Source organism: Streptomyces sp. NPDC058619, assembly GCF_042717785.1.
GTDB lineage: Bacteria > Actinomycetota > Actinomycetes > Streptomycetales > Streptomycetaceae > Streptomyces.
In genome coordinates this window covers 57,672-112,552 of the sequence record NZ_JBHXQN010000022.1, presented here as the reverse complement: position 1 = coordinate 112,552, position 54,881 = coordinate 57,672, and the positions used below count along the sequence as shown (strand labels likewise).

Sequence of the window (54,881 nt, the reverse complement as noted above, 5' to 3'; positions counted from 1 at the left end):
GTCCGCCGGACGTACGACTGGATCGACCGGCCCGACGACACCCGCGTCCTCCAGGTGTCGATCGGCGAGTACGACCGCCGCGGCTGGGGGCCGGGCGGCCACGACCTGCACTGGTGGTGCACGTCGGCGACCTCCGCGCACGGCGCCGGGGACCCGGTGTACGTCACGTACCGGCCCGAGCTGACGGAGCTGATGGGCAAGGAGGGGTACGAGGAGCTCGTCCGGCTGTGCGAGGCGCGGCTCGCCTCGCTGCTGCCGATGGCCCCGCACCCGGCGGACCCGGTCGCGCCCTGAGGCTCCGGAACCCCGCGACCGGCAGGGCCCGGAGCCCGGGCCCGGCCGGGGCTGGCACCTCGGGCCCGGCCGGGGCTGGAACCCGGCGCCCTGCCGGGGCTGGAGTCCCGGCGCCTCGGGCCTAGGAGCCCGGGCCCGGGGGGTCGGAGGCCGGCGGGGGCGGCGGCGGGGAAACCGTTCCTCCTGTCCCGTCCGTCGGCTCCGCCGACGGCGCGGTGGTCGGTGACGGCGGGATCGTCGGCTCGGTCGGCGTGGGGGTCGGGGCCGGGGTGGCCGGCGGCGGGGTCGGCTCCGCCGTCGGGGGCTGCGGGCTCGCGGGCGGCTGCGGCGTCGCGGCGGGCGGCGGCGCCGGGCGTCCTCGGCCCTGGATGGCGACGACGGCGCCGCCCGGGTCGACTCCGACGCGGGCCGTCCAGGCACCGACGGGCTGGGCCCCGGTGTCCACGGTGATCCGCAGGGTGACCGAGTCCCCGGCGGCCAGCGTGCCCGCGGTCCGGCTCGCGCGAAGCCACGGGCCGTCGGACCACAGCTGCCAGTCCACCGGCCCGCCGCCGGAGGCGGTGAGGGTGAGCAGCGTGGTGGCGCCGTAGGAGGACGCGGCGACGGTGAGGCGGCCGGGGGCGCCGGGGCGGCCCGCGTCGGAGGGGACCGGCGGGCCGGTGCTGATCACCTCGACGAACACGTCGGGTTCGGCGCTGCCCGGGGCGAAGCCGGGGCCGCCGGTGGTCCTGGCGGCGTTGCCGGCGTTCTCGTACGCGGCCGGCGGGCGGCCCCCGGCGTGCGGCGGGATCTCGGAGTCGCTGGCGGAGATGCGGGTGCCGTCGCCGCCGACGGGCTCGCCGGTGCTGGGAGCGCCCCGGTACGCCGCCCACAGCGCCAGGACCGGAGCCGCGACGACGGTGGCGACCACGGTGGTGGTCACCGCCCGGGCGCGCAGCCGGTCGCGCCGGGCGGCGCGGTCCTTGGGGTCCATCGGGAAGCCGGTGCGGTCGAAGCGCGGGCCGGGTCCGCCGCCCCGGCGCCGGCCGGAGCGGAGCATCGCGGCGTGCACGGCGGTGCGCGGGGCGGGGACCAGCGGGAGCGCGGCCGTGTCGATGCCGGAGCCGGGCCAGGGGGAGCCGGCGCCGACCCGTTCGGCGACGCGGCGGCAGCGCGGGCAGTCGTCGACGTGCCGGACGAGCTCGGCGCGCAGGCTGGTGGAGAGCAGCACCTGGCCGTCCCCGGTGAGCCGGGACACGCTGGGGCAGCCGCCGGTCTCCACGACGGCTAGGGCGGCGCGGGTGCGCTCGACCTCGCAGGCGGCCCCGGACAGCAGTTCCCGGGCGGCGGCTTGCGGCGTGCCGAGGACGGCGGCGAGTTCGGCGACGCCGAGGCGGTGGCGCACGGCGAGTTCGAGGGCCTCGCGCTGCTCGGGGGTGGTTCCCGCGGCCTCGGGCCAGGCCAGCCGCGCCAGCTCCGTACGGCGGTACGCGCTTACGTCGAGGGTGCGCCGGCCCGCGGGGACGGCTCCGCCGCCGTCCGGTCCGGGGGTCGCACCCCCGGCACCCCCGGCACCCCCGGCACCCCCGGCACCCCCGGCACCTACAGTGCCCGCAGTGCCCCCCGGCGCGTGGGCGCCGTCGGCGTGCTCCGGCGCGCGCCGGGCGGAATGCGCTCCCTGCCGGTCGCGCCGCTTCTCGGCGAGCCGGCGCAGGCAGCCCCAGCGGGCCAGGGCGTACAGCCAGGCCCGCCGGTCCCCCTCGTCGGGACAGCGGCCGGGATGCCGCTCGGCCGCGGCGAGGGCGTCGCCCAGCACCTCCGTGGCGGTGTCGTGGTCGCAGAGCACCGACAGGCAGTACGTGAACAGGCCGTCCAGGTAGGGCTCGTGACGGAAGGGCGGCGGCTCGGGCGGCTGTTCCCCCGCCGGCCCCCGGGAGCCGCCGGCCCCTCCCCGACCACCGGATCCGCGGGGCCCCCCGGGCTCCCCGATCCCCGTGGAACCCTCCTTGGAACCTTCCTTGGCGCCTTCCTCCGAACCCTCTGAGGGCGTGCGCCCGTGCGCCGGGTGTGCGCCGGTGCGCGATGAGGGGGGTGCCTGGTTGCTGCTGTTCACCTCGCGACCGTAGGCGGCGCGCCGGTGACGGCCCGGAAGCCTCCAGCAGTTTTAGTCCTTACGGGTGAACAGATCGGCGACGCGCTGACACGGGCCTTGACGCGGTCGCCCCGGCACACCTCCCGCGGGGAGCAGGCCCGCACCCCCCGCCCCGCCGGCGTTGTCGGTGGGGGCGGCTACCGTGGGGCGCATGGCTGCCCGCACCGCTCGTTCATCCGCCAAGGACCGGCCGTCCTACCGTTGTACCGAGTGCGGGTGGACCACCGCGAAGTGGCTCGGGCGGTGTCCCGAGTGCCAGGCGTGGGGAACCGTCGAGGAGATGGGCGCGCCCGCCGTGCGCACCACCGCCGCCGGCCGCGTCTCCACCGCGGCGGTGCCGATCGCCCAGGTCGACGGCCGCACGGCGACCGCGCGCAGCACCGGCGTGGACGAGCTCGACCGGGTGCTCGGCGGCGGCCTGGTGCCGGGCGCCGTCGTCCTGCTCGCCGGGGAACCGGGCGTCGGCAAGTCGACACTGCTGCTGGACGTGGCGGCGAAGGCGGCCAGCGACGAGCACCGCACCCTGTACGTCACCGGCGAGGAGAGCGCGAGCCAGGTGCGGCTGCGGGCCGACCGGATCCACGCGCTGAGCGACCACCTCTACCTCGCCGCCGAGACCGACCTCTCGGCGGTGCTCGGGCACCTCGACGCCGTGAAGCCCTCCCTCCTCATCCTGGACTCCGTCCAGACCGTCGCCTCCCCCGAGATCGACGGAGCGCCGGGCGGCATGGCCCAGGTGCGCGAGGTCGCCGGGGCGCTGATCCGGGCCTCCAAGGAGCGGGGCATGTCCACCCTCCTCGTGGGACACGTGACGAAGGACGGGGCCATCGCCGGCCCCCGCCTCCTGGAGCACCTGGTCGACGTGGTGCTGAGCTTCGAGGGCGACCGGCACGCCCGGCTGCGGCTCGTGCGCGGCATCAAGAACCGGTACGGCGCCACCGACGAGGTCGGCTGCTTCGAGCTGCACGACGAGGGGATCACCGGGCTCGCCGACCCGAGCGGGCTGTTCCTGACCCGGCGCGCGGAGGCCGTTCCGGGCACCTGCCTGACCGTGACCCTGGAGGGCAAGCGCCCGCTGGTCGCGGAGGTGCAGGCGCTGACGGTGGACTCGCAGATCCCCTCGCCCCGGCGCACCACCTCCGGCCTGGAGACCTCGCGGGTGTCGATGATGCTGGCGGTGCTGGAGCAGCGCGGCCGGATCACCGCGCTCGGCAAGCGCGACATCTACTCCGCGACCGTGGGCGGGGTGAAGCTGACCGAGCCGGCCGCCGACCTGGCGATCGCGCTCGCCCTGGCCTCGGCCGCCAGCGACGTGCCGCTCCCGAAGAACCTCGTCGCCATCGGCGAGGTCGGCCTGGCCGGCGAGGTGCGGCGGGTGACGGGCGTACAGCGCCGGCTCGCCGAGGCGCACCGGCTCGGCTTCACGCACGCCCTCGTGCCGTCCGACCCGGGCAAGGTCCCGGCCGGGATGAAGGTCGTGGAGGTCGCCGACATGGGTGACGCCCTGCGGGTGCTGCCGCGCGGGCGCTCCCGTACGCCGGCCAAGGAGCGGGCGGCCGAGTAGCGGGCGGATTCCCTGGTCAGGGGGTCCGTGCGGGGGCCCCGCGGGGCGGACCTGGCCAAGCAACGGCGGGGCCGCGGCGCGCGCCGGTAGACTTCTGGATGGTCCGCCCGGCCGTACGCAGGCGGCGCAACCCGCGACCCGAGGAGTGCAGTGGCAGCCAAGGACGGGGCAGCAGCATCCGCAAAGTCGGGCGCGAGCTCCAAGCAGGAAGCCATGATGCGTGCCTCGCTGAGCGCGGTCGCACCTGGTCAGCCGCTGCGTGACGGGCTGGAACGGATCGTCCGCGGCAACACCGGCGGGCTCATCGTGCTCGGCATGGACAAGAGCGTCGAGGCGATGTGCACCGGCGGCTTCGTGCTGGACGTGGAGTTCACCGCGACCCGGCTGCGCGAACTGTGCAAGCTCGACGGCGCGCTCATCCTCGACAAGGACATCACCAAGATCCTGCGGGCCGGCGTGCAGCTGGTGCCGGACGCGTCGATCCACACCGAGGAGACGGGCACGCGGCACCGCACGGCGGACCGCGTCTCGAAGCAGTGCGGCTTCCCGGTGGTGTCGGTGTCGCAGTCGATGCGGCTGATCGCGCTCTACGTGGACGGTGAGCGGCGGGTCCTGGAGGAGTCCGGGGCGATCTTGTCGCGCGCGAACCAGGCCCTCGCCACGCTGGAGCGGTACAAGCTGCGCCTCGACGAGGTCGCGGGAACGCTGTCGGCACTGGAGATCGAGGACCTGGTCACGGTCCGTGACGTGACGGCGGTCGCCCAGCGGCTGGAAATGGTGCGCCGGATCGCGACGGAGATCGCCGAGTACGTGGTCGAACTGGGCACGGACGGGCGGCTGCTGTCGCTGCAGCTGGACGAGCTGACGGTCGGGATCGAGCAGGAGCGGGAGCTGGTCATCCGGGACTACGTGCCGGAGCCGACGGCGAAGCGTTCCCGCACGGTGGACGAGGCCCTGTCCGAACTGGACGCGCTGACGCACCCGGACCTGCTGGAACTGGCGATCGTCGCGAAGGCCCTGGGCTACACCGGATCGCCGGAGACCCTGGACTCGGCGGTGTCGCCGCGGGGTTACCGGCTGCTGGCGAAGGTGCCGAGGCTTCCGGGCGCCATCATCGAGCGCCTGGTGGAGCACTTCGGCGGGCTGCAGAAGCTGCTCGCGGCCAGCGTGGACGACCTGCAGACGGTCGACGGCGTGGGCGAGGCGCGGGCGCGGAGCGTCCGCGAGGGACTGTCCCGCCTTGCGGAATCGTCCATCCTGGAACGCTACGTCTGAGCCGCACCCACCCCCCGCACCGGCCGTCGAAGTCCCCCGGCCCGTGCGGGATCCGGGCCGGGGGAGACGGACCCTCAGTCCTGCTTCAGGACGAACGAGGTGTTGGCCACCGGCATGCCCGGCGACTTGAGTTCCACCACGTACGTGTCCGCGGTCGCGCTGCCCGCCGGGGGCGTCTGGCACTGGTTCGGGGCGCTGAACGTGCGGTCCCATTCGAGGACGTGCTTCGTCTCGCCCTGCGCGGCGACGCGGAAGAAGACGTTGCCCGCACCCGGCGTGCAGTCGGCCGAGGACCAGACCGCCTTGCTGTCGCGCCCCTGAAGGATCGTCAGGATCGCCTGCTTGGGGCCGAGGTCGACCTTGCAGGTCGTTCCGGAGATGTTGCGGGCGATCAGTTCCAGCCGAGGCTTCTCGTTCGCCTCGTACTCGTTCTTCACGCTCTTCACCTCCCACTGGAGGGCGCTCGCCGCGCACGTCGGGAGCGCGGAGTCGGCCGGAACCTGCGCCGCGCCACCGCCTCCCCCGCCGGCTCCGGCCGCCGCCGCGCCGCCCGTACCCGCGCCGGGGGACGCGCCCGGCTCGCCGTTCTTGCCGGTGCCCGCAGAGCCGCCGCCCTCGGACCCGGTCGTACCGCCGCCGCCCGACTCGGCCCGGCCGCCCGGGGCCTGACTGATCGCCGGCCCGGTGCCCGAGGGGCCGGGGGTGATCGTGATGGTGCCGGGGCGGCCCTGGCCCTTGCCGTTCGTACTCGACCCGTTCCCGCCGGAGCTGACGGCCCATACGGCGAGAATCGCGAGGAGCGCGGCAACGGACGCCAGCACGGCCCTCCGTCGCCAGTAGATGGAGGAGGGGAGCGGCCCGACCGGATTGCGCAGAGATCCCACGGACGGAACTTTACGAGAGTCCGCGCTCCGTTCCGCGCCCCCCATGCCGTGCGACGGGCGTGTTTTGCCGATCATCAGCCTGCGGGAGTCCCCGCACCCCGCCGGGAGCGCCCGGAATCAGCCAGGAGTCTGACGCGGGTGCGCTTTTTCCTTGAGTACGGTCGGTGACCATGGACAGCTCCGACCTCTACCGCGACATCACCGACTTCGCCCACTCGACGCCCGGCTGGGTGCAGTCGGCCTTCGAGGTCTGGACCGAGTACGGCCTCCTGCTCTTCGGCCTGCTCTTCATATCCGTCTGGTGGCGCTCGCGCGGCCGCCGCAGCCCCCGGACGGTGGCGCTCGCCGTCCTGGCTCCGCTGGCCACCGCCCTCGCGTACGTCACCTCCGAGTCGCTGAAGTCCACCATGGACGAGGACCGGCCCTGCCGCGCCGTCGCCGGGGCCGCCGCCTCGCTGATCGCGTGCCCGCCGGTCGGGGACTGGTCCTTCCCCAGCAACCACGCGACGATCGCCGGCGCCGCCGCCGTCTCCCTGGCCCTGGCCGTACGCCGCCTCGCGCTGCTGACCGTGCCGGTGGCCCTGCTGATGGCCTTCTCCCGCGTCTTCGTCGGCGTGCACTACCCGCACGACGTGGGGATCGGCCTGCTGCTGGGCGGCGCCGTGGCCGCCCTCGTCGTCCTGGCCCTCACCGGTCCGATCAGTACGATCATGGCGGCCATGCGGGCGAGCGGGGTCCGCGCCGCTGTCTGGTTCACCGGTCCCGGCCCGGCGCGGTAAGGGCGAAACGTGCCAGGATGCCGTCTGCCATGACTGCATCCCCATCACAGCCCTCCGCGTCACAGACGACCGCGTCACAGCCCGCCGCGAACTCCGCGCTGCACTCCCCCGTCATCGCGTGGTTCGACGAGCACGCCCGCGACCTGCCCTGGCGCCGCCCCGAGGCCGGCCCCTGGGGGGTCATGGTCAGCGAGTTCATGCTCCAGCAGACCCCCGTCAGCCGGGTCCTGCCGGTGTACGAGCAGTGGCTCGCCCGGTGGCCGCGGCCCGCCGACCTGGCCGCCGACGCCCCCGGAGAGGCCGTACGGGCCTGGGGGCGGCTCGGCTACCCCCGGCGGGCCCTGCGGCTGCACGGCGCGGCCCTGGCCATAAGGGAACGGCACGGAGGCGACGTACCGCGGGACCACGCGCAGCTGCTCGCGCTGCCCGGCATCGGGGAGTACACCGCGGCGGCCGTCGCCTCGTTCGCGTACGGGCAGCGGCACGCCGTGCTGGACACCAACGTCCGGCGGGTCTTCGCGCGGGCCTCCACCGGGGTCGAGTACCCGCCGAACGCCACCACGGCCGCCGAACGGCGCCTCGCCCGGGCCCTGCTCCCCAAGGACGAGGACACGGCGGCCCGCTGGGCGGCGGCCTCGATGGAGCTCGGCGCGCTGGTGTGCACCGCCAAGAGCCCCGACTGCGCCCGCTGCCCGGTGGCCGGGCTGTGCGCCTGGCGGCTGGCCGGGAAGCCGGCGCACGACGGGCCGCCGCGGCGCGGGCAGACGTACGCCGGCACGGACCGGCAGGTGCGCGGCAAGCTCCTGGCGGTGCTCCGGGAGGCGGTGGGCGCGGTTCCGCAGGCGGTACTCGACACCGTCTGGGACGAGCCGGTGCAGCGCGCCCGTGCGCTGGACGGGCTGGTCTCCGACGGGCTCGTGGAGCCGCTCGCGGGCGGTCTCTACCGGCTGCCGCAGACCTGACGGGAACCGGTCCGGGGCTGACTGCCTCATTCCGCTTCGGACCGGGAAACCGCAGCTCACAGGCACTGTTACACAACCTATGGGTGTCCGTGCGCCCACCGAAGGCTGGCCCGCACAGGCCCGTGACAACCCCTCCGTACCTTCGAGTCCGTAAGGCAGCGGATGAGCGGTTGGACGGAACGGAGGCGGTCTGAGATGGCGCACGGCGAGGTACTCGAATTCGAAGAGTACGTACGCACTCGGCAGGACGCGCTGCTGCGCAGCGCCCGGCGCCTGGTCCCGGACCCCACCGACGCGCAGGACCTCCTGCAGACCGCCCTCGTCCGCACCTACGGCCGCTGGGACGGCATCGCCGACAAGTCCCTGGCCGACGCCTACCTCCGCCGCGTCATGATCAACACCCGGACCGAGTGGTGGCGCGCCCGCAAGCTCGAAGAGGTCCCCACCGAGCAGCTCCCGGACGCCTCCGTCGAGGACGGCTCCGACCAGCGCGCCGACCGCGCCCTGCTGATGGACATCCTCAAGGTGCTCGCGCCCAAGCAGCGCAGCGTGGTGGTACTGCGACACTGGGAGCAGATGAGCACCGAGGAGACGGCCGCGGCGCTCGGGATGTCGGCGGGAACCGTGAAGAGCACCCTGCACCGCGCACTGGCCCGCCTCCGGCAGGAACTGGAGAGCCGGGACCTCGACATGCGCGCGCTGGAGCGCGGTGACCACACCATGCGGTACGAGGGGCGTGAGCGGTGCGCGGCCTGAAAGGCCAGGGTTTGAGCAGCGGTGGGTCGCTGGTGCTGATGTCGGCGGGGACGGTCGTCCTCGTCGGCACAGCCGTGTTCGCGGTCGGTTGCGCCACCGGCGGCACCGGCCTGCGCGACGGCGGTCCCGCGCGCACCGACGCCGTGGCCAAGACGGCCCCGTCCGCGTCCCCGGCCGACCCCGCCTCGACGGCGTCGGGGAAGCCGGCCCCGAAGGTGGACCCGGTACGGCTGCTCATGGCCGATCCGAAGGTCAGCAACGCGATCAAACGCGACCTCAAGCCCTGCACGGGCAAGGAGTACCCGGTCGACGTCAGCTACGGCAGGGTCACCGGCAGCCCCGTCGTCGACGTCGTCGTCAACGTGCTGTCCTGCGCGGACGCACTGGGCCGCGGCTCGTTCGTGTACCGGGAGGACGGTGGAAAGTACGAGAATGTGTTCTCGGACGAACAGCCACCCGTCTACGCGGAGATCGACCGGGGCGACCTGGTGGTCACGAAGCAGGTCTACGGAAAGAGCGACGCGCTCGCCTATCCGTCGGGCGAGGACGTGATCACGTACCGCTGGAACGGGGAGAAGTTCGTCGAGCACGACCGGGTGCACTCGGAGTACAGCAACGTGGTCGACGGCGGGGGCCAGCCCGCGCCGGTGGTCACGCCGAAGAACTGACCGTCCCCCCGGTCCGCCCGTCCGCCCGTCCGCCCGACCCACCTGACACCTGACCGCCGCAGAACCGAGCGAAGAGAAGAACCGAGGCGAGGCTCCCGCATGGCCGAGACCCATGTCCTGTTCGTGGAGGACGACGACGTCATCCGCGAGGCCACCACCCTGGCGCTGGAACGCGACGGGTTCGTGGTCACCGCGATGCCCGACGGCCTGTCCGGCCTGGAGTCCTTCCGGGCCGACCGCCCCGACATCGCGCTGCTCGACGTGATGGTGCCCGGCATGGACGGGGTGAGCCTGTGCCGGCGCATCCGCGACGAGTCCACCGTCCCCGTGATCATGCTGTCGGCGCGCGCCGACTCCATCGACGTGGTGCTGGGGCTGGAGGCGGGCGCCGACGACTACGTCACCAAGCCCTTCGACGGCTCCGTGCTGGTCGCCCGCATCCGTGCCGTGCTGCGCCGCTTCGGTCACGCCGGCGGCCCGCAGAACGGCGGGTCGGGCGACGAGGACGACTCGGGTGAGCGCGGGGTGCTGGCCTTCGGCGACCTGGAGGTCGACACCGAGGGCATGGAGGTCCGCCGGGCGGGCGCCGCCGTGGCGCTGACGCCGACCGAGATGCGGCTGCTGCTGGAGTTCTCCTCCGCGCCCGGCACCGTACTGTCGCGCGACCGCCTGCTGGAGCGGGTCTGGGACTACGACTGGGGCGGCGACACCCGGGTGGTCGACGTCCACGTGCAGCGGCTGCGCACCAAGATCGGCCAGGACCGGATCGAAACGGTCCGCGGCTTCGGATACAAGCTGAAGGCCTGAGGCCACGACGCCATGAGGCGCTTCACCCTGCGCACGGGGATCCGCTGGAAGATCACCCTCGCCATCGCCGCGGTCGGCGCGCTCACCGCGGTGGCGCTGAGCCTGGTGGTGCACAGTGCTGCCCGGGTGTCGATGCTGGAGAGCGCGCGCGAGACCCAGCTCGACCGGGTCCAGTTCATGGCCGGCGTCGCCGAGGCCGGGCGCAAGCCGCCCATGGTGGCCAAGCTCAACGACCCGGAGCTGCCCGCCGAGCTGCGCGAGAAGGCGCGCTCGGGCCGGCGCGGGACGTACGTGCAGGAGACCCGCAAGCGCGCGCCCGAGGTCTGGGCCGCGGTGCCGCTCGGCAACGGGCAGGTGCTGTCGCTGCACACGCAGTTCCGGGAGAGCGCCAACATGGTCCGGGACCTCGACCGGGCGCTGGTCGTCGGCTCGCTCGCCGTCGTGATCGGCGGCTCGGCGCTCGGCGTCCTCATCGGGGGCCAGATCTCGCGCCGGCTGCGCAAGGCCGCGGCGGCCGCGCAGCGGGTGGCCCACGGGGATCCCGAGGTGCGGGTGCGGGACGCCGTCGGGGGCCTCGTACGGGACGAGACGGACGACCTCGCGCGGGCCGTGGACGCCATGGCCGACGCGCTCCAGCAGCGGCTGGAGGCCGAGCGGCGGGTGACCGCGGACATCGCGCACGAGCTGCGGACGCCGGTGACGGGCCTGCTGACGGCGGCGGAACTGCTGCCCCCGGGGCGGCCGACCGAGCTGGTGCGCGACCGGGCGCAGGCGATGCGCGCCCTGGTGGAGGACGTACTGGAAGTGGCCCGGCTGGACAGCGCGTCCGAGCGGGCGGAGCTCCAGGACGTGGCGCTGGGCGAGTTCGTGAGCCGGCGGGTGCGGGCGCTGATGCCGGAGGCCTCCGTACGGGTCGTGGCGGACGAGATCGTGAGCACCGACCCGCGGCGCCTGGAGCGGATTCTGGGAAACCTGCTGGCCAACGCGACGCGGTACGGGCAGCCGCCGATCCAGGTGGACGTGGAGGGGCGGGTCGTACGGGTCCGCGACCACGGGCCGGGCTTCCCCGAGGCGCTGCTGCGCGAGGGGCCGAGCCGGTTCCGGACCGGTTCCACGGACCGGGCGGGCGTGGGCCACGGGCTGGGGCTGACGATCGCGGAGGGGCAGGCGCGGGTCCTGGGCGCCCGGCTGACGTTCCGCAACGTGGCGGCCCCGGGTGGTTTCGAGCGCGAGGGCACGGCGGCGGGCGCGGTGGCGGTGCTGTGGCTTCCGGAGCACGCGCCGACGGCGACGGGCAGCTTCCCGGTCGTCACACTGCCCCAGGACTGAGCGCCCCGGTCCGGCGCCGCAGCGGTACCGGGCCGTAGGCCCTGCCGGGCGCGTGACTTAGCATCCGTGGCATGACCGACGGTACGAATCCCCCCCGCAGCCCGCAGCCCGAGCAGCCCGCCCCGGGGAGCGGCGGCTACGGGTTCCCGCCGGGACCGCCCGCGTCCGGCGGTTACGGCTACCCGGCCGACCAGGGCCCGCAGCCCGCGCCGGGCGGAGGCTACGGCTACCCGGCGCCGCCGCCCGGGGGCGGCTACGGCTACCCGGCGGACCAGGGGCAGGGGCAGGGGCAGCCGAACCCGTACCAGCAGGACCTGCCGGGACCGTACCGGCCGGGCACCTACCAGCAGTTCCCGGGCGCCCCGGACGCCCCGGCCGACCAGGGCGGGGCGTGGCCGCCGGCCGGTGCGCAGCAGCCGGCGCCGTTCGCGCAGCAGCAGCAGCAGTCGGGCCAGCCGGACTGGGAAGCGCTCGCCGACCGCTCGGCGGCCGAGCGGCGCCGGAGGCGGCTGTGGACGATCGGCGGACTCGTGGCCGTACTGGCCCTGCTCGCCGGTGGCGGAACGTTCCTGCTGCTGGGCGGGAACGACAAGGGCGAGGATGTCGCGGACGACGCCGCCCCGACGGCGACCGGGTCGGCGTCTCCCGAACCGGACGCCTCCACGAGCAAGGCCCCGGCCGGCAAGAGCCCCACCGTCGACGGCGACCCGACCTTGATCCGGGACCACACCGGCAGGGCCCACCTGAAGATGAGTGCCGATGCGGGCGTCTTCCCGGTCGACAAGCGCTACGAGCTGCGCACCAAGGGCAACGAGAAGTCGTACGCCGAGACCGAGAAGCGCGTCGTCGACACGTCCAAGAGCTTCACCGTCTCCGCCCGCGTCTGGAACAACTCGGCGAAGGGGCGTCAGATGGCCGTCAGCCAGGGCAACGACAGGACCTTCGGCTTCGAGCTGGGTTCGGACGAGGTGAACGGCAAGCCCGCGTGGATCTTCCGGGTCCAGACGGGCGGAAAGGGAGATGACTCCACGGCGAAGACCGTTGCCGCGGAGGGTCTGAAGATGACGAAGACCATGACCTCCCTGACCGGGACCTACGACGCCGGCAAGAAGACGATCACCCTGTACGTGAACGGCAAGAAGGCCTCGGAAGCGCGGGTGGCGGACGTCTACAGCGCCCCCGGCCCGCTCCAGCTCGGCCGTTCCCGCCACGAGGGCAGCTGGACCGGCGCCTGGAACGGCGCCATGGACAGCGTGCGCACCTTCGGCGTGGCCCTGTCGGCCGAGCAGGCCGCCGCCGTCCGCCAGGGCAAGCTGGCGTCGTCGGTCAAGCCGAGCGGCGCGTGGATCCTGCTCTGATCCGGGCCGGCCGGCGCGTGCGTCCCGCTGCTTAGAGGTGGACGCCGGCGTTGCGCAGGAAGGCGACCGGGTTGATGGCCGAGCCGTAGTTCGGGGTGGTGCGGATCTCGAAGTGCAGGTGCGGGCCGCTGGAGTTTCCGGTGTTGCCGGACAGGGCGATCCGCTGGTCCGTGGAGACCTTCTGACCGATCTTGACCTGGATGCGCGAGAGGTGCGCGTACTGGGAGTACGTGTTGTTCGCGTGCTTGATCACGATGGCGTTGCCGTAGGCGGGGCCGTCGCCGCCGCCGTTGGGGCCGGCCTTGACGACGGTTCCGGCGCCCGCGGCCTTGACCGGGGTGCCGACGGGGACGGCGAAGTCCTGACCGGAGTGCTTGTGCGACCACATGGTGCCGCCCTTGCCGAAGGTCGCGGACAGCGTGTACTTCTCGACCGGCTTGTCCCACAGGCCGGTCTTCGCACCCTTGGCAGCCGCACCCTTGGCAGCCGCACCCTTGGCGGCGGCGGCCTGGGCGGAGGCCTGCTCGGCGACCAGCTGGGCGGTGCCCGTCAGGGCGGTCTGCGTCGTGTCGGCGAACGCGGCGGACGTCCCGGCCCCGAGGGCCAGCACCGCACCGAAGGTGGTTACGCCGACGGCAATGCGGGTACGACGGGTAGTGACGCGCTTCGCGAACATGAAATAGACCTCCGAGGCCGGGGACAGGACGAGTCACGCCCTCTTCGGGCATGAAGTGACCCGGCACGATTCAGCACGTGCCGGGCTGGCTCAACCTTGGTAACCCGCGCTCCCGCCGTTCCCCAAACGTGCCCGTTACTACCCGGGGTCGTAGCCGGGCCGGGCGCTCTCGGACCTGTTGACCGCCCCCTGCTGGGGTGGAGGTTCCGTTTTGGGACCTTTTGGATCTACGAATCCGCCTAGTACGTCCGATTTGTCTTGTGCGGCTTGTCACCGGCCGAGGCCCTTCGGCGGCCCGGTCCGGGACCTTCGGCCGCCGCTTCGCGCTGCCCGGCCGCGCCCGTCGGCGGAGCGCAGGGACGCCGTGCAGCCGCCTCCCCGGGCGCGGACCCACCGCCGAGCGCCACCGCCGGCCCGCACACCGCCCCGGGAGCCGCCCATCCCGTACGAGACGTACGGGATGGGCGCCGCCGTCCGGGCGGCCACAGGGGCCCGCGCGCGCGAAAGGGGCGGCCCCGGAACCGAAATGGTTCCGGGGCCGCCCCTTCGTCCGTACCGCTGCCGCTACGCGGCGGCGGTCACGCGCCCTTCGACAGGTCCGGGCCGGAGCCCGTGGCCTCGATCGGGGGGAGGTCCGGCAGAGCCGTCTTCTCCTCGCCGCGGAAGGTGAACTTGGCGTCCTCGCCCTCACCCTCCTTGCCGACGACCACGATCTGACCGGGACGCAGCTCGCCGAAGAGGATCTTCTCCGAGAGCAGGTCCTCGATCTCGCGCTGGATGGTCCGGCGCAGCGGGCGGGCGCCCATGATCGGGTCGTAGCCGCGCTTGGCGAGCAGGAGCTTCGCGTCACCGCTCAGCTCGATGCCCATGTCGCGGTCCTTCAGGCGCTCGTCGACCTTGGCGATCATGAGGTCGACGATCTGGATGATGTCTTCCTCGGTGAGTTGGTGGAAGACGACCGTGTCGTCGACACGGTTGAGGAACTCGGGCCGGAAGTGCTGCTTGAGCTCTTCGTTGACCTTCGCCTTCATCCGCTCGTATCCCGTCTTGGTGTCGCCCTGGGCCGCGAAGCCCAGGTTGAACCCCTTCGAGATGTCCCGCGTACCCAGGTTGGTCGTCATGATGATGACCGTGTTCTTGAAGTCCACGACCCGGCCCTGGGAGTCGGTCAGGCGACCGTCCTCCAGGATCTGGAGAAGGGAATTGAAGATATCCGGGTGGGCCTTCTCGACCTCGTCGAAGAGGACGACGGAGAACGGCTTGCGGCGCACCTTCTCGGTGAGCTGGCCGCCCTCTTCGTAGCCCACGTAGCCGGGGGGCGAACCGAAGAGACGGGAAACCGTGTGCTTCTCGCTGAACTCCGACATGTCGAGGGAGATCAGCGCGTCCTCGTCGCCGAAGAGGAATTCGGCGAGCGTCTTCGACAGCTCGGTCTTACCGACACCGGACGGACCGGCGAAGATGAACGAGCCACCCGGGCGCTTCGGGTCCTTCAGACCCGCACGGGTACGGCGGATCGCCTGGGAGAGCGCCTTGATGGCGTCCTTCTGGCCGATGACCCGACGGTGCAGCTCGTCTTCCATGCGGAGCAGTCGCGAGGACTCCTCCTCGGTGAGCTTGAAGACGGGAATGCCGGTCGCGGTCGCGAGGACTTCGGCGATGAGCTCGCCGTCGACCTCGGCGACGACGTCCATGTCGCCGGCCTTCCATTCCTTCTCGCGCTTGGCCTTCCCCGCCAGCAGCTGCTTCTCCTTGTCGCGGAGAGACGCCGCCTTCTCGAAGTCCTGGGAGTCGATGGCCGACTCCTTGTCGCGGCGCACGCCCGCGATCTTCTCGTCGAACTCGCGGAGGTCCGGCGGCGCGGTCATCCGGCGGATGCGCATCCGGGAGCCGGCCTCGTCGATCAGGTCGATCGCCTTGTCCGGGAGGAAGCGGTCCGAGATGTACCGGTCCGCCAGCGTCGCCGCCTGGACGAGGGCCTCGTCCGTGATGGAGACGCGGTGGTGGGCCTCGTAGCGGTCCCGCAGGCCCTTGAGGATCTCGATCGTGTGGGGGAGGGAAGGCTCCGCCACCTGGATCGGCTGGAAGCGGCGCTCGAGGGCCGCGTCCTTCTCGAGGTGCTTGCGGTACTCGTCCAGCGTCGTGGCGCCGATGGTCTGAAGCTCACCACGGGCCAGCATGGGCTTGAGGATGCTCGCGGCGTCGATCGCGCCCTCGGCGGCGCCCGCACCCACGAGGGTGTGGAGCTCGTCGATGAACAGGATGATGTCGCCGCGGGTGCGGATCTCCTTGAGCACCTTCTTCAGGCGCTCCTCGAAGTCACCGCGGTAGCGGGAACCGGCGACGAGGGCACCGAGGTCAAGCGTGTAGAGGTGCTTGTCCTTGAGGGTCTCGGGGACCTCGCCCTTGACGATCGCCTGCGCCAGGCCCTCGACGACGGCGGTCTTGCCGACACCGGGCTCGCCGATGAGGACCGGGTTGTTCTTGGTCCGGCGGGACAGGACCTGCATGACCCGCTCGATCTCCTTCTCGCGCCCGATGACCGGGTCGAGCTTGGATTCGCGGGCGGCCTGCGTGAGGTTGCGGCCGAACTGGTCCAGGACGAGCGAGGTCGAGGGCGTGCCCTCGGCCGGGCCGCCGGCCGTTGCCGACTCCTTGCCGCCCCCGGTGTAGCCGGAGAGCAGCTGGATGACCTGCTGCCGGACCCGGTTGAGATCGGCGCCCAGTTTCACGAGGACCTGGGCGGCGACGCCCTCGCCCTCGCGGATCAGGCCGAGCAGGATGTGCTCGGTGCCGATGTAGTTGTGGCCGAGCTGGAGGGCCTCTCGGAGCGACAGCTCCAGGACCTTCTTCGCCCGCGGGGTGAAGGGGATGTGGCCGGAAGGGGCCTGCTGCCCCTGTCCGATGATCTCCTCAACCTGCTGGCGAACAGCCTCGAGCGAAATCCCGAGGCTCTCCAGGGCCTTAGCGGCGACACCCTCACCCTCGTGGATCAAGCCCAGGAGGATGTGCTCGGTGCCGATGTAGTTGTGGTTGAGCATCCGGGCTTCTTCCTGAGCCAGGACGACAACCCGCCGCGCGCGGTCGGTGAACCTCTCGAACATCGTTTATCGCTCCTCAGAGCGGTCGGGCAGTTCGGGGTCGGTCCCCGCCCTGTCCTTCCGCATGCTAGTCCCGCGGGGCGGGACAGCTCATTCCAACTGCCGACATCCGTCCGCGGCTCACCCCCACGTCGGTGAGGAAAACCGGCCTGAACAGCCGACAACTGCTCCAACCCGATAGTGGGAGACGATGTTCCCGCAGGCCAGGCAGATACCCGTCACGCGTGTACGCCGATGGCGAACGGGAGCCGCTCAAATCAGCGTGTCGCCCCGATCCACTAGGAATGTCTTACCCGTCGGGACTGACACTCCATGCCGGTGACCCCGGTTCACTCCGCTAAGGGCGAACACGGTTGCGTCCCGAATGTGGGACCCCACCGCTGCGGATCTTTACGTTCCGCATTGAGTCGCATGCGGTGCGTCACACCGCCCGTAACCCCCGGGGCATTCGGGAGTTGCTCCGGGCATGGCCGTCAGCAGCGTCACCGTCCCGTCGCCCCGCGTACCGCCCGGGGAGGACGCGTACGCCTCCTGGTACGAGCGGGTGCTCGGCTGGACCGTCGCCGGCGGACCGCCGGCCCAACTCGTCACCGGAACCCGGTTCGACGTGCTGGAGCTGCCGTCCGACGCGGGGGCCGCCCTGCTGCGCAGGCCGGTCGCCACCGGACCGGTGGCCCTGATGGGACGCCGGATGCGGTTCCTGGTGGCCGCCGGGAGCGCCGACGAACTGGACGGGCTGCTCGACTGGCTGGAGTGGGGCGGGGTGGCCCTGGATCTCGCCGCCCTGGGTGAGGGTGGCCGGATCACTGCTCCGAAGCCGCCCGGAGCTCCCTCCGGAGAGGGCCCCCGGGAGGCCGCCGTGTGGCTGCGGCCCCCCGAGAAGGGGTGTGAGGCACTGCTGCCGTCCCTCCCCGCTCCCGGGAAGGGCGCCGGCCCCGCGGGCGGGCCCGATCTCGTACGCCTGGTCGCGGCGGCGGCGACGGAATGCCACCGGGCGCGATTGCGGCGTACGCACCGGACCCGTCAGCCCTTGGCCTTCTCGTAGGCCTCGCGGATCTCGGCCGGGACGCGGCCGCGGTCATTCACGTTGTAACCGTTCTCCTTGGCCCACGCGCGGATCTCGGCGGTGTCCGGGTTACCGGTCGTCGCGGAGGCGCGGCCCTTGGTGCGGGTGGCGCTGGCACGGCCACCGGTGCGGCGTCCGCCCTTGGTGTACGGGTCGAGCAGACCGCGGAGCTTTTCAGCGTTGGCGGTGGTGAGGTCGATCTCGTAGGTCTTGCCGTCCAGAGCGAACGTCACCGTCTCGTCCGCCTCGCCACCGTCGAGGTCGTCGACAAGAAGGACCTGAACCTTCTGTGCCACCGGGATTTCCTTTCATCGAAAAGCAGTACGCGGAAAGGAAACCGCTTTTGCGGGGAAAACACAAACCCCCGGGGAGAGGTTCGAGACCGCAACAGGGCGGGAAACGTGCGCGATTCGGACATAGGCCGCGGGTGCGCGGGACACCGGAAAAGCCGATGGGATCGATCAGAGGTGCAGAAGCATGCGACTGTTGCCCAAGGTGTTCGGCTTCACCCGTTCGAGACCGAGGAACTCCGCGACGCCCTCGTCATAGGAACGCAGGAGCTCCATGTAGACATCGGTCTCCACCGGCGTCTCGCCGATCTCGGTGAACCCGTGCTTCGCGAAGAAGTCCACTTCGAAGGTCAGGCAGAAAACCCGGCTGACCCCGAGCGCGCGGGCGGTCTCCAACAACTGCGACAGCACCCGGTGGCCGACGCCGCCGCCCTTCAACTCGCGGTCCACGGCGAGAGTGCGCACTTCGGCGAGGTCTTCCCACATCACGTGGAGAGCCCCGCAGCCGACCACCTCGTGGTCCGAGTCGCGTTCCGCGACCCAGAACTCCTGGATGTCCTCATAAAGGACGACGGGCGCTTTGTCGAGCAGGATCCGCTGCTGCACGTACTGGTCGAGCAGGCGGCGCAGCGCGGGAACATCGCGGGTGCGGGCACGGCGGATCGTCACTGTTTCTGCGTGTGCAGCGGAAAACTCTCCCATGGGCCCGGACGCTATCGCCCCGGACCGGCGGGGTGCTCGGCGGAGCCGTCTTCCCCTTCCCGCGCGGCTTCCCGCGCGGCTTCCCGCGCGGCTTCCCGCGCGGCGGGGGCGGCGGCCTCGACTTCCGCGGCTTCCGCGGCGGCCGTGACGGCATCGGCGGCCTCGTCGTCGTGCTGGACGATCCTTACCGCGTCCCGGAGTGCCTCGCGCTGTTCCGCCGACATCATGCCGAAGAAGGCGACGAGGGCTGCCGCGGGGTTGTCGCTCGTCGACCAGGCTTCGTTCATCAGCGCGGCCGAGTAGGCGGCGCGGGTGGAGACCGCCGTATATCGATAGGCGCGCCCTTCCGCCTCACGGCGGACCCAGCCCTTCTGATGAAGATTGTCCATAACGGTCATGACCGTGGTGTAAGCGATGGACCGTTCCTTCTGGAGGTCTTCCAGCACTTCCCGAACGGTGACGGGGCGGTTCCACTGCCACACCCGCGTCATGACGGCGTCTTCGAGATCTCCCAAGGGGCGAGGCACACCAGCACGATAGTGCGGATTGCGGTGAATTGCCCGACCATTCCGTCGGCAACGCGCAGCAAATCGGGCGCACGGCCGCGGCGGCCGTACGCCCGTGGCGCCCGAGGGCCCTGGGGTGCCCGAAGGCGCTTCGGGGTGCTACTTCCGGGGCTGCTGGGCGGCCTCGGCCCGGGCGAGCACGGCGTCGACCGCCGCGTCCTCCTTGGCCTTGTTGGCGCCGCCCTGGGTCTTCACGATCGTCACGACGAGAGCGATGAAGAACGCGGCCATCACGATGGGGGGCACGAGCGCGGAAACGTAGTCCATGCCCTCAGCGTAGCTACCCTGCGGCGCGTCCCGCCGCAGGGGGCGGGGTGGGCTTGCGGCGCGGCGGGAACACCTCGCCGGGCGTGGGCACGGGCCGTTCCGGCTTCGGCCGATCCTTGGGCTGCGGCGCCGGAACGGGCGGCCGCCCGCCCTGGCCGCCGCCCTGTCCCCCGGCAAGGGTCAGCAGCCGGCTGCGGGGCGCGGGGGTGGTCGAGAGCCGTCTGCGTACGGAGCGCTCGGCGACGGCCCGGGCCCGGTCCAGCAGCGCGGCGGCGAGCGGGTTGGCGCGCAGGGCGCGCAGGGCGGCGAGGTCGTCCGGCACCGGCTCGTATCCCGCGGCCAGGGCGTCCTGCAGCAGCTCCAGGTACCCGGAGAGGCTGCCGGGGAGCGCGCCCCGGTAGCGCCCGAGATCCTCCAGGAGGAAGGCTCTGAGCCGGGCCGACTCCGCCACCGCGTCGTCCACCGCCCGCGCGAGGCGCAGGCAGTCCTGGACCTCCGCGGCCGACAGGGGGGCCGAGGAGGACTGGAGGGCGTGGGCGAGCGAGCGCCTGAGCACGTGCAGCTCAGCAGGGCTGAACGCCATGCCGCCGCGGGATCCGTAGGGCGTGGGCATGGGCCGACGATACGCGCTAATCGGACAAAAACCCCTGATGATGAGCGGCGTCGGCGCGGCGGGCGCGCCGACGCCGCCGGTCAGCCGGACTCTTTGACGGCACGGAGGAACTCGGCCCAGGCGGCCTGGGTGGTGGCGAGCACGAGGTGCGCCGGATCGGCGCGGTCGGCGACGCGCACGAGCGAACCGGGGGTCGCGGCGACGTAGACGCAGGCGTCCCCCTCGTCACAGAACGAGGACTTCTGCCACACGGGCTGAGCGGTCATGGTGTCTCCTCCGGGCGCGGTCGCCGGTCATTCCTGTGAAGGGAAGGTAACGCCGCGGCGGCTTCAGGCCGGTGACATTGGCGGAATTCGGTGCGTCGGACCCCGCGCGCCGGGTGCACGACGGCGGGGCGCGGGGCGGTCGCGGGGGTGGCTCCGGGGGCGTCCACATGGCACCCCCGCACCCCGGGCGAGGCGCGGGGGCCGGGCCGCGGGCGGGTGCGGGGGCCGGCAGCGCCTACAGGCGTGCTGTGAAGTCGGCGACCGCTTCCGTGACCTCCTGCGGCGTCCACGACAGGCCCGGCTCCGTCACCTCCAGCTCCGTCACCGACAGGCCCGGGGGCACGTCTGCGGACCAGCGGCGGAACAGGACCCGGCCGGTGTCCTCCGCCAGCCGCAGGCCCGCCTCGGTCAGCCGGTCCGGCCCGTACGGGAGCCACACCTGGAACTGGTGGGTGTGCGGCGCCTCCGGGTGGACGCGGAACCAGGGGGTCCCGGCCGCCTCGAAGCCGTCCCGCAGGGCCCGCGCCACCATCCGCGCCTGCGCGACGTACGCCGGAAGGAGCGGCAGCTCCCGCTCCAGGCCGGCCAGGGCCGACAGCGCCTGCGGGAACTGCCGGAAGACCTGGCCGCCGTAGCGGTGGCGCCAGACCCTGGTCTCCTCCACGAAGGACCGCGGGCCCGCCAGGCAGGCGCCGCTGAGGCCGCCGAGCGACTTGTAGAAGGACACGTACACCGAGTCCGCCAGCGCCGCGATCTCCGCGAGCGGGCGGCCGAAGTGCACCGTCGACTCCCAGAGCCGGGCCCCGTCGAAGTGGACGACCGCGTCCCGGTCCCGGGCCGCGTCGACCAGCGCCTCCAGTTCCTCCCACGAGGGGAGCAGGAAGCCCGCGTCCCGCAGCGGCAGCTCCAGCATCAGCGTGCCGAAGGGCTCCGCGAGGTCCCGGACCTCGGCGGGCGTCGGCTGGCGCGGCTCGACCGTCGGGTGCGCCACCCGCAGGCCGGAGACCGCCGACAGCGCGCCGCCCTCCCACCGCTCCGGGTGGGACATCGGGTGCAGGGCCACCACCGGGTTGCCGGTGCGCGCCGCCCAGCAGCGCAGGGCGACCTGCTGCGCCATCGTCCCGGTCGGGAAGAACGCCGCGTCCTCGGTGCCCAGCAGCTCCGCGACCCTGCGCTCCAGTGCGGCGACCACCCCGTCGCCGTACACGTCGGCCGGTTCGTCCATGGCGTACGGGGCCTCCCGGAGCTGGTCCAGCAGCTCCCCCACCGTCGGCTCCAGGAGGCTCCGGGACAGGGTCCGGTCCGCCTCCTTCCAGGCCGCCACCAGCCGCTTCGTGCGTGCGGTGTCCTCGTCGTGCTCGCCGCTGTCCTCGTTCATAGCTCCCGATCATCGCCGACCGGCCAGAAGGGCCAGGGGCTAGCATGGCGGCGTATCGTCCGGTACCCCCCGCGGACTGGAACGGAAGGCCCTCCCCGCGTGAACCCATCACAGCAGCCCCGCCCTGCCCGGCTGGCCGTCGGCGTCGTCGGAGCCGGGCGGGTCGGCCCCGCGCTGGCCCGTGCGCTCCAGCAGGCCGGACACGTGCCCGTCGCCGTGTCCGGAGTCTCCGACGCGTCCGTGCGCCGCGCCGCGCGGCTCCTGCCCGACGTGCCGCTGGTCCCGCCCGCACAGGTGCTGGAGCGGGCCGACCTGGTGCTCCTCACCGTCCCCGACGACGCGCTGCCGTCGCTGGTCGAGGGCCTCGCCGAGACCGGTGCGGTCCGGCCCGGCCAGCTCCTCGTCCACACGTCCGGCCGGTACGGGACCGCCGTGCTCGACCCGGCGCGCCGGGCGGGCGCGCTGCCGCTGGCCCTGCACCCGGCGATGACCTTCACCGGCACCGAGGTGGACGTGCAGCGACTCGCCGGCTGTTCCTTCGGGATCACCGCCCCCGACGAGCTGCGGCTCGCCGCCGAGGCGCTGGTCATCGAGATGGGCGGCGAGCCCGAGTGGATCGCGGAGGAGAACCGCCCGCTCTACCACGCGGCCCTGGCCCTCGGCGCGAACCACCTCGTCACCCTCGTCGCCCAGTCGCTGGAGCTGCTCCGCAAGGCCGGGGTCGAGCGCCCCGACCGGATGCTCGGCCCGCTGCTCGGCGCCGCCCTCGACAACGCCCTGCGCTCGGGCGACGCCGCCCTGACCGGCCCCGTGGCCCGCGGTGACGCCGGTACGGTCGCCGCGCACGTCTCGGAGCTGCGCCGGCACGCGCCCGGCGCGGTCGCCGGGTACCTGGCGATGGCCCGGACCACCGCCGACCGGGCCCTCGCGCACGGTCTGCTCAAGCCCGAGCTCGCCGAGGACCTCCTCGGGGTGCTCGCGGACGAGGACGGCAACGGATGAGCCGGCTGCTGCTGCACACCGCGGCGGAGCTCCACGCGCTGCCGCGCACCGGCCGCCGGGCCGTGGTGATGACGATGGGCGCCCTGCACGAGGGCCACGCCACCCTGATCCGCACCGCGCGGGAGCAGGCCGGGCCGGACGGCCAGGTCGTCGTCACCGTCTTCGTCAACCCGTTGCAGTTCGGGGCGGGCGAGGACCTCGACCGCTACCCGCGCACCCTGGACTCCGATCTCGCAATCGCCGGGGAGGCGGGCGCCGACGCGGTGTTCGCCCCGGCCGTCGACGAGGTGTACCCGGGCGGCGACCCGCAGGTGCGGGTCAGCGCCGGGCCGATGGGCGGGCGCCTCGAAGGGGCCACCCGTCCCGGGCACTTCGACGGGATGCTGACCGTCGTCGCCAAGCTGCTCCACCTCACCCGCCCCGACCTGGCCCTCTTCGGCCAGAAGGACGCGCAGCAGCTGGCGCTGATCCGGCGGATGGCGACCGACCTGAACTTCCCGGTGGAGGTGGTCGGGGTACCGACCGTCCGCGAGGAGGACGGGCTCGCGCTGTCCTCCCGCAACCGCTACCTCTCCCCCGCCGAGCGGCGCACCGCGCTGGCCCTGTCCCGCGCCCTGTTCGCGGGGCGGGACCGGCTCGCCGCGCAGGCGGCGCTGCGGGCCCGCGCCGAGGCCTCCCCGGCCAGCGACGAGCGGGCCACCGCCCTGGCCCGGCTCGGCGAGATCCGCGCCTCCGCGGACGCGCACGCCGTGTCGGCGGCGGGCGCCGGGCTGCCGGACGCCGTACGGGCCGCCGCGCGCCACGTGCTGGAGGAGGCGGGCCGCCACGAGCCACCGCTCGTACTGGACTACCTGGCGCTGGTGGACCCCCTGGACTTCACCGAGGCCGCCCCCGGGTTCACCGGGCGGGCCGTCCTGGCCGTCGCCGCGAAGGTCGGCACGACCCGGCTGATCGACAACATCCCATTGGAGTTCGGAGCACACTCGTGAGCACCCCAGGCAGAGGCACCGCAGGCACCGGCGCCGGTACCGGCATACGGCTGCACGCCCCGGCCCCCGGCTGGTCCCTCGACGCGGACGTCGTGGTCGTCGGCTCCGGCGTCGCGGGCCTGACGGCCGCGCTGCGCTGCGCGGCCGGGGGCCGCCGTACCGTCGTGGTCACCAAGGCCCGTCTCGACGACGGCTCCACCCGCTGGGCCCAGGGCGGCATCGCCGCGGCCCTCGGCGAGGGCGACACCCCCGAGCAGCACCTGGACGACACGCTGGTCGCGGGCGCGGGCCTGTGCGACGAGGAGGCCGTACGGCTGCTCGTCACGGAGGGTCCGGGCGCGGTGCGGCGGCTGATGGCCGCGGGCGCCGTCTTCGACACCTCCGCCGAGACCGGCGAGATCGAGCTGACCCGGGAGGGCGGCCACCACCGGCGCCGGATCGCGCACGCGGGCGGCGACGCCACCGGCGCCGAGATCTCCCGGGCGCTGGTCGGGGCGGTGCAGGCCGCGGGCATCGAGACGGTCGAGAACGCGCTCGTACTGGACCTGCTGCAGGACGCGCAGGGGCGTACGGCCGGCGTCACCCTGCACGTCATGGGCGAGGGCCAGCACGACGGGGTGGGCGCCGTCCACGCTCCCGCCGTGATCCTGGCGACCGGCGGCATGGGGCAGGTCTTCTCCGCCACCACCAACCCGTCGGTGTCCACCGGCGACGGGGTGGCGCTCGCGCTGCGGGCCGGCGCGGAGGTCTCGGACCTGGAGTTCGTCCAGTTCCACCCGACGGTGCTCTTCCTCGGCGCGGACGCCGAGGGGCAGCAGCCGCTGGTGTCGGAGGCGGTCCGGGGCGAGGGCGCGTACCTCGTCGACGCGGACGGCGTGCGCTTCATGACCGGGCAGCACGAGCTGGCCGAGCTGGCCCCGCGCGACATCGTCGCCAAGGGCATCATGCGCCGCATGCAGGAGCAGGGCGTCCAGCACATGTACCTGGACGCCCGGCACTTCGGCGCCGAGATGTGGGAGCAGCGCTTCCCGACGATCCTGGCCGCCTGCCGCGCGCACGGCATCGACCCGGTGACCGAGCCGGTCCCGGTCGCGCCCGCGGCGCACTACGCGTCCGGCGGCGTCCGCACCGACCTCCAGGGGCGGACCACGGTCCCCGGCCTGTACGCGTGCGGCGAGGTCGCCTGCACCGGCGTGCACGGAGCCAACCGGCTGGCCTCCAACTCCCTGCTGGAGGGCCTGGTCTTCGCCGAGCGGATCGCCGACGACATCGTCGCCGCCCCGCCGGCCGGCAGCGGCCCCGGCGTCCCGGTCCCCGCGACCGGACCGCTCCAGCCCTCCGGGGCGCGGTACGAGGTCCAGCGGATCATGACGGACGGCGCGGGCGTGCTCCGCTCGGCCGGCTCGCTGCGGACGGCGGCCGAGGCCCTCGAAGGGCTGTACGCGACCGCCCTGAACGAGCTGGAGGCGCACGGCAAGACCGCCGAACCGGGCGTGGACACCTGGGAGGCCACGAACCTGCTGTGCGTGGCCCGCGTACTGGTCGCCGCCGCACGGCAGCGGGTGGAGACCCGCGGCTGCCACTGGCGCGAGGACCACCCCGACCGGGACGACGCCGACTGGCGCCGCCACCTCGTCGTCCGGCTCTCCGCGACCGAGAAGCGGGCCCTGGTCGTCACCCCCACCGACTCCGCGGACTTCCCGTCCGTACGACACCCCCTCACCACCCAGAGCCTGGAGCAGTGACCGTGAGCACCCCCGACGAACTCCCCCTGATCGACCGCACCGAAGGCGGCTGCGGCGACGACTGCGGCTGCGGTGACGGCGAGGAGACCGGCCTCGACCCGGCGCTGGCGCAGCTGCTGGCGGACGCCGGCCTGGACCCGATCGAGGTCGAGGACATCGCGCACATGGCGCTCTCCGAGGACCTGGACGGCGGGGTGGACGTCACCACCGTGGCGACCGTGCCCGAGGAGGCCGAGGCGGTCGCGGACTTCGTGGCGCGCGAGGACGGCGTCGTGGCCGGCCTGCGCATCGCCGAGGCCGTGTTCTCCGTGGTCTGCACCGAGGCCTTCGAGGTGGAGCGGCACGCGGAGGACGGCGACGCCGTCAAGGCGGGGCAGCTGCTGCTCTCGGTCCGCGCCCGCACCCGCGACCTGCTGACGGCGGAGCGCAGCGCGCTGAACATCCTGTGCCGCCTGTCGGGCATCGCGACGGCCACCCGCCACTGGGCGGACGTGCTGGACGGCACCACGGCGAAGGTCCGCGACACCCGCAAGACCACCCCGGGCCTGCGCGCGCTGGAGAAGTACGCGGTGCGCTGCGGCGGCGGCGTCAACCACCGCATGTCCCTCTCGGACGCGGCGCTGGTCAAGGACAACCACGTGATCGCGGCGGGCGGCGTCGCGCAGGCCTTCGCGGCCGTGCGGGAGGCCTTCCCGGACGTGCCCGTGGAGGTCGAGGTCGACACCCTGGAGCAGGTCGGCGAGGTCCTGGAGGCCGGGGCGGACCTGATCCTGCTGGACAACTTCACGGTCACGCAGACCGCCGAGGCCGTCGCCCTGGTGGCCGGCCGCGCGACGCTGGAGTCCTCCGGCCGCCTGACGCTGGACTCCGCCCGCGACTACGCCCTGACCGGCGTGGACTACCTGGCGGTGGGCGCGCTGACCCACTCCTCCCCGATCCTGGACATCGGTCTCGATCTGCGCGAGGCGGTGTAACCCGTGCTCCTCACCATCGACGTAGGCAACACCCACACGGTCCTGGGCCTGTTCGACGGTGACGAGATCGTCGAGCACTGGCGGATCTCGACCGACCCGCGGCGCACGGCCGACGAGATGGCCGTGCTGATGCAGGGCCTCATGGGCACGCACCCGATGCTCGGCACCGAGCTGGGCGACGGCATCCACGGCATCGCGATCTGCTCGACGGTGCCGTCGGTCCTGCACGAGCTGCGCGAGGTCACCCGGCGCTACTACGGGGACGTGCCGGCGGTGCTGGTGGAGCCCGGGATCAAGACGGGCGTGCCGATCCTGATGGACAACCCGAAGGAGGTCGGCGCGGACCGCATCATCAACGCGGTCGCGGCGGTCGAGCTCTACGGGGGCCCGGCGATCGTGGTGGACTTCGGCACGGCGACCACGTTCGACGCGGTGTCCACCAAGGGCGAGTACGTGGGCGGGGTGATCTCCCCGGGCATCGAGATCTCCATGGAGGCCCTCGGCGTACGGGGCGCCCAGCTGCGGAAGATCGAGCTGGCCCGGCCGCGCAACGTGATCGGCAAGTCCACGGTCGAGGCGATGCAGTCGGGCGTGGTCTACGGCTTCGCGGGCCAGGTCGACGGGATCGTCGCCCGGATGGCGAAGGAGCTGGCGGGCCCGAACGGCGACCCGGACGACGTCCGGGTGATCGCGACGGGCGGCCTGGCGCCGATCGTCCTCGGGGAGTCCGCGGTGATCGACGACCACGAGCCGTGGCTGACCCTGATCGGTCTGCGGCTGGTGTACGAGCGCAACGCGCCCAACTTCGCGTAGCCGGGCGTCGCCCGCGTCACCCCCGGGGGGTGGCGCAGGCCCCGCCGGGCCCTGAAGGGTGCCGCAGCAGCCGCAGCAGGGCGGCCTGCCACGGGTGAGCGGCCGGGCGGCCCTCCAGGACGGCTTCGGCCTGGGCGTGGGCCCGGACCGCGCGCAGCACGGCGACGTCGTCCCGTCCGGGGGGCGGGGGCATCGGGTCACCGTGCCGGGACGCCCGGTAAGTGTCGATGAGGTACTGCTCGATGGCGCTCATGCCTCCACCCTGACCCCGCCGCGGCGGGGCCGCGCGTCGATGGACGACGGCCGTCGACCGGCGCGGCGGGGAGGGTCGCGGCGGACCGCCGGTAGGCCGTCCGGCCCCGCCCCCGCGCCCCGGGAGGCGGGGCCACCGGCAGAATGAGCCGATGAGCGTCACCATCGACATCGCCGGGCTCCCCGCGGAGCGGATCACCTTCGCGCCCTCTCCGCTGGCGGAGCTCTGCATGGCCCTGCACGCGCTCGCACAGCCCTCCCACCACCCCCGGCTGACCTCCTGGACGACCGCCACCGCCGCAGCGCTCGACCCGGACCTCGCGGACCGGCTGCTGGAGGCGGACTTCATGTGGCGGAGCTCCTTCTCGGACATCTTCATGGCCTTCGCCGGAACCCCCGGCGGGAGCGGCCGGCCCGCCTCCACCCTGGCCGGGGAGCTCGACGTGCTCGACCGGATGGACGACGAGCAGTTCGTGACGGCGGCCCTGGAGCACTGCCGGCTGGCGCTCTACGACGTCGGCGGCGGGCCCTCGCCGCTCACCGACCCGGGGGCCCGGGCCAGGGCCCTGGAGGCGGCCGCCGCCCGCGGACCGCGCCGGCTGGCCTTCTCGGTCCGGCTGCTGGACGACACCGCCGGGGTCCGGGTGTGGATGCGGCGGCTCCTGGAGGACTGCGACGCGGCGTTCTTCGCGGAGACCTGGAAGCGGATCGGGCCCGGGCAGAGCGCCGACGCCCGCCACAAGGCGGAGGTGCTGCGCCGCAAGGGCCTGGCGGCGGCGCTGAAGGAGGTCTCCTCCGCGCTGAGCGTCGACGAGGCGCTGACCACCGTCACAGCCGACAAGATGGTGAACGGCTCGACCACCGCCACCGACCCCCGAATAGGCGACGGCCTGGTCCTCGTGCCGACCGACTTCGGCTGGCCGCACCTGCTCGTGCTGCACGCACCCGGCTGGCGGCCGGTGATCCGCTATCCGCTCGGCTCACCCGCGCCGGCCTCCGCACCGGGCTCGGTGGAGCTGCTGCAGCTGCGGATGGAGGCGCTGGCGCATCCCCTGCGGATGCGGCTGTGCCGGAGCCTGGCCCGGGCCCCGTACACGACGAGCGAGCTGGCGGCCGTGTACGGGATCACGGCGCCGGAGGTGTCACGGCACCTGGCCGTCCTCAAGAAGGCCGGCCTGATGCACACGCGGCGCCAGGGCCGTTACGTCCAGCACCAGTTGGACCTGGCGGCCGTCGCCCGCATCGGGTCGGACTTCATCGAGGGCATCCTGCGCTGAGGACCCGGCCCGACAGCCCTGCCGTGGCCGGCGCATGGCCTGAACCTGCCCGGAACAGGACCGACCTTGGCCGAACGGGGCCTGGTTCTGGCCTGTTTCGATCGGCGCAGATTCACCGATATACGGAATTCATAAACCGGAATCAGTGAAAACTCTGGCCAGAGTGGCCACTTGCTGTTTAACGTGCGACCACCGCTGCCGCAGACACTCGCGCACGGTACTCCGTCCCACCGCTCCGCCTGACCTGCTCTGCTCGTCTTTTGTCGTGGAAGGACCTACATGCCCTCACGCCGTATAGCCGCAGCAACCGCCGCCCTGGCGGCCGCGGCCCTTGTCTCCCCCCTGCTGCTCGCCGGGCCGGCCGGTGCCACCGGCAGCCCGCAGAGCGACCGCGCCAAGGGTGACGCGCTCGCGAAGAAGCTGGTCAAGGAGGCGACCGGTAAGGGAGCCAACAACCACCTGAAGGTCTTCCAGGCGATCGCCGACTACAACAAGGGCACCCGCGTCGCCGGCTCCAAGGGCCACGTGCAGTCCGCCCAGTACGTCGAGGCCGTGATGCGCGCCTCCGGATACGAGGTCACGAAGAACGAGTTCGACTTCGTGTACGTCGAGACCGTCGCCGAGACCCTCACGGTGAACGGCTCCAACGGGCGCGACGTCCCGATCCACCTGATGACGTACACGAAGAGCGGTCCGGAGGACGGCGTCACCGCCCAGCTGGCGGTCGCCCCGGTCGACGCGGACGGCACCAACGGCTGCGAGCCCGGCGACTTCGCCGCCGGCGCCTTCACCGGCAAGATCGCCCTGGTCAAGCGCGGCGGCTGCACCTTCGCGGTCAAGCAGGGGAACGCGGCGGCGGCCGGCGCGGTCGGCGCGATCATCTTCAACAACACCGAGGGTGCCCTGAACGGCACCCTCGGCGACCCGGCCGCGGGCAAGGTCCCGACCGGCGGCGTCACCCAGGCCGAGGGCGAGCGGCTCGCCGCCGACGCCGCGGCCGGCCCGGTCGAGGTCACCCTCGACATCCGCGAGCTGCGCGAGAACCGCAAGACGTACAACGTGGTGGCCGAGACCCGCGGCGGCGACGCGGACAACACCGTCTTCCTCGGCGCGCACCTCGACTCGGTCGCGGTGGGCCCGGGCATCAACGACAACGGCTCCGGCTCGGCCGGCATCCTCCAGGTCGCCCAGCGTCTGGCGAGCAGCCAGACGAAGATCAAGAACAAGGTCAAGTTCGCCTGGTGGTCGGCGGAGGAGTTCGGCCTGCTCGGCTCCGAGGCGTACGTCGCCGGCCTGACCGACGCGCAGAAGAAGCAGATCAAGCTCTACCTGAACTTCGACATGATCGGCTCGCCGAACGCCGCGTACTTCGTCTACGACGGCGACGACTCGGACGCGACCGGCGCGGGCCCCGGCCCGGCCGGCTCCGCCCAGCTGGAGAAGGGGATCACCGACTTCCTCGACTCGAAGAAGATCCCGCACGCGGGCACGGACTTCTCCGGCCGCTCGGACTACGGCCCGTTCATCGAGGTCGGCATCCCGTCCGGCGGCACGTTCACCGGCGCCGAGGGCATCAAGACGCCCGAGGAGGCCGCGAAGTTCGGTGGTCAGGCGGGTGTCGCCTACGACGTGAACTACCACGGCAAGGGTGACGACATCACCAACATCGACCAGAAGGCGCTCGACATCAACGTCGACGTCATCGCGGACGCGGTCGGCCACTACGCGCACGACCTGGCCCCGCTGACGAAGCCGGTCGTCTCGCAGCCGACCCCCGGCGGCAGCGGCGGTGGCGGTGGCCTGCACCCGGGCCACGACGAGATCAAGCAGTAGCAGGAGGCGGGAGCCGGGGGGGGGGGGGGGGGGGGCCGCCGCCCCCCCCCCCCGGGGGGGGGGGGCGGGCGGGGGGGGGGGGGGGCCGGCGCACCGGGGGGGCCCCCCCCGCGGCCGGGGGGGTGGGCGGGGCCCCCCCCCGCGACCCCCCCCCCGCCCGCCGCGGGGCGGGGGGGGGGGCGGGGGGGGGGGGGGCCCCCCCCCCCCCCCCCCCGCCGGTGGGGAGGGGCCGGAATCCCGTGGGGGTTCCGGCCCCTTCCGCGTGCCCGGCCCCTCCGGAGTCCCTTTCGCAGTCCCCTCCGGCTGCGATGCCCGTCAGGTCCCGGCCGCGCCGCCGTCCGCGGGCCACGCCGCGATGCCCACCGGCTGGACCAGCCAGCCGAACGCGCCCAGGCCGGCCGCGGACGTCAGCTCCGCCGCCTCGCCGGCCGCCGCCAGGGCGCGGACGTACGCCGCCGGATCCGTGGAGGCCAGCGCCAGCGGGGGCCGGGCCCCCGAGACGCCGAGGGCGGTCAGGGCCTCCCGCTGGGACAGCAGCACCGCGCCCGGCCCGGCGCACGCGTCCAGGGCCACGTGGGCCGTGACATCGCAGCCGCCGTCCGGGACCGGCGCCACCTCCCGGCCCGCGCGGAAGCCCGTCAGCGTCCCGTACGGGGGCCGCGCCTCCCGTACGTGGGCGTAGTCCACCGCCACCGCCAGGCCCCGCTCCACGGTGGCCACGGCCGCCGCCCAGGCCTCGTCCCGGGTGCGGCCCACCTCCGCGCGGCCGCCGCCCGGCCACCACCGCTCCAGCCAGGCCCGGTCCGCGGCGTCGAGGGGGCCGCCGGGGGTCTCCGTACCGTCCGGCGCGACCAGGACGTAGCGCCCGTCCTCCGCCACGTCCAGCGGCACGTTGTCCAGCCACTCGTTGGCGAAGAGCAGCCCGGTCGTCCGTTCGGGCGGGGCGGCGCCCCAGCCGATGCGCGGATCGAGCCCCGGCGGCCGCTCCGCCCGCTCCACGGCGTACGGGCGCACCCGCGCCGCCGCCTTTGCCGGCAGCGCGGCGAGCACCCCGGCCAGCAGCTCCCCCCGCCCGGCGCCCACGTCGACCAGGTCCAGCGCCGGCGGGTGCCCGAGTGCGGCGTCCACCCGGAGCAGGAGCCGGGCCACCGCGCCCGCGTACAGCCCCGAGGCGTGCACCGAGGTGCGGAAGTGCCCCGCGGGCCCCGGGCCGCCCGGCCGCACGTAGAAGCCGCCGGGCCCGTACAGCGCGGCCTCCATCGCCGCCCGCCACCGGACCGGAATCATGCGTTCACCCTGGGTGCTCATCACGCAAAGGCTAAGCTCAGGGTCCACCTTCGGGAGTACGCCCCCGGTGCAAGGTCGCACCTGTGGTTGACTCCAGCACCTATCTCCTTTCCCTACGCTGGGTTACGTGCAGCGCCTCTACGAATTTCTCCGCAGACACCCGACGGGCGTCGACAGCTTCTGGGCCGTCTTCTTCTTCGGGTTCTCGATGCTGAACGTGGCGTCGATGAGCGCGAGCACCGGCCTCCGGCTCGCGGCGGTCCCCGTGACCCTGGCGATGACCGCCGTCGTGGCGCTGCGCCGCAAGTGGACGCAAGCGATGTTCTGGCTGGCCCTCGGCGCCGGCCTCTACCAGCTGGCCCTCGGCATCGAGGCGCAGTTCACCGACGTCGCCATGCTCGTGATCCTCTACACCGTGGCCGCCGGCGACCTCCCGCGCTGGGTCTCGCGCACCGCGCTGGGCATCGGCCTGCTGGCCTCACCGCTGTACTTCCTGCGCTTCGGCGTGGACAAGGGCCTCAGCGACCCGGAGAGCGTCCTCTTCGCCCTGTTCGTCATCGTCCCCTTCGCCCTCGCCTGGGTGGCCGGCGACTCGCTGCGCACCCGCCGGGCCTACTACGCCCAGCTGATAGAGCGCAACGAGCGGCTGGAGAACCAGCGCGAGGCACAGGCCAAGGTCGCCGTCGCCGCCGAGCGCGCCCGGATCGCCCGCGAGCTGCACGACGTCGTCGCGCACAACGTCTCGGTGATGGTGGTCCAGGCCGACGGCGCCGCGTACGTCATGGACGTGGCCCCCGAGCAGGCCAAGGAGGCCCTCCAGACCATCTCCGGCACCGGCCGCCAGGCCCTCGCCGAGATGCGCCGGCTGCTGGGCGTACTGCGGACCGGCGAGCCCCAGGAGTCCGAGGACTACGTGCCGCAGCCGGACGTAGAGCAGATCGAGGTGCTGGTCGAGCAGGTCCGGGCGGCCGGGCTCGCGGTGGACTTCGAGGTCGAGGGCGCGCCGCGCAAACTGCCCACCGGGGTCGAGCTGACGGCGTACCGGATCGTCCAGGAGGCACTGACGAACACGCGCAAGCACGGCGGCCCGGAGGCGCGGGCCAGCGTCCGGCTGGTCTACTTCGACGACGGCCTGGGCCTGCTCGTCGAGGACGACGGCCGGGGCGCCGCCCACGACCTGTACGAGGACGGCGGCGCCGACGGCGCCGGGCACGGGCTGATCGGCATGCGCGAGCGGATCGGTATGGTCGGCGGAACCCTGGACACCGGGCCCCGGCCGGGCGGCGGCTTCCGGATCAGCGCGCTGCTCCCCCTGAAGAAGACTTGACCGTGAAGTTCTTGGAGTTCTTGAAGTTGAAGAGGACGAGGTAACTGATGTCCATCCGCGTGATGCTCGTCGACGACCAGGTGCTGCTGCGCACCGGCTTCCGCATGGTGCTCGCCGCCCAGCCGGACATGGAGGTCGTCGCCGAAGCGGGCAACGGCCTGGAGGCGCTGGAGGTGCTGCGGGCCTCCAAGGTGGACGTGGTGCTGATGGACGTCCGCATGCCCAAGCTCGACGGGGTCGAGGCGACCCGGCGGATCTGCGAGCCGCCCGAACACCCCAAGGTGATCATCCTGACCACCTTCGACCTGGACGAGTACGCCTTCTCGGGCCTGAAGGCGGGCGCGAGCGGCTTCATGCTGAAGGACGTGCCGCCCGCCGAGCTGCTGGCGGCGATCCGCTCGGTGCACAGCGGCGACGCGGTCGTCGCCCCGTCCACGACGCGGCGGCTGCTGGACCGGTTCGCGCCGATGCTCCCGACGACCACGGAGGAGCCGCGGAACAAGGAGGTCGACCGGCTGACGGAGCGCGAGCGCGAGGTCATGCTGCTGGTCGCCCAGGGCCTGTCGAACGGCGAGATCGCGGCCCGGCTGGTCCTGTCCGAGGCGACCGTCAAGACGCACGTGGGCCGCATCCTGACCAAGCTCGGGCTGCGCGACCGCGTCCAGGTCGTCGTCCTGGCGTACGAGACGGGCCTGGTCCGCGCGGGCGGCGGCCCGGCGGCCGGCTAGGCGGTGTCCGCGCCCGTCCCTCCCGGGCCGGGACCCCCGTCGGTCCCGGCCGGGCCCCCGGTCATCCAGCGGTCCGGGCGGGCCGAGGCCCGGGAGGTCCGCGAGCGGGCGGCCTGCGCGTGCAGCAGCTCACCGGCCTCGGCCGAGGCGCGCAGCCGGGCCGTCACCGTGCCGTTCGCGCCGGTGTCGACGTGGACGTCGGCCAGGCCGCGGGCCCTCGTCCAGGGGCCCTGGGAGAGGCGGACGCTCTGCACCTTGGCGTGCGGGACGAGCTCCGTACGGCGGCACAGGCGGCCGTGCCGGGCGGCGAACACGTCCGGGGAGACGGCCAGGGCGTAGCCCTTCCACCACACCGGCACCACCCAGCGCGACCCGGAACGCGGGGAGCCCTCGAAGGCGAGCGCCGCGAGGTCCACCCCCGGCAGGACCCGGGAGATCACGGCGTACGCCGCGTCCCGCGAGGCCACCGGGACCAGGACGTCGTTTCTGGAGCCCGCCACGGCCAGCTCCACGCGGACCCAGTTCCGCCGCCGCCACAGCAGCGGTTCCACGATCCGTACGGTCTGCACGCGCCCCGGCGGCACGGTCTCGTGCGCCCGGTCCAGCAGCCCGTGGTCCAGGCGCAGGCCGTCGGGGGACTCCGCGACCGTCCAGTCGTACTCGGTGAGGAACCGGCCGGCGCTGCCCGCCCACACCGCGCCGAGCATCGGGAGCAGAGTGACGACGGCCGCCCACGGGCTGGAGCTGATCCACCAGACGAACACCGGCGCGGCGATCCCGCCCGCGAGCGCCGCGAGCACGCTCAGGCTCAGTGCGAGCGAGACGGCGATGTCGCGGGGGCTGACGCGCAGCAGCTCCCGCTCCGGGGCCTGGCCCAGCGTCACGGCCTCCTCGGGGGTGAAGCCCGCGGCCCGGGCGAGGAGTTCGGCGCGCAGGGCGACGGCCTCCTTCTCCGCGAGGAAGGCGAGCTCGTCCTTGTCGTCGGTCCCGATGACGTCGAGCCGCAGGGAGGCGACCCCGGTGAGCCGGGCCAGCAGCGGCCGGGTGACGTCCACCGTCTGGAGCCGGTCGAGGCGGATGTGTGCGGTGCGGCGGAAGAACAGGCCGGTCCGGATGCGCAGTTCGGTGTCGGTCACCGCGAAGTGCGTGAACCACCAGCTCAGGAAGCCGTACACGCCGAAGACGAGGACCAGCGCGAGCACGGTGAGGACGCGCAGCAGGGCGGACAGGTCCGCCACCCACTCACCCGCCCGGTCGCCCTGCTGGACGATCACGCCGACGGTGGCGGCGATGGGCACCCAGGCACGGCGCAGCGGGGTGAAGGGGTGCAGCCGCCGCTCGGAGTCCGACGCGGCGGAGGCTGACGCGGCGGAGGCCTGCCCGGCGGGGGCCGCTTCGGCCGGCGCCGGTTCCGCGGAGGGTGCGGAAGCGTCCGCCGCGCCTCCCGCCGGCTCCGGGGCGGCCCGGGCGGCCGCCGCGGCCCGGGCGGCCGGGGGTTCGCCTGCCGCGGGACCGGAGGTCACCGGCTCGTCTCCCGACCGGGCCGGGGTCACAGGCCCGCCGACCTTGCCTCGCCGAGCGCGGTGAGCCGGTCGCGGAGCCGTTCCGCCTCGGCCGGGACCAGCCCCGGGATCTTGGCGTCCGTCGCCGCGGCCGCCGTGTGCAGCTGTACGGAGGCCAGCCCGAAGCGCCGCTCCAGCGGGCCCGAGGTCACCTCGACCAGCTGCATCCGCCCGTACGGGACCACCGTCTGCTCCCGCCAGAGCACGCCCCGGCTGATCAGCAGGTCGTCGGAGCGTTCCGCGTACCGCCACGAGCGCCAGTTCCGGCCCAGCATCACCCAGCCCCAGGCCAGTACCGCGAGCCAGAACGCCCCGACCGCCGCCCACGCCGGGCCGACCGCCAGGCCGAGGACGACCGCCGTCACCGCCGCGAACAGCGTCATCCAGATCACCAGCAGCAGCCGCCTCAGCGTGAGGAGCCCGCCCGGCAGCCCCACCCACTCGGGCCCGCCCGTCCCACCCGATGTCCCCGTTTCCATGCGTCCACCCTAGGCGGGCGGGCCGCCGGTCCGGACGGATCGACGATCCCCCGCCCCGTGCTGAGACAATGCCCGCATGACGGAGACCACGGTCGGCATCGGCGGCGCGGCGGAGAGCACCGACATGGTGCTCAACATCGGCCCCCAGCACCCTTCCACGCACGGCGTCCTGCGGCTGCGCCTCGTCCTGGACGGGGAGCGGATCGTCAGCGCCGAGCCGGTGGTCGGCTACATGCACCGCGGCGCCGAGAAGCTCTTCGAGGCCCGCGACTACCGGCAGATCGTGATGCTCGCGAACCGCCACGACTGGCTGTCCGCGTTCTCGAACGAACTGGGCGTCGTCATGGCGGTCGAGCGGATGCTCGGCATGGAGGTCCCCGAGCGGGCCGTGTGGATGCGGACCCTGCTGGCCGAGCTGAACCGGGTGCTGAACCACCTGATGTTCCTCGGCTCGTACCCGCTCGAACTGGGCGGGATCACCCCGATCTTCCACGCGTTCCGCGAGCGCGAGGAGCTCCAGGCCGTCATGGAGGAGATCTCCGGCGGCCGCATGCACTACATGTTCAACCGCGTCGGCGGCCTCAAGGAGGACCTCCCGGCGGGCTGGCTCGGCCGGGCCCGCGCCGCGATCGCCGACGTCCGCACCCGGATGGACGTCTACGACCGGCTGGTCCACGGGAACGAGATCTTCCGCGGCCGCACGCGCGGCGTCGGCGTGCTGCCCGTCGAGGCGGTCCACGCGTACGGGGTCTCCGGCCCGATCGCCCGCGCCTCGGGCGTCGACTTCGACCTGCGCCGCGACGAGCCGTACCTGGCCTACGGCGAGCTCCAGGACGTCCTGAAGGTGGTCACCCGCACCGAGGGCGACTGCCTGGCCCGCTTCGAGGTCCTGCTGGACCAGACCCACAACGCGCTGGACCTGGCCGTCGCCTGCCTGGACCGGATGGCGGAGCTGCCGCCGGGGCCGGTCAACCAGCGGCTGCCCAAGGTCCTCAAGGCGCCCGAGGGGCACACGTACGCCTGGACCGAGAACCCGCTCGGCGTCAACGGCTACTACCTCGTCTCCAAGGGCGAGAAGACCCCGTACCGGCTGAAGCTGCGCAGCGCCTCCTTCAACAACATCCAGGCCCTCGCCGTGCTGCTGCCCGGGCAGCTCGTCGCGGACATGGTGTCGATCCTCGGCTCGCTCTTCTTCGTCGTCGGCGACATCGACAAGTAGCGGCCGCTCCCCGCCCGTTCACCGGCCGCCGCGATCTAGGGTGGCCGGATGAGTCCTGGCATACGCGCCGACTACCTGCGGCGGCTCGGCGTCACCGATCCGGGCGCTCCCTCCGCCGAGGGGCTGTTCGCCCTCCAGCGGGCCCACCTGGAGCGCGTCGCGTACGACAACGTCGGCATCCAGCTCGCGCGGGGGTCCCGGGGCGGGGCCGGCGGGTGGACCGGGCCGGCGATGTCCGTGCGGCAGGGCAGACTTGGGGCCATGTCCCACTCCCCTCGCCGGGCCTGCCCGGCCTGCGGCCGCGACTGCGCCGTCACCGCCGGCCGGATCGCCCGCCACGACCCTCCCGGCGGGAGCGGGCGCGGCGACCTGGTGTCCTGCCCCGGCTCCCGGGCCCGGGTGGTGCTCGGCGCCTCCACACCGACCCTGGACGGCTTCGTCCTGTCCGAACACCCGGGGCAGCTCCCGCTGTTCTGACGCCTCAGCGGGCGCCGAGCACGCCGATCAGCCGCGAGCTGCTGTCCGCTCCGAAGCCGGCGGCGACGCCGCGCCGGTAGAGGTCGGCGTGGGCGGCCAGGATCCCGGTGTCCACGCCGGAGCCGGCGGCGGTGTGCAGGACGTGCTCGACGCTGGCCGCGCACATGGCGAGGCGCTCGTGCGTGCCCGCGTGGTCGTCCGCGTCGATCAGCGGAGCGGAACCCTCGTAGAAGCCGCGCAGGGTGTCGGCGGTGTACGCGGCGTACGGGACGACGTCCGCGGCCGTCAGGCCGTTCGCGCGGGCCACGGCGAGGGCCTGGTACCAGCCGGTGAAGGCGGTCCAGAACATCATCATGTTGAGCTGGTAGTAGAGCTGGGCGTGGCCGGGGTCGGCGCCCCGGTAGTCGGTGGCGGCGAGCACGTCGAGCGCGGCGCGGTGCGCCTCGTACACCTCGCGGGGACCGCTGACGAAGACGGACGCGCCCTCCCGGCCGATGCCCGTGGGCGGCACGTTGATCCCGCCGGTGAGGTACGCCGCCCCGCGCTCCCCCGCCCACCGGGCGGCCGCGCGGGCCTTGTCCGGGACGTCCGAGGACAGGTTGGCCAGGACCCGGCCGCCGAGGTCCGCGTCCCCGAGGGCGGAGTACAGGGCGTCCACGTCGATCAGGCTGAGCACGGTCAGCGGGCTCGCGGCGACGGCCTCGGCGGCGGTCGGGGCGCGGTGCGCCCCGCGCGCCACGAGCTCGGCGTCCTTGCCGGGGCTGCGGTTCCAGACGGTGACCTGGCGGCCCGCGTCGAGGTAGGCGGCGGCCATGGCCCGGCCCATGGGCCCGAGGCCGATGACGGTGACGCGGGTGGTGGCGGTGGCGGTGGCGGTGGCGGTGGAAACCTGGCTCATGACGGAGTTCTCCCCACGACGAACGGTCTAGAACGAACGCTCTATCCAGCGCTCATCACGACCGTACACCCGATAGAACGAACGCTCTATCCAGAATCGGCGGTAGGATCCCGCCCATGGCAGCAGCAGCGGCGAAGACGGAGAAGACCGTGCCGAAGACCGAAACCGGCACGCGCGACCGGCTGGTCCGGACCGCCTCCCGCCTCATGCAGCACGGCGGCTACGAGAACACGCCGGTCAAGCAGCTCGTCCGCGAGGCGGAGGCCACCCTCGGCTCGCTGTACCACTTCTTCCCCGGCGGCAAGCAGGAGCTCGCGGTGGCCGCGATCCGCTACGGCGACGAGGAGTTCGCCGGGATGCTCCGCACCGGGCTGGCCGCGCACGCGGACCCGGCGGAGGCCGTCGAGGCCGTCGCCGTCCTGCTCGCGGACGCGCTGGCGGACTCGCACTGGCGGGACGGCTGCCCGGTGACGACGACCGCCCTGGAGTCGATCGGCCGCCTCCCGGAGATCCAGGCGGCCTGCGCCCGGGCCTTCGCCCACTGGGAGGAGCTGGCGGCGGCGAAGCTCCTGGCGTCGGGCCACCCGGAGGACGAGGCCCGCGACCTGGCCGCGACCGTCCTCAACACCCTGGGCGGCGCCGAGGTCGCCGCCCAGGTCGAGCAGAGCCGTACCCCGCTGCTGGTGGCGGGCACCCACCTGGCCCGGCTGATCAGGTCCTACGCCGCCGAGCGGAGCTGAGCGGCCGGGCCCGGGGCCGGGGCCGCCGGGCGACCCCTGTATCGCGGGCGTATCGAAAATCCGATACGCCCGCGCAACGGCCCGACGTCCCATGGAGCCATGAACCCCGACGCGTCCCCGTCCGCGCCGCCCCGCCGCACGCGCGGGGCCGTCCTCCTCGGCCTGACGGTCCTCGGCCTGGCGGTCCTCGGCCTGGCGGGAGCCGTGTTCGCCGTGCGGCGGCCGCTCATGATGTCCGCCCCGGTGTGCGTGGCCGGGCGGTGGCACGACTGCTTCGACACGTTCAACGGCGTGGTGCTCATGACACTGGTCACGCTGCCCTTGGCCGTACTGGTGGCGTGGGCGCTGGCAGTCCGCCGGCGCCGCCGCCCCCGCCTGGCGGATGTCGCTGGCCGAGGTGGGCATGGTCCACGGAACGGTGCCGTTCGTGTGGATGACGATGACGCCGGGTTCCGGGGCCGGCGTCGTCCCCGGCCGGCTGAGCCTCGTACCGCTGCGGGACCTGCTCACGATGGGGCCGCTCGGGATCGCGGGCAACCTGCTGGTCTTCGCGGCCCTCGGGTTCTTCGCTCCCGTGCGGTGGGCGGCGGTGGCGTCCGTGCCGCGGATCCTCGCCCTCGGCGCAGGCTGCTCGGTCCTCGTGGAGAGCGCCCAGTACGTCCTGCGGCTGGACCGGGTGTCCTCGGTGGACGACGTCCTGGTCAACGCCGCCGGCGCCGCGCTCGCCGGGCTGGCCTCGCGCCGCTGGTGGCGCACCCCGCCACGGGCCCGGTCGGAACGGCCCCGCCCCGCGCCCGCGCCGACGGGTCGACCCGCGCCACCGGCGGCCACCGGCCCCACCCCCGCCGGTACGCGTCGGCCCCCGCCGGCATACGTCGGCGATACGGCCCGCCGCCTAGGCTTCGGCCATGCGCGTACTGATCGTGGAGGACGAGCCGTACCTGGCCGAGGCCGTCCGGGACGGTCTGCGGCTGGAGGCGATCGCCGCCGACATCGCCGGTGACGGCGACTCCGCCCTGGAACTGCTCGGCGTCCACTCCTACGACCTCGCGATCCTCGACCGCGACATCCCCGGCCCCTCCGGCGACGAGGTCGCCCGGCACATCGTCGCCTCCGGCCGCTGCCTGCCGATCCTCATGCTGACCGCCGCCGACCGGATCGACGACAAGGCCTCCGGGTTCGGGCTCGGCGCCGACGACTACCTCACCAAACCGTTCGAGCTGCGGGAACTCGTCCTGCGGCTGAGGGCGCTCGACCGCCGGCGCGCGTACGCCCGGCCCCCGGTCCGCGAGATCGCGGGCCTGCGGCTCGACCCCTTCCGCCGGGAGGTCTTGCGCGACGGGCACCACGTCGCGCTCACCCGCAAACAGTTCGCCGTGCTGGAAGTCCTCGTCACCGCCGAGGGCGGGGTCGTCTCCGCCGAAGAGCTCCTGGAACGGGCCTGGGACGAGAACGCCGACCCCTTCACCAACGCCGTGCGCATCACCGTCTGCGCCCTGCGCAAACGGCTCGGCGGACCGTGGATCATCGCCACGGTGCCCGGGGTCGGCTACCGGATCGACGCCGGCGGGCAGACCGGCGGGGGCAGCGGCGGGGACACCGCCGCCCCCGGCCGTACGCATGCGTAGACGCCCGGCGCTCAGCGCCCGCCTGAAACTCACCCTCAGCTACGCCGGGTTCCTCCTCCTCGCCAGCGCCCTCCTGCTGGCCGTGGTGTGGATGTTCCTGCTGCGCTACGTGCCGGACAACTCCCAGGGCCTGCTCGGGGTCTCACCCAACCGCTACCTCCTCGTGCACACCTTCGCCCCCGCCGCGGCCGTGGCACTGGCCTGCCTGCTCGTGTTCGGCCTCGTGGGGGGCTGGATCCTCGCCGGCCGGATGCTCGCCCCCCTCATCCGGATCACGGACGCGGCTCGGACGGCGGGGAAGGGGTCGCTGTCGCACCGGATCCGCATGACGGGGCGCACGGACGAGTTCCGCGAACTCTCCGACGCGTTCGACTCGATGCTCGACCAACTGGAGTCCCACGTCGCCGAACAGCAGCGGTTCGCCGCGAACGCCTCCCACGAGCTGCGCACCCCGCTGGCGATCTCGCGGACGCTCCTCGACGTCGCCCGCAAGGACCCCGCGCGGGACCGGGACGAACTCGTCGAGCGCCTGCACGCCGTCAACACCCGGGCGATCGAACTCACCGAGGCCCTGCTGCTGCTCAGCCGCGGCGACCGCGGGGGTCTCGTCCGCGAGGACGTCGACCTGTCCCTCCTCGCCGAAGAGGCCGCCGAGACGCTGCTCCCCCTCGCCGAGCAGCGCCGGATCGCGCTCGACGTCACCGGAGGGGCGGCCCCGACGGGCGGCTCCGCGGAGCTCCTGCTGCGGATGGTGACGAACCTCGTCCAGAACGCCGTCGTCCACAACCTCCCCGCCGGCGGCACCGTGACGGTCCACACCGGGGCGTACGGCGGAACGAGCGTGCTGCGGGTCGGGAACACGGCCACCGGATCCCCGCCGCGCTGGTCCCAACCCTCACCGAGCCCTTCCAGCGCGGTACGGAGCGCGTACGCACCGACGAGCACGCCGGCGCCGGCCTCGGGCTGGCCATCGTGCACAGCATCGTCCGCGCCCACGACGGGACCCTGGACCTCGCCCCCGGCCCCGCCGGCGGACTCCTCGTCACGGTCCGGTTCCCCGCGACGCCGCCCGTACGGGACGACCTCTAGGGCCTTCGGTCCGTCGCTGCTCCGGGGTGCCCTAGGAGATCGCGGTGCGCAGCCGGGCCACGTCGATCGGCTCGGTCTCGTCGTGGGCGGTCAGGTCGATGACCTGGCCCACCGCGCGGGTCTCGGCGGTCACCGGCTTGAACCGGGGCTCGGCGCTGGTCTGCGCGGCCTCGGCCTTGTGCGCCGCGAGGGCCTCGGCGCCGACGACGTCGGCCAGGTCCTCGTTCTGCACGGCCTCGATCACCGCGCGGGCCTGCGCCGCGTTCTTGGTGCCGAAGAAGTCGAAGCCGCCCTCGACACGGGACGCCGTACGCCGCTGGGCCGCGTACGGGGCGACTGCGGCGGCGAGACGGCGCGCGGGCACCGCGGCCGCACCGGTGAGCGCCGGACGGGCGTGGGCCCCGGCCGCGCCGGGCGCGGGTTCGGCGGCCGCGGCGGGAGCAGGGGTCGGAGCCTGAGCGGGCACCGGGGCGGGAGCACCGGCAGTCGGAGCGGGGACGGGCGCCGGGACACGCGCGGACGGTGGCCGGGGCGGGCCCGGCAGGACCGGGGTCTTCGCCTTGCGGGCCAGCGCCCCGAGGGCCGCGTTGGCCCGGGCGTAGCCGACCGGGGTGGGCGCGCCGGCGGCGGTGCGCTCCTCGGAGACGGCCGGGAGTTCCTTCGGCGCCCCCGCGGCCGGGGCCGCGGCCGCCTCGATGGCCAGCAGCCGGCGGCGCTCCAGGGCGCCCGCCCGCTCGGTCTCGGCGGTGGCGTACCGGCGCAGCAGCGCCGCGTGCTCGCCGCGCAGCCCGGCCAGTTCCACACGCTTGGCCCGCAGCTTGGTGTCGAGCTTGGCCCGCAGCACGCGGGCCTCCTCGAGGTCGGATTCGAGCTCGGCTATCCGCTCGTCCGTCTTCCACTCGTCCTTGACCCGTTCGCGCGCCAGCTCCGCGACCCGCCGTCCCGCCGACTGGTCCCAGGCGCGCATGACGACGGCTCCGGCGATCCCCGCGGTGGCCGTGACGGCCACGAGCAGCCGTAGCGCCAGCGGTTCGGCGAGCAGCCAGGCCGCGCCGGCGCTGACGGCACAGACACCGGCGACGGTCGTCGGCGTGAGCAGCCGGTGCAGGGGTTCGGGATTGCGGTGGCGTCCACGGGGCATGGCCAGAAATTTACAGGGCGTTGAGGCCGAGTGGGGTACCCGCACGGCAAATCCTTGCCGGGCGGTTACCCCACATCTCTGCATCAACCGCGTAACTGCTAGTTCTTCACGAGGCCCTTGGACTCCAGGTAGGCCTTCGCCACGTCGGCCGGCTTGGCGCGCTCCGCGTCCACCTTGCGGTTGAGGTCGACGAGGTCGGCCGTCGTGAGCGCCTTGGTCAGCTTGTCCAGCGCGGCCGCGACCTCCGGGGCGCCCGCGTCCTTGGCGTTCACCACGGGCAGGACGTTGTCGGCGTTCTGGAGCTTCTTGTCGTCCTCCAGCAGGACCAGGCCGTAGCTGTCGAGGGTGGCGTCCGTGGTCGTGGTCAGCACGAGCTGGTCCGCGCCGTCCTTGACCGCCTGCTTGGACTGCGGGGTGCCGACGCCCTTCGGGTCGATTCCGGCCACCTGGATCCCGTACGTTTTCGTGAGCCCGGGGGCGCAGAAGGGACGGACGGCGCACTCGTCACCCGCAGCGATCTTCACCTTCAGACCGGACGTGCCGAGGTCGGACAGCGTCTTCAGGTTGTTCTTCCGGGCGAACTCCTTCGTCACCGCGAAGGCGTTCTGGTCGACGGCGCCGCCGGCCGGGAGGGCCTTGAGGCCCAGCGGGCCGGCGAGCTTCTCCAGCGCCGCCACGGTCGCCGCGACATCGCTGGAGGCGACCGGCTTCTCCTCCGGCGCCTTCGCGCCGTTCACCTTGGCGTTGAGGAACTCCGCGAGGGTGGCCGCGTACTCCGGGACGACGTCGATCTCGCCCTTCTCCAGCGACGGTTCGTACAGCTCGCGGTTGTTGACCGTCTTGACGGAGGTGCTGTAGCCCGCGTCCTTGAGGACCTGCGCGTACAGCTCCGCGAGCACGTTGGCCTCGGTGAAGCCGGCCGAGCCGATCACCAGGCTGCCCTTGCCGCCTCCCGCGGGGGGCTCGGAGGAGGCCGAGCCGCCGTCCTTGCTCTTCTCCAGGCTGTCGCCGCCGCACGCGGCCAGCGACACCGTCAGCGCCAGGGCGCCCAGGGACGCGCCGAGGACGCGTGTGGTCTTGCTCATGGGGGTACTCCGTTCGAGGCGATGGACAGGAATCAGCGGGACGTCGCGGCCCGCGGCAGCAGCCGGTCCGCCGCGATCAGAGCGCCCTCCACCAGCAGGGCGAGCGCCGCAACGAGCAGGGCGCCCGCGACGACCTGCGCGGTGTCGTACGTGTTGAAGCCGGCGGTGATGATCCGGCCGAGTCCGCCCTGGCCGACCATCGCGGCGATGGTGGCGGTGGCGATGACCTGCACGGCGCCGGACCGCAGGCCCGTCATCACCAGGGGCCGGGCGAGCGGGAGTTCCACCCTCAGGAAGAGCTGGCCGCCGGACATGCCCATGCCGCGGGCGGCCTCGACCACGGAACGGTCGACCTCGCGCATGCCGACGTACGCGTTGGTCAGCAGCGGCGGGATGGCGAACAGCACCAGGGCGGCGATGGTCGGCAGGTAGCCGGAGTTGCGAAGCGGGGAGACCATGAACAGGGCCAGCACCGCGAAGACGGGAACGGCCCGGCCGATGTTGGAGATGTTGACCGCGAGCGCGCCGCCCTTGCCGAGATGGCCGAGGTACAGGCCGACCGGGAGCGCCACCGCGCAGGCGATCGCGAGGGCGATCCCGCTGACGTAGACGTGCTCGCCGAGCCGGTGCCAGACGCCGCTCTCCCCGGACCAGTTGGCGCCGTCGGCCAGCCAGTCCCAGGCCCCTCCCAGTACGCCCACGGCCTCAGGCCCCCTTGCCGGAGGCGGCCGGGCGCCCGGTGGCCCGGGTCCACGGGGTGAGCAGCCGCTGTACGCCGAGCAGCAGCAGGTCCGCGACCAGCGCGAGCAGCACGCACAGGACGGAGGCGGTGAGCACCTGTGCCTTGAAGGAGGTGTTCACGGCGGGGGCGATGAGGTTGCCGAGACCGCCCTTGCCGACGATGGAGCCGACGGTGGTCAGCGCCACGGTCGAGACCGTCGCGATCCGGACACCGGCCAGCAGTGCGGGCAGCGCCAGCGGCAGTTCCACCTGCCACAGCAGCCGCGAGGGGCCGTAGCCCATGCCGCGCGCGGCCTCCCGCACCTCCTCGGGGACGGCTTCCAGGCCCGCCAGTACGTTGCGGACCAGGATGGTCAGCGAGTACAGCACCAGGCCGGTCACCACCAGCGTCGCCGAGAGGCCGAAGACGGGCAGCAGCAGGGAGAACATGGCGAGGGAGGGCACCGTGTAGAGCAGCGTGGTCAGGCCCAGCACGGGCGCCGCCCAGCGGCGGCCGCGGCGGGCCAGCAGCGCCAGGGGCACCGACACGGCGATCCCGATGAGGACCGAGGCGCCGGTGATCCAGACGTGTTCGAGGGTCGCGTCGGTGAGCTCCTGGGAGCGGGAGGTCACGTAGTCCCAGCAGATCCAGTCGTTCGCCACCAGGCAGTTCTGCCCCGCCACGCTCCTCACCTCCCCCTTCACCGACGCTCATCGAACGCACGTCCCACCGAATGCCACAGCCAGGAGCGACCCTAACCCCAGGTACCCACATCGGCCGGAAACCTTCGCAGGCGCGCAACACTCCCCTAACAAACCCGAAGCCCATACGACCGCCTGCTTGGGGAAGGATGGCAGGGTGATCCGATTCGAGCATGTGACCAAGCGCTACCCCGACGGGACGACAGCCGTCGAGGACCTGTCCTTCGAGGTGGCGGAGGGGGAGCTGGTCACGCTCGTGGGCCCGTCCGGCTGCGGCAAGACGACCACCATGAAGATGGTCAACCGGCTGATCGAGCCGACCTCCGGCCGCATCCTCCTCGGCGGCGAGGACATCGCCGCGGCCGACCCGGTGGAGCTGCGCCGCCGGATCGGGTACGTCATCCAGCAGGTCGGGCTGTTCCCGCACAAGACGGTGCTGGAGAACACGGCGACCGTGCCGCAGCTGATCGGCACCCCGAAGGCCAAGGCCCGCGCGCGGGCCGCCGAGCTGCTCGACCTGGTCGGCCTGGACCCGTCCGTGTACGGCAGCCGGTACCCGGAGCAGCTGTCGGGCGGGCAGCGCCAGCGGGTCGGCGTGGCCCGCGCGCTGGCGGCCGATCCGCCGGTGCTGCTGATGGACGAGCCGTTCGGCGCGGTGGACCCGGTGGTGCGCGAGCGGCTGCAGAACGAGTTCCTGACGCTCCAGAAGACGGTGCGCAAGACGATCCTGCTGGTCACGCACGACCTGGAGGAGGCCATCCGGCTCGGCGACCGGATCGCCGTCTACGGCGCGGGCACCATCGAGCAGTTCGCCCGGCCGGCGGCCGTGCTCGGGGCGCCCGCCACCGACTACGTGGCCTCCTTCGTCGGCGCCGACCGGGGGCTCAAGCGGCTCGCCGTCACCGCCGTCGCGGAGGCCGACCTGGCGGAGGCGGACGCGACTGCCCCGACCCCGGTGGCCGCCGTCGAGCTGGGCGCGACCCTGCGCGAGGCCCTGGCGGTCCTGCTCCAGGGGGACTCGGGCCGGATCGGGGTCACCGACCCGGCCTCCGGCGCGCTGATCGGCGTACTGACCCCGGAGGGCGTCCACCGGGCGCTGCGCCGGGCCCAGCTCCAGGAGGCCTGAGCCCGGGGCGGGGCGGGGAGCCGGCCAAGGGCTCGGGGCTCCGGGCTCGGAGCCGGCCAAGGGCTCGGGGCTCCGGCTCCGGCCCGGAAACGGCGGGAGGGCCCGACGGTCGGGCCCTCCCGCGCCTCCCGCCCGCACGCTCCGGCTCAGGCCTGGATGCGGCCGCTCATCCACGCCAGCATCGGCGGGATCTCGCGGCGCCACGTGTTGAAGTTGTGACCACCGCTGTCGAGGATGATCGAGGAGACGCGGTCCGGGGACTTCACCTTCTTGATGAACTTCCGGGTGTCGCCCAGGTTCGGCTCGCCCTTCTCGCTGCTGGTGACGAGGAACGAGGTACCGCTCGGCTCCTTGGCGTCGATGCTGGCCAGGACGTCCGCGCGCTTCTTCAGCTGGGCGTCGCCGTGGAACAGGTCGCCGGTCGTCGGGTCGTCGGGGGCCTCGTAGTAGGCGGACAGCCCGGCGGCGGCACCGAACGTCTGCGGGTAGTGCGCGGCGATCTTCAGAGCGCAGTAGCCGCCCGTGGAATTGCCGATGAAGCCCATGTTCTCGGGCTTCTTGCCGACTCGGAACGTGTCGGTGATGGCCTGCGGGAGGTCCTCGCCGAAGAAGGTCTCGGTCTGCGGCCCGCCGGGTATGTCGACGCACTCGGTGTCACGCGGCGGCGCGATCGTCGGGCGCAGCATGACCAGGATCATCGGCTTCATCTTGCCCGCCTTGGACAGGCTGAAGGCCTTCATCGGGTAGTCGAGCCCTTTGATGAGGTTCTCGGCCGTGCCCGGGTACCCCGTCAGGACGATGGACGCCGGGAAGTTCTGGTCCTTGTGCTGCGGTTGGAAGTACTCCGGCGGCAGCCACACGTAGCCGGGGCTCGTTATCTTCGACTTCTGCCCGGATATGGCAACCTTCAGGATCTGACCACCCACCTGGGGCTTGCCCCCGCCGGGTACGTCCAGCTCCTGCTTGTCGACGACCTTGATGTCCTTGCTGCTCATCGAGTGGTCGACGACCTTACCGATCGATGTCTCCTGGCCGAACAGGTCGGCCCAGGTGCCGTAGAACAGGAACGACTTGTTGGCCGCGAGACCCACCGCCGAGAACAGCGCCAGCTGGGTCGCCAGCAGCAGTCCGATCCGGCCGGTGTACGCGCGCCAGGTGCGGCCCGAGAGCCTCGGCCAGAACACGACGGTGGCCGCGAAGAGCAGCACACCGGCGAGGATGGCCAGCGCCAGGACCGTATAACTGGTGAGACCCATGAGCAGTCAGTCGACTTTCTGATGGCAGGACTGGAAATTTCCGACGGAAGAGTGAACCCGCTCCTCGTCGATGTCGTCCTAATGGACGCACCACACACCGGAGGCTGTCGCGGCCTTCGGCCACTTGATCTCTCGCGGAGCAACGGGAAGCGATGTCTAGCAGGATAGATGGCGATAAGTCGGGACAGGTTCCGAGCGGGGTCCGCCGGATCCTCCGCGGACCACGGCCGGAGTCGGTTCCCGGCCTGGTAGGTACGGCCGTCATGATCGTCGGCCTTCTGGACATCGCGGCGGGGGTCTTCCCGCGCTTCCGGCACAGCCGGATCCACGCGGTGACCGAAGTGCTGCCCGGTTCCCTCGGCCCCTTCGCGGCGGCCCTGTCGATCAGCGCGGGCGTCCTGCTCCTGCTGCTCGCGCACGGCCTCAAGCGGCACAAGCGGCGCGCCTGGCGGGCCGCCGTCGTCCTGCTGCCCGCCGGCGCGGCGGCGCAGTTCACGTACCGCCACTCGCTGATCAGTGTGATCATCTCGGCGGTGCTCCTCGCGCTCCTGCTGCGCCACCAGAGTGAATTCAAGGCGCTGCCCGACCCGCGCAGCCGCTGGAAGGCGCTCGCCAACTTCGTTCTGATGAGCGCCGGTTCCATCGGCCTGGGCCTGGTCATCGTCAACGTGCACCCGGGCAAGGTCGTCGGCAACCCGAGCCTGTACGAGCAGATCACCCACGTCGTCTACGGCCTCTTCGGCTACGAGGGTCCCGTCGACTACGCCGGACGGGTGTCCTGGACGGTCGGCTACTCCCTCGGTGCGCTCGGCATGCTCACCGCGCTCACCACCATCTACCTGGCCTTCCGCCCCGAGCACCCGGCCGCCCGGCTCACCGCCGACGACGAGGCCCAGCTCCGCGGGCTGCTCGCCAAGCACGGCGGCCGCGACTCCCTCGGCCACTTCGCGCTCCGCCGCGACAAGGCCGTGGTCTTCTCCCCCAGCGGCAAGGCCGCCGTCACCTACCGCGTCGTCTCCGGTGTGATGCTCGCCTCCGGCGACCCCATCGGCGACGTCGAGGCCTGGCCCGGCGCCATCGAGCGCTTCATGGAGGAGGCCAAGGCCCACTCCTGGACCCCGGCCGTCATGGGCTGCAGCGAGACCGGCGGCGAGGTCTGGACCCGCGAGACCGGCCTCGACGCCCTGGAGCTGGGTGACGAGGCGATTGTCGATGTCAAAGACTTCTCCCTCGCGGGCCGCGCCATGCGCAATGTCCGCCAGATGGTGAAGCGCATCGAGCGCAACGGCTACACCACCCAGGTCCGCCGGGTCAGCGAGCTCACCGAGACCGAGCTGGAGCAGGTGCGCGGCGCCGCCGAGGCCTGGCGGGGCACCGACACCGAGCGCGGCTTCTCCATGGCGCTGGGCCGCGTCGGCGACCCGGGCGACGGGGACTGCTTCATCGCCACCGCCCACCGGGTCGAGGACGGCGACACGAGCCCGTTCGGCGACCTGAAGGCCGTCCTGCACTTCGTCCCGTGGGGCTCCGACGGCATGTCGCTGGAGCTGATGCGCCGCGACCGCGCCGCCGACCCCGGCATGAACGAGCTGCTCATCGTGGCCTCCCTGGAGGCCGCTCCGGGTCTGAAGATCGAGAAGGTCTCGCTGAACTTCGCGATGTTCCGCTCGGCCCTCGCCCGCGGCGAGAAGATCGGCGCCGGCCCGGTGCTGCGGATGTGGCGCGGGCTGCTGGTCTTCCTGTCCCGCTGGTTCCAGATCGAGTCCCTGTACAAGTTCAACGCGAAGTTCCGCCCCCGCTGGGAGCCCCGCTTCGTGGTCTTCCGCACCACCCGCGACCTGCCCCGCATCGGCTTCGCCGCGATGCAGGCCGAGGGCTTCGTGACGCTGGCCCTGCCGCGGCTGTTCGCCAGCCGCCGGCGGCCCAAGCCGGTCCGCACCTGCGCCCACCACCCCATGGCGTCGGTCCCGAAGCAGACGGAGCGCTCGGCCCAGGCCGCCTAGACCTTCGCCTGAACCGGGACCGGCAGGGCCCCGGAGCTGCGACCCTGCCGGGTCCGCGCCTCCGGGGCCCTGCCGTATCCAGGTCAGCCCTACCCTTGGACCTATGAACACGAAGCGCGGAGCCACCGGCAGGGGCCGGGTCGCAGGTCTTCCGGAGTGGGACCGCTGCGGGGTCATGGGCGTCGTCAACGTCACCCCCGACTCGTTCTCCGACGGCGGCCGCTGGTTCGACACCACCGCGGCCGTCAAGCGCGGGCTCGACCTCGTCGTCCAGGGCGCCGACCTCGTCGACGTCGGCGGCGAGTCCACCCGGCCCGGAGCCCCCCGCGTCGACGAGGAGGAGGAGCTGCGCCGGGTCGTCCCCGTCGTGCGCGGCCTGGCCTCCGAAGGCGTGGCCGTCTCCGTCGACACCATGCGCGCGAGCGTCGCCGCCCGCGCCGTCGCCGCCGGCGCGGTGCTGGTCAACGACGTCAGCGGCGGGCTCGCCGACCCCGGGATGATCGGGGCGGTCGCGGCCGCCGAGGTCCCCTTCGTGGTGATGCACTGGCGCGGCTTCAGCGCCGGCATGAACAGCCTCGCCGTCTACGACGACGTGGTCGGCGAGGTCAGTTCCGAGCTCCGCGACCGCCTCGACGCGGTCGTCGCCGGCGGCATCTCCCCCGAACGGCTCGTCGTCGACCCCGGCCTCGGCTTCGCGAAGAACGCCGACCACGACCTGGCCCTGGTCGCCCACCTGCCCGCCCTGCGCGCGCTCGGCTTCCCGCTCCTGATCGCCGCCTCGCGGAAGCGTTTCCTCGGCCGGGTGCTGGCCGGCGCGGACGCCGCCCCGCCGCCCGCCCGCGAGCGCGACGCGGCCACCGCCGCCGTCTCCGCCATCGCCGCCCACCAGGGCGCATGGGCCGTACGGGTCCACGAGGTACGGGCGACCGCGGACGCGGTTCGGGTGGCCCGCGCCGTGGAAGGGGCACTGTGACCACCGACCGAAGAGGAGCCCAGTGAGCAGAACCGACATCGAAGCGGTCGAAGAGGTCAACACGGCCTTCTACGAGGCCTTGGAGGTGGGGGACTTCGACGCACTGTCGGCGCTCTGGCTGGAGGACGAGATCTCCTGCGTGCACCCGGGCTGGCCGGTCCTCTCCGGCCGCGGCGAGGTGCTGCGCTCATATGCGCTGATCATGTCCCACACGGACTACATCCAGTTCTTCCTCACCGACACCAAGGTGGCCGTCATCGGCGACACCGCACTGGTGACCTGTACGGAGAACATCCTCAGCGGCGGGCCCGCCGAGGACGGCGGGGAGCTCGGCCCGCTGGTCGGTCAGCTGGTCGTCGCGACGAATGTGTTCCGACGCACACCCGGGGGCTGGCGGCTCTGGTCCCACCACGGTTCCCCCGTCCTCACGGAGTCCGACGAGGACGACGAGGACGACCCCTCCTGACCCGTCCGGCGGGAGCCGGGGTGTTTCGCAGGTAAATTCGAAGCCGGACGACGCCGACCGCACTCGGCGTAGGCCCATGGCCCCGGGGAGTCCCGGGACCGGCAGCACCTACGAAAGCAGGAGTGATTCGCGTGGATCGTGTCTCGCTGCGCGGCCTCAAGGCTCGCGGGCACCACGGCGTCTTCCCCCGGGAACGCGAGGAGGGCCAGACCTTCATCGTCGATCTCGTGCTCCACATCGACACCCGCCCCGCGGCGGCCGACGACGACCTGGCCAAGACCGTGCACTACGGGGTAGTCGCGGAGGAGGTTGTCGACGTGGTCCGGGGGGAGCCGGTCGACCTGATCGAGACGCTCGCCGAGCGGATCGCCCAGCAGTGCCTGAAGCACGAGGCGGTGGCACAGGTGGAGGTCGTCGTCCACAAGCCGGACGCGCCCATCACCGTCCCCTTCGACGACGTGACCATCACGATCACCCGGAGCCGCGCATGAACAACGGACTGAACGCACAGAGCGACCCCACGGTCCAGCCGGTACCGGCCTCCGTCGTCGAGGCGGTCGACGCGGCGGACGTCACGCTGTCCAACCCCAAATGGGCCGTGATCGCGCTCGGCGCGAACCTCGGGAACCGGCTGGAGACCCTCCAGGGCGCCATCGACGCCCTCGGCGACACGCCGGGCCTGCGGGTCAAGGCGGTCTCCCCGGTGTACGAGAGCGAGCCGTGGGGCGTGGAGCCCGGCTCCCAGCCCGCGTACTTCAACGCGGTCGTCTCGGTGAAGACGACCCTGCCCCCGTCCTCCCTCCTGGAGCGCGGACAGGCCATCGAGGAGGCCTTCGACCGCGTCCGCGAGGAGCGCTGGGGCCCGCGCACCATCGACGTCGACATCGTCGCGTACGCCGAGGTGGTCTCCGAGGACCCGCTCCTCACCCTCCCGCACCCGCGCGCCCACGAGCGCGCCTTCGTGCTGGCCCCCTGGCACGACATCGACCCGGAGGCCCGGATCCCTGGCCGGGGAGCCGTCTCCGCGCTCCTGGCCGGAATCGGCCTGAACGGCGTCACGCCGCGCGCGGACCTGGAACTCCGCCTCCCCGAGTAGTCGTTACCCTGTGGACTGCTGACGGATCGGCGCGGGAAGCGGGGAACGGGCAAGTGAAGCAACTGAGGCCGGCGGTACTGGCGGGCATCTTCGCGGTCGCCGCCGTCCTGTCCTGGGCGGGCGCCCGCCTGTGGAACGCGTACGGCACCCTCCCCGGCGTCCCGCTGGCCGCTCCGATCGTCCTGGCGGTCATCGCCGTGGTGCTGCTGGCCACCGCGCTGTCGCTGCGCGCCCGGCTGAAGGCGCAGCGCGACCGGCGGCCCGGCGCCAAGGGCGTGGATCCGCTGATGGCGGCCCGCGCGGTGGTCTTCGGCCAGGCCAGCGCGCTGGTCGCGGCCCTCGTGGCGGGGATGTACGGCGGTGTGGGCGTCTTCCTGCTCACCGAGGCCATGGACGTCCCCGCCCGCCGCGACCAGGCCTGGTACGCCGCTTTCTCGGTCCTGGCGGGCGCGGCGGTCATCGCCGCGGCCCTCTTCCTGGAACGCGTCCTCAAGCTCCCCGAGGACGACGACGAGTCCCCGGAGGCCCCGGCCCCCGCCTGACGGCCACCCGCCACAACGCCACACGCCGCGCCCACAACGCCACGGTCCCCCTCCGCGAACGCGCGGAGGGGGACTGTGGCGCATGTACGGCGCCGGCGGCCGGGCGCCGGCCGGCGGGGCTCAGTGGGCGATGATCAGGCTCATGGCCTCGCTGCGCGTCGCCGGGGCGCGGAGCTGGCCGCGGACCGCGGACGTGATCGTCTTGGCGCCCGGCTTGCGGATGCCGCGGACCGACATGCACATGTGCTCGGCCTCGATGACGACGATGGCGCCGCGGGCGTCCAGGATCTCCATCAGGGAGTCGGCTATCTGGGTGGTGAGACGTTCCTGCACCTGCGGGCGGCGGGCGAAGACGTCCACCAGGCGGGCCAGCTTCGACAAACCGGTGATCTTGCCGTTCTCCGCCGGTATGTAGCCGACGTGGGCCACGCCGTGGAACGGCAGCAGGTGGTGCTCGCACAGGCTGACGATCTCGATGTCCTTCACCAGGACCAACTCGTCGTGCCCCAGGTCGAAGACCGTGGTCAGCACGTCCTCGGGGTTCTGCCGCAGACCGGCCAGGATCTCCCGGTACGCCCGCGCCACGCGTGCGGGGGTCTCCCGCAGGCCCTCGCGGTCCGGGTCCTCCCCGACCGCGATCAGGAGCTCGCGCACGGCGGCCTCGGCACGCTTCTCGTCGAACTCGCCGATCGTGCCCTCGCCGCCGGTCAGGGTCACTGGGTCGGTCATCTCATCCTCGTTCCTGTGTGCCACGCAAACGGGCACGTGAAAGTGCCGCGCCCCCCAGGCTAGAACCTGGGGGGCGCGGCTTCCATTCCGGTCGGATCAGGCCTCGGGGGTGTCCTCGGGGGCCACCTCGATGCCCTTCTCCGTCGAGACCGGCGCGGCGGCGGACGCCGACGTGCCGTTCGCCGAGTTCGTCAGCTGGAGCTCTTTGGGAGAGAGCACCGGCGGACGGGTGGAGGGGGTGCGGCGGGAGGAGCCGGTCCACGCGGGGCGGGCCGGACGCTTCACGATCGTCGAGAAGACCTCGGCGATCTGCTCCTTGTTCAGCGTCTCCTTCTCCAGCAGCGCGAGAACCAGGTTGTCGAGGACGTCACGGTTCTCGACGAGGATCTCCCACGCCTCGTTGTGCGCGGTCTCGATGAGCTTCTTGACCTCTTCGTCGACCAGCGCCGCGACCTCTTCCGAGTAGTCCCTCGGGTGCGCCATTTCGCGCCCCAGGAACGGCTCGGTGTTGTCGCCGCCGAACTTGATCGCACCGAGACGCTCGGTCATGCCGTACTGCGTGACCATGGCCCGCGCCGTGGCGGTGGCCTTCTCGATGTCGTTCGCCGCGCCCGTCGTCGGGTCGTGGAAGACCAGCTCCTCGGCCGCGCGCCCACCCAGCATGTACGCCAGCTGGTCGAGCATCTCGTTGCGCGTGGTCGAGTACTTGTCCTCGTCGGGCAGGACCATGGTGTATCCCAGGGCCCGTCCGCGGGACAGGATCGTGATCTTGTGGACCGGGTCGGAGTTCGGGGAGGCCGCAGCGACCAGGGCGTGTCCGCCCTCGTGGTACGCGGTGATCTTCTTCTCCCGGTCCGACATGATCCGGGTCCGCTTCTGCGGGCCCGCCACGACGCGGTCGATCGCCTCGTCCAGCGAGTGGTTGTCGACCAGCTTCTTGTCCGAGCGGGCGGTCAGCAGGGCCGCTTCGTTCAGGACGTTGGCGAGATCG

Annotated in this window: 55 protein-coding genes and 1 pseudogene (2 of these 56 cut by a window edge); 33 read left to right on the top strand and 23 right to left on the bottom strand. The window is 73.1% G+C overall.

Annotated elements, in window-relative coordinates; genetic code table 11:
- Positions 1 to 294: the end of a hypothetical protein gene (locus tag ACFWTC_RS22255; protein ID WP_383929663.1), read on the top strand. It extends 537 nt beyond the left edge of the window; the window shows 294 of its 831 coding nt (coding positions 538-831); its start codon lies off the left edge, out of view; the stop codon is at positions 292 to 294.
- 121 nt (positions 295 to 415) lie between these two features.
- On the opposite strand, the gene ACFWTC_RS22250 is transcribed toward ACFWTC_RS22255, so the two are convergent.
- Positions 416 to 2,263, bottom strand: coding sequence for a hypothetical protein (locus tag ACFWTC_RS22250; protein WP_384028211.1), 1,848 nt, complete (start codon positions 2,261 to 2,263; stop codon positions 416 to 418).
- A 313-nt stretch (positions 2,264 to 2,576) separates the two neighbouring features.
- On the opposite strand from ACFWTC_RS22250, the gene radA reads away from it, so the two are divergent.
- Together radA and disA are read left to right on the top strand one after the other, a co-directional pair.
- Positions 2,577 to 3,989 (top strand): DNA repair protein RadA, encoded by a 1,413-nt coding sequence (radA, locus tag ACFWTC_RS22245; protein WP_383929658.1) that lies wholly within the window; start codon positions 2,577 to 2,579, stop codon positions 3,987 to 3,989.
- Between the two features lie 150 nt (positions 3,990 to 4,139).
- On the top strand, positions 4,140 to 5,264 hold the full coding sequence (disA, locus tag ACFWTC_RS22240; RefSeq protein ID WP_383929656.1) for a DNA integrity scanning diadenylate cyclase DisA: 1,125 nt from the start codon (positions 4,140 to 4,142) through the stop codon (positions 5,262 to 5,264).
- 74 nt (positions 5,265 to 5,338) lie between these two features.
- Here disA and ACFWTC_RS22235 read toward each other — a convergent pair whose 3' ends face one another.
- Entirely contained in the window at positions 5,339 to 6,148 is an 810-nt protein-coding gene (locus ACFWTC_RS22235; protein ID WP_384028187.1) for a hypothetical protein, read from the bottom strand.
- A gap of 170 nt (positions 6,149 to 6,318) precedes the next feature.
- Here ACFWTC_RS22235 and ACFWTC_RS22230 point away from each other — a divergent pair, with 170 nt between their 5' ends.
- From ACFWTC_RS22230 to ACFWTC_RS22200, 7 genes are all read left to right on the top strand, one after another.
- Complete coding sequence (locus ACFWTC_RS22230) at positions 6,319 to 6,927, top strand: phosphatase PAP2 family protein (RefSeq protein WP_383929651.1); 609 nt, start codon at positions 6,319 to 6,321, stop codon at positions 6,925 to 6,927.
- A 29-nt stretch (positions 6,928 to 6,956) separates the two neighbouring features.
- Positions 6,957 to 7,889, top strand: coding sequence for an A/G-specific adenine glycosylase (locus ACFWTC_RS22225; protein WP_384028188.1), 933 nt, complete (start codon positions 6,957 to 6,959; stop codon positions 7,887 to 7,889).
- A 195-nt stretch (positions 7,890 to 8,084) separates the two neighbouring features.
- Positions 8,085 to 8,645, top strand: coding sequence for a SigE family RNA polymerase sigma factor (locus tag ACFWTC_RS22220; RefSeq protein WP_319727094.1), 561 nt, complete (start codon positions 8,085 to 8,087; stop codon positions 8,643 to 8,645).
- A 38-nt stretch (positions 8,646 to 8,683) separates the two neighbouring features.
- Positions 8,684 to 9,313, top strand: a complete 630-nt coding sequence (locus ACFWTC_RS22215; RefSeq protein WP_383929699.1) for a hypothetical protein — start codon at positions 8,684 to 8,686, stop codon at positions 9,311 to 9,313.
- A 99-nt stretch (positions 9,314 to 9,412) separates the two neighbouring features.
- Positions 9,413 to 10,120, top strand: a complete 708-nt coding sequence (cseB, locus tag ACFWTC_RS22210; protein ID WP_383929645.1) for a two-component system response regulator CseB — start codon at positions 9,413 to 9,415, stop codon at positions 10,118 to 10,120.
- A 12-nt stretch (positions 10,121 to 10,132) separates the two neighbouring features.
- Complete coding sequence (gene cseC, locus ACFWTC_RS22205; protein ID WP_384028189.1) at positions 10,133 to 11,449, top strand: two-component system sensor histidine kinase CseC; 1,317 nt, start codon at positions 10,133 to 10,135, stop codon at positions 11,447 to 11,449.
- Between the two features lie 71 nt (positions 11,450 to 11,520).
- Complete coding sequence (locus tag ACFWTC_RS22200) at positions 11,521 to 12,807, top strand: LamG domain-containing protein (protein ID WP_384028190.1); 1,287 nt, start codon at positions 11,521 to 11,523, stop codon at positions 12,805 to 12,807.
- A 31-nt stretch (positions 12,808 to 12,838) separates the two neighbouring features.
- Here the strand turns inward: ACFWTC_RS22200 and ACFWTC_RS22195 are convergent, their stop codons facing one another.
- Complete coding sequence (locus ACFWTC_RS22195) at positions 12,839 to 13,483, bottom strand: M23 family metallopeptidase (protein WP_383929637.1); 645 nt, start codon at positions 13,481 to 13,483, stop codon at positions 12,839 to 12,841.
- A gap of 578 nt (positions 13,484 to 14,061) precedes the next feature.
- The gene (locus tag ACFWTC_RS22190; protein ID WP_383932045.1) at positions 14,062 to 16,587 is read right to left on the bottom strand and encodes an ATP-dependent Clp protease ATP-binding subunit; all 2,526 of its coding nucleotides are present in this window, start codon (positions 16,585 to 16,587) and stop codon (positions 14,062 to 14,064) included.
- A 463-nt stretch (positions 16,588 to 17,050) separates the two neighbouring features.
- On the opposite strand from ACFWTC_RS22190, the gene ACFWTC_RS22185 reads away from it, so the two are divergent.
- Entirely contained in the window at positions 17,051 to 17,629 is a 579-nt protein-coding gene (locus tag ACFWTC_RS22185; RefSeq protein WP_383932047.1) for an SCO3374 family protein, read from the top strand.
- Here the strand turns inward: ACFWTC_RS22185 and ACFWTC_RS22180 are convergent.
- The 7 genes from ACFWTC_RS22180 to ACFWTC_RS22150 form a co-directional block, all read right to left on the bottom strand.
- Positions 17,608 to 17,946 (bottom strand): Lsr2 family protein, encoded by a 339-nt coding sequence (locus tag ACFWTC_RS22180; RefSeq protein ID WP_383932049.1) that lies wholly within the window; start codon positions 17,944 to 17,946, stop codon positions 17,608 to 17,610. The two genes, ACFWTC_RS22185 and ACFWTC_RS22180, sit on opposite strands and share 22 nt — an antisense overlap.
- Positions 17,947 to 18,111: 165 nt before the next feature.
- A complete protein-coding gene (locus ACFWTC_RS22175) occupies positions 18,112 to 18,642 on the bottom strand; it encodes an amino-acid N-acetyltransferase (protein ID WP_383932051.1) in 531 nt (176 codons plus the stop codon).
- Between the two features lie 11 nt (positions 18,643 to 18,653).
- Positions 18,654 to 19,169, bottom strand: coding sequence for a BlaI/MecI/CopY family transcriptional regulator (locus ACFWTC_RS22170; RefSeq protein ID WP_384028191.1), 516 nt, complete (start codon positions 19,167 to 19,169; stop codon positions 18,654 to 18,656).
- A gap of 138 nt (positions 19,170 to 19,307) precedes the next feature.
- Complete coding sequence (locus ACFWTC_RS22165; protein WP_267723044.1) at positions 19,308 to 19,475, bottom strand: hypothetical protein; 168 nt, start codon at positions 19,473 to 19,475, stop codon at positions 19,308 to 19,310.
- A 13-nt stretch (positions 19,476 to 19,488) separates the two neighbouring features.
- A complete protein-coding gene (locus ACFWTC_RS22160) occupies positions 19,489 to 20,088 on the bottom strand; it encodes a hypothetical protein (protein WP_384028192.1) in 600 nt (199 codons plus the stop codon).
- Between the two features lie 80 nt (positions 20,089 to 20,168).
- Entirely contained in the window at positions 20,169 to 20,354 is a 186-nt protein-coding gene (locus tag ACFWTC_RS22155) for a DUF397 domain-containing protein (protein ID WP_383932057.1), read from the bottom strand.
- A gap of 235 nt (positions 20,355 to 20,589) precedes the next feature.
- Complete coding sequence (locus ACFWTC_RS22150; protein WP_383932059.1) at positions 20,590 to 21,732, bottom strand: threonine aldolase family protein; 1,143 nt, start codon at positions 21,730 to 21,732, stop codon at positions 20,590 to 20,592.
- 99 nt (positions 21,733 to 21,831) lie between these two features.
- Here ACFWTC_RS22150 and ACFWTC_RS22145 point away from each other — a divergent pair, with 99 nt between their 5' ends.
- Genes ACFWTC_RS22145 through ACFWTC_RS22125 form a run of 5 tightly spaced genes read left to right on the top strand, consistent with a single transcriptional unit; the run spans position 21,832 to position 27,255 of the window.
- The gene (locus ACFWTC_RS22145) at positions 21,832 to 22,734 is read left to right on the top strand and encodes a Rossmann-like and DUF2520 domain-containing protein (protein ID WP_383932060.1); all 903 of its coding nucleotides are present in this window, start codon (positions 21,832 to 21,834) and stop codon (positions 22,732 to 22,734) included.
- Positions 22,731 to 23,723 carry a pantoate--beta-alanine ligase gene (gene panC, locus ACFWTC_RS22140; RefSeq protein ID WP_383932062.1) on the top strand — a complete coding sequence of 331 codons (993 nt, stop codon included), beginning with the start codon at positions 22,731 to 22,733 and terminating at the stop codon, positions 23,721 to 23,723. Before ACFWTC_RS22145 ends, panC begins: the two co-directional genes overlap by 4 nt.
- On the top strand, positions 23,720 to 25,468 hold the full coding sequence (locus tag ACFWTC_RS22135) for an L-aspartate oxidase (RefSeq protein WP_383932064.1): 1,749 nt from the start codon (positions 23,720 to 23,722) through the stop codon (positions 25,466 to 25,468). The genes panC and ACFWTC_RS22135 overlap by 4 nt, the downstream gene beginning before the upstream one ends.
- Positions 25,465 to 26,442, top strand: coding sequence for a carboxylating nicotinate-nucleotide diphosphorylase (gene nadC / locus ACFWTC_RS22130; protein WP_383932066.1), 978 nt, complete (start codon positions 25,465 to 25,467; stop codon positions 26,440 to 26,442). The genes ACFWTC_RS22135 and nadC overlap by 4 nt, the downstream gene beginning before the upstream one ends.
- A gap of 3 nt (positions 26,443 to 26,445) precedes the next feature.
- Complete coding sequence (locus ACFWTC_RS22125) at positions 26,446 to 27,255, top strand: type III pantothenate kinase (protein ID WP_383932068.1); 810 nt, start codon at positions 26,446 to 26,448, stop codon at positions 27,253 to 27,255.
- A gap of 16 nt (positions 27,256 to 27,271) precedes the next feature.
- Here ACFWTC_RS22125 and ACFWTC_RS22120 read toward each other — a convergent pair whose 3' ends face one another.
- The gene (locus ACFWTC_RS22120) at positions 27,272 to 27,508 is read right to left on the bottom strand and encodes a hypothetical protein (protein ID WP_383932069.1); all 237 of its coding nucleotides are present in this window, start codon (positions 27,506 to 27,508) and stop codon (positions 27,272 to 27,274) included.
- A 151-nt stretch (positions 27,509 to 27,659) separates the two neighbouring features.
- Between ACFWTC_RS22120 and ACFWTC_RS22115 the strand changes: the two genes are divergently transcribed.
- Positions 27,660 to 28,784, top strand: a complete 1,125-nt coding sequence (locus ACFWTC_RS22115; RefSeq protein ID WP_384028193.1) for a DUF5937 family protein — start codon at positions 27,660 to 27,662, stop codon at positions 28,782 to 28,784.
- Positions 28,785 to 29,063: 279 nt separating this feature from the next.
- Positions 29,064 to 30,617 carry a M28 family metallopeptidase gene (locus ACFWTC_RS22110; protein ID WP_383932073.1) on the top strand — a complete coding sequence of 518 codons (1,554 nt, stop codon included), beginning with the start codon at positions 29,064 to 29,066 and terminating at the stop codon, positions 30,615 to 30,617.
- 315 nt (positions 30,618 to 30,932) lie between these two features.
- Here ACFWTC_RS22110 and ACFWTC_RS22105 read toward each other — a convergent pair whose 3' ends face one another.
- The gene (locus tag ACFWTC_RS22105) at positions 30,933 to 31,925 is read right to left on the bottom strand and encodes an SAM-dependent methyltransferase (RefSeq protein ID WP_383917979.1); all 993 of its coding nucleotides are present in this window, start codon (positions 31,923 to 31,925) and stop codon (positions 30,933 to 30,935) included.
- Between the two features lie 106 nt (positions 31,926 to 32,031).
- Between ACFWTC_RS22105 and ACFWTC_RS22100 the strand changes: the two genes are divergently transcribed.
- Positions 32,032 to 33,231: a sensor histidine kinase gene (locus ACFWTC_RS22100; RefSeq protein WP_383917982.1), complete on the top strand. Its 1,200-nt coding sequence runs from the start codon at positions 32,032 to 32,034 to the stop codon at positions 33,229 to 33,231.
- 47 nt (positions 33,232 to 33,278) lie between these two features.
- Positions 33,279 to 33,959, top strand: a complete 681-nt coding sequence (locus ACFWTC_RS22095) for a response regulator (protein ID WP_383917985.1) — start codon at positions 33,279 to 33,281, stop codon at positions 33,957 to 33,959.
- On the opposite strand, the gene ACFWTC_RS22090 is transcribed toward ACFWTC_RS22095, so the two are convergent.
- Together ACFWTC_RS22090 and ACFWTC_RS22085 are read right to left on the bottom strand one after the other, a co-directional pair.
- Entirely contained in the window at positions 33,956 to 35,482 is a 1,527-nt protein-coding gene (locus tag ACFWTC_RS22090) for a PH domain-containing protein (protein ID WP_384028194.1), read from the bottom strand. The genes ACFWTC_RS22095 and ACFWTC_RS22090 overlap by 4 nt on opposite strands.
- Positions 35,483 to 35,508: 26 nt before the next feature.
- On the bottom strand, positions 35,509 to 36,000 hold the full coding sequence (locus ACFWTC_RS22085; RefSeq protein WP_383917991.1) for a PH domain-containing protein: 492 nt from the start codon (positions 35,998 to 36,000) through the stop codon (positions 35,509 to 35,511).
- A 76-nt stretch (positions 36,001 to 36,076) separates the two neighbouring features.
- On the opposite strand from ACFWTC_RS22085, the gene ACFWTC_RS22080 reads away from it, so the two are divergent.
- On the top strand, positions 36,077 to 37,219 hold the full coding sequence (locus ACFWTC_RS22080; protein ID WP_383917994.1) for an NADH-quinone oxidoreductase subunit D: 1,143 nt from the start codon (positions 36,077 to 36,079) through the stop codon (positions 37,217 to 37,219).
- Between the two features lie 48 nt (positions 37,220 to 37,267).
- Positions 37,268 to 37,696, top strand: a complete 429-nt coding sequence (locus ACFWTC_RS22075; RefSeq protein WP_383917997.1) for a hypothetical protein — start codon at positions 37,268 to 37,270, stop codon at positions 37,694 to 37,696.
- Between the two features lie 4 nt (positions 37,697 to 37,700).
- Here ACFWTC_RS22075 and ACFWTC_RS22070 read toward each other — a convergent pair whose 3' ends face one another.
- Positions 37,701 to 38,594 carry an NAD(P)-dependent oxidoreductase gene (locus ACFWTC_RS22070; RefSeq protein ID WP_383918000.1) on the bottom strand — a complete coding sequence of 298 codons (894 nt, stop codon included), beginning with the start codon at positions 38,592 to 38,594 and terminating at the stop codon, positions 37,701 to 37,703.
- A gap of 116 nt (positions 38,595 to 38,710) precedes the next feature.
- Between ACFWTC_RS22070 and ACFWTC_RS22065 the strand changes: the two genes are divergently transcribed.
- The 4 genes and pseudogenes from ACFWTC_RS22065 to ACFWTC_RS22050 all read left to right on the top strand — a co-directional run bounded on the left by ACFWTC_RS22065 (position 38,711) and on the right by ACFWTC_RS22050 (position 42,051).
- Positions 38,711 to 39,334: a TetR/AcrR family transcriptional regulator gene (locus ACFWTC_RS22065; RefSeq protein WP_383918003.1), complete on the top strand. Its 624-nt coding sequence runs from the start codon at positions 38,711 to 38,713 to the stop codon at positions 39,332 to 39,334.
- A gap of 403 nt (positions 39,335 to 39,737) precedes the next feature.
- Entirely contained in the window at positions 39,738 to 40,337 is a 600-nt protein-coding gene (locus ACFWTC_RS22060; protein ID WP_383918006.1) for a VanZ family protein, read from the top strand.
- On the top strand, positions 40,243 to 40,962 hold the full coding sequence (locus tag ACFWTC_RS22055) for a response regulator transcription factor (protein ID WP_383918009.1): 720 nt from the start codon (positions 40,243 to 40,245) through the stop codon (positions 40,960 to 40,962). The genes ACFWTC_RS22060 and ACFWTC_RS22055 overlap by 95 nt, the downstream gene beginning before the upstream one ends.
- Positions 40,955 to 42,051: pseudogene (locus ACFWTC_RS22050) on the top strand (sensor histidine kinase). The gene ACFWTC_RS22055 and the pseudogene ACFWTC_RS22050 overlap by 8 nt, the downstream one beginning before the upstream one ends.
- A 31-nt stretch (positions 42,052 to 42,082) precedes the next feature.
- Here the strand turns inward: ACFWTC_RS22050 and ACFWTC_RS22045 are convergent.
- The 4 genes from ACFWTC_RS22045 to ACFWTC_RS22030 all read right to left on the bottom strand — a co-directional run bounded on the left by ACFWTC_RS22045 (position 42,083) and on the right by ACFWTC_RS22030 (position 45,681).
- Positions 42,083 to 43,192: a hypothetical protein gene (locus ACFWTC_RS22045; protein WP_383918012.1), complete on the bottom strand. Its 1,110-nt coding sequence runs from the start codon at positions 43,190 to 43,192 to the stop codon at positions 42,083 to 42,085.
- A gap of 98 nt (positions 43,193 to 43,290) precedes the next feature.
- Entirely contained in the window at positions 43,291 to 44,277 is a 987-nt protein-coding gene (locus tag ACFWTC_RS22040; RefSeq protein WP_383918015.1) for a glycine betaine ABC transporter substrate-binding protein, read from the bottom strand.
- 32 nt (positions 44,278 to 44,309) lie between these two features.
- Positions 44,310 to 44,978 (bottom strand): ABC transporter permease, encoded by a 669-nt coding sequence (locus tag ACFWTC_RS22035; RefSeq protein ID WP_383918018.1) that lies wholly within the window; start codon positions 44,976 to 44,978, stop codon positions 44,310 to 44,312.
- Between the two features lie 4 nt (positions 44,979 to 44,982).
- The gene (locus tag ACFWTC_RS22030) at positions 44,983 to 45,681 is read right to left on the bottom strand and encodes an ABC transporter permease (RefSeq protein ID WP_383918021.1); all 699 of its coding nucleotides are present in this window, start codon (positions 45,679 to 45,681) and stop codon (positions 44,983 to 44,985) included.
- Positions 45,682 to 45,856: 175 nt separating this feature from the next.
- Here ACFWTC_RS22030 and ACFWTC_RS22025 point away from each other — a divergent pair, with 175 nt between their 5' ends.
- Positions 45,857 to 46,825, top strand: a complete 969-nt coding sequence (locus ACFWTC_RS22025) for an ABC transporter ATP-binding protein (protein ID WP_383918024.1) — start codon at positions 45,857 to 45,859, stop codon at positions 46,823 to 46,825.
- A gap of 146 nt (positions 46,826 to 46,971) precedes the next feature.
- On the opposite strand, the gene ACFWTC_RS22020 is transcribed toward ACFWTC_RS22025, so the two are convergent.
- On the bottom strand, positions 46,972 to 48,081 hold the full coding sequence (locus ACFWTC_RS22020) for an alpha/beta hydrolase (protein ID WP_383918027.1): 1,110 nt from the start codon (positions 48,079 to 48,081) through the stop codon (positions 46,972 to 46,974).
- 152 nt (positions 48,082 to 48,233) lie between these two features.
- Here ACFWTC_RS22020 and ACFWTC_RS22015 point away from each other — a divergent pair, with 152 nt between their 5' ends.
- From ACFWTC_RS22015 to ACFWTC_RS21990, 6 genes are all read left to right on the top strand, one after another.
- Positions 48,234 to 50,084 (top strand): phosphatidylglycerol lysyltransferase domain-containing protein, encoded by a 1,851-nt coding sequence (locus tag ACFWTC_RS22015; protein WP_383918030.1) that lies wholly within the window; start codon positions 48,234 to 48,236, stop codon positions 50,082 to 50,084.
- Between the two features lie 103 nt (positions 50,085 to 50,187).
- Positions 50,188 to 51,057: a dihydropteroate synthase gene (gene folP, locus ACFWTC_RS22010; RefSeq protein WP_383918033.1), complete on the top strand. Its 870-nt coding sequence runs from the start codon at positions 50,188 to 50,190 to the stop codon at positions 51,055 to 51,057.
- Positions 51,058 to 51,079: 22 nt separating this feature from the next.
- Positions 51,080 to 51,523 (top strand): nuclear transport factor 2 family protein, encoded by a 444-nt coding sequence (locus ACFWTC_RS22005; protein ID WP_383918036.1) that lies wholly within the window; start codon positions 51,080 to 51,082, stop codon positions 51,521 to 51,523.
- A gap of 131 nt (positions 51,524 to 51,654) precedes the next feature.
- Positions 51,655 to 52,014: a dihydroneopterin aldolase gene (gene folB, locus ACFWTC_RS22000; RefSeq protein ID WP_383918038.1), complete on the top strand. Its 360-nt coding sequence runs from the start codon at positions 51,655 to 51,657 to the stop codon at positions 52,012 to 52,014.
- Positions 52,011 to 52,619, top strand: a complete 609-nt coding sequence (gene folK / locus ACFWTC_RS21995) for a 2-amino-4-hydroxy-6-hydroxymethyldihydropteridine diphosphokinase (protein ID WP_383918041.1) — start codon at positions 52,011 to 52,013, stop codon at positions 52,617 to 52,619. The genes folB and folK overlap by 4 nt, the downstream gene beginning before the upstream one ends.
- Positions 52,620 to 52,672: 53 nt before the next feature.
- Complete coding sequence (locus ACFWTC_RS21990; protein ID WP_383918043.1) at positions 52,673 to 53,161, top strand: DUF3180 domain-containing protein; 489 nt, start codon at positions 52,673 to 52,675, stop codon at positions 53,159 to 53,161.
- A 120-nt stretch (positions 53,162 to 53,281) separates the two neighbouring features.
- Here ACFWTC_RS21990 and folE read toward each other — a convergent pair whose 3' ends face one another.
- Together folE and ftsH are read right to left on the bottom strand one after the other, a co-directional pair.
- The gene (gene folE, locus ACFWTC_RS21985) at positions 53,282 to 53,890 is read right to left on the bottom strand and encodes a GTP cyclohydrolase I FolE (RefSeq protein ID WP_383918046.1); all 609 of its coding nucleotides are present in this window, start codon (positions 53,888 to 53,890) and stop codon (positions 53,282 to 53,284) included.
- A 96-nt stretch (positions 53,891 to 53,986) separates the two neighbouring features.
- Positions 53,987 to 54,881, bottom strand: the final stretch of a protein-coding gene (gene ftsH, locus ACFWTC_RS21980; protein WP_383918048.1) for an ATP-dependent zinc metalloprotease FtsH. Its footprint extends 1,139 nt past the window's final position; 895 of the gene's 2,034 nt are visible here — the last part of the coding sequence; its start codon lies off the right edge, out of view; the stop codon is at positions 53,987 to 53,989.

Bases quoted from the DNA above. Each gene is read 5' to 3' on its own strand.
- radA (WP_383929658.1), top strand. From the start codon at position 2,577: ATGGCTGCCCGCACCGCTCGTTCATCCGCCAAGGACCGGCCGTCCTAC.
- ACFWTC_RS22230 (WP_383929651.1), top strand. From the start codon at position 6,319: ATGGACAGCTCCGACCTCTACCGCGACATCACCGACTTCGCCCACTCG.
- ACFWTC_RS22225 (WP_384028188.1), top strand. From the start codon at position 6,957: ATGACTGCATCCCCATCACAGCCCTCCGCGTCACAGACGACCGCGTCA.
- ACFWTC_RS22220 (WP_319727094.1), top strand. From the start codon at position 8,085: ATGGCGCACGGCGAGGTACTCGAATTCGAAGAGTACGTACGCACTCGG.
- ACFWTC_RS22215 (WP_383929699.1), top strand. From the start codon at position 8,684: ATGTCGGCGGGGACGGTCGTCCTCGTCGGCACAGCCGTGTTCGCGGTC.
- cseB (WP_383929645.1), top strand. From the start codon at position 9,413: ATGGCCGAGACCCATGTCCTGTTCGTGGAGGACGACGACGTCATCCGC.
- cseC (WP_384028189.1), top strand. From the start codon at position 10,133: ATGAGGCGCTTCACCCTGCGCACGGGGATCCGCTGGAAGATCACCCTC.
- ACFWTC_RS22200 (WP_384028190.1), top strand. From the start codon at position 11,521: ATGACCGACGGTACGAATCCCCCCCGCAGCCCGCAGCCCGAGCAGCCC.
- ACFWTC_RS22195 (WP_383929637.1), bottom strand. From the start codon at position 13,483: ATGTTCGCGAAGCGCGTCACTACCCGTCGTACCCGCATTGCCGTCGGC.
- ACFWTC_RS22190 (WP_383932045.1), bottom strand. From the start codon at position 16,587: ATGTTCGAGAGGTTCACCGACCGCGCGCGGCGGGTTGTCGTCCTGGCT.
- ACFWTC_RS22185 (WP_383932047.1), top strand. From the start codon at position 17,051: ATGGCCGTCAGCAGCGTCACCGTCCCGTCGCCCCGCGTACCGCCCGGG.
- ACFWTC_RS22175 (WP_383932051.1), bottom strand. From the start codon at position 18,642: ATGGGAGAGTTTTCCGCTGCACACGCAGAAACAGTGACGATCCGCCGT.
- ACFWTC_RS22165 (WP_267723044.1), bottom strand. From the start codon at position 19,475: ATGGACTACGTTTCCGCGCTCGTGCCCCCCATCGTGATGGCCGCGTTC.
- ACFWTC_RS22160 (WP_384028192.1), bottom strand. From the start codon at position 20,088: ATGCCCACGCCCTACGGATCCCGCGGCGGCATGGCGTTCAGCCCTGCT.
- ACFWTC_RS22155 (WP_383932057.1), bottom strand. From the start codon at position 20,354: ATGACCGCTCAGCCCGTGTGGCAGAAGTCCTCGTTCTGTGACGAGGGG.
- ACFWTC_RS22150 (WP_383932059.1), bottom strand. From the start codon at position 21,732: ATGAACGAGGACAGCGGCGAGCACGACGAGGACACCGCACGCACGAAG.
- panC (WP_383932062.1), top strand. From the start codon at position 22,731: ATGAGCCGGCTGCTGCTGCACACCGCGGCGGAGCTCCACGCGCTGCCG.
- ACFWTC_RS22120 (WP_383932069.1), bottom strand. From the start codon at position 27,508: ATGAGCGCCATCGAGCAGTACCTCATCGACACTTACCGGGCGTCCCGG.
- ACFWTC_RS22115 (WP_384028193.1), top strand. From the start codon at position 27,660: ATGAGCGTCACCATCGACATCGCCGGGCTCCCCGCGGAGCGGATCACC.
- ACFWTC_RS22110 (WP_383932073.1), top strand. From the start codon at position 29,064: ATGCCCTCACGCCGTATAGCCGCAGCAACCGCCGCCCTGGCGGCCGCG.
- ACFWTC_RS22105 (WP_383917979.1), bottom strand. From the start codon at position 31,925: ATGAGCACCCAGGGTGAACGCATGATTCCGGTCCGGTGGCGGGCGGCG.
- ACFWTC_RS22095 (WP_383917985.1), top strand. From the start codon at position 33,279: ATGTCCATCCGCGTGATGCTCGTCGACGACCAGGTGCTGCTGCGCACC.
- ACFWTC_RS22085 (WP_383917991.1), bottom strand. From the start codon at position 36,000: ATGGAAACGGGGACATCGGGTGGGACGGGCGGGCCCGAGTGGGTGGGG.
- ACFWTC_RS22080 (WP_383917994.1), top strand. From the start codon at position 36,077: ATGACGGAGACCACGGTCGGCATCGGCGGCGCGGCGGAGAGCACCGAC.
- ACFWTC_RS22075 (WP_383917997.1), top strand. From the start codon at position 37,268: ATGAGTCCTGGCATACGCGCCGACTACCTGCGGCGGCTCGGCGTCACC.
- ACFWTC_RS22070 (WP_383918000.1), bottom strand. From the start codon at position 38,594: ATGAGCCAGGTTTCCACCGCCACCGCCACCGCCACCGCCACCACCCGC.
- ACFWTC_RS22065 (WP_383918003.1), top strand. From the start codon at position 38,711: ATGGCAGCAGCAGCGGCGAAGACGGAGAAGACCGTGCCGAAGACCGAA.
- ACFWTC_RS22060 (WP_383918006.1), top strand. From the start codon at position 39,738: ATGGTCCACGGAACGGTGCCGTTCGTGTGGATGACGATGACGCCGGGT.
- ACFWTC_RS22055 (WP_383918009.1), top strand. From the start codon at position 40,243: ATGCGCGTACTGATCGTGGAGGACGAGCCGTACCTGGCCGAGGCCGTC.
- ACFWTC_RS22045 (WP_383918012.1), bottom strand. From the start codon at position 43,192: ATGCCCCGTGGACGCCACCGCAATCCCGAACCCCTGCACCGGCTGCTC.
- ACFWTC_RS22040 (WP_383918015.1), bottom strand. From the start codon at position 44,277: ATGAGCAAGACCACACGCGTCCTCGGCGCGTCCCTGGGCGCCCTGGCG.
- ACFWTC_RS22020 (WP_383918027.1), bottom strand. From the start codon at position 48,081: ATGGGTCTCACCAGTTATACGGTCCTGGCGCTGGCCATCCTCGCCGGT.
- ACFWTC_RS22015 (WP_383918030.1), top strand. From the start codon at position 48,234: ATGTCTAGCAGGATAGATGGCGATAAGTCGGGACAGGTTCCGAGCGGG.
- folP (WP_383918033.1), top strand. From the start codon at position 50,188: ATGAACACGAAGCGCGGAGCCACCGGCAGGGGCCGGGTCGCAGGTCTT.
- folK (WP_383918041.1), top strand. From the start codon at position 52,011: ATGAACAACGGACTGAACGCACAGAGCGACCCCACGGTCCAGCCGGTA.
- folE (WP_383918046.1), bottom strand. From the start codon at position 53,890: ATGACCGACCCAGTGACCCTGACCGGCGGCGAGGGCACGATCGGCGAG.